Below are 56,494 nucleotides of genomic sequence, written 5' to 3'. Positions count from 1 at the left end.
AGCAAGAGCTGGTAGAAAACGCCTCGCACTTTCGTATCGTGCAGCGATAGGCTCCTGCGCGAGGGCGCTGGAAGCGACAAATCGGACATGGCGTGTTCCTATCGGGATCTGTGCAAGGCGCTGGCGGTAACGCGCCAGCGCCTTGCAACCATGCTTTGCCTAGCGAATCGGCGGAGCGTACTGAACGCCGCCTTTGTTCCAGAGCGCGTTCATGCCGCGCTCCATTTTCAGCGGGGAGTCCTTGCCGACATTCCGATCAAACACTTCGGCGTAGTTACCGACCTGTTTGATCACCTCGACCGGCCAGTCGTCGCCGAGCCCGATGTCCTTGCCGATGCTGCCTTCCACGCCAAGCAGACGGCGGATGCTGGGATTGTCCGACGACTTCATCGCATCAACGTTTTTGGAGGTGACCCCGTATTCTTCGGAGGCCACCATGACGTAAAGCGTCCACTTCGCCACATTGAACCACTGGTCGTCTCCCTGCCGCACTGCCGGGCCAAGCGGCTCCTTGGAGATCAGTTCGGGAAGAACGATGCTGTCGTCCGGCTTGGCCATGCGAAGCCGCGATGCGTTCAAGGTAGAGGTGTCCGCCGACAGGACGTCGCAACGCCCCTCCTCGTAAGCCTTCACGACAGCTTCCTCGTCTGCGAAACCAACCGTGGTATACTTGATCGACTGCGAGCGAAAATAGTCGGCAAGGTTCAACTCGGTCGTGGTGCCTTGGGTGACGCAAATCGATGCGCCCTCGAGCCCCTTGGCTGATGTGATGTTGTCCGCCTTGCGCACCATAAATCCCTGACCGTCATAGAAGTACGTCCCCGCAAAAAGTATGCCGAGAGACGTATCGCGCGACGATGTCCATGTTGCGTTGTGTGCAAGAATGTCGATCTCCCCCGACTGCAAGGCGGTGAAGCGATCTTTTGGCGTCAATGGGATGAACTTAACCTTTTGCGCATCCCCGAGCACGGCAGCGGCCACGGCGCGACAATAGTCGACCACAAATCCGGTCCATTTGCCTTCGTTATCGGGAAGGCTGAAGCCAGCCGTGGCCGAATTTGTGCCACACGTCAGCACTCCATTCTTCTTGACATTGTCGAGGGTTGCGGACCACGCCGAGGAGGCGGTGCACGCGATAGCGAGGGCAAGAAAGCCCTTGAACATCGATCTCATTTCGGTATTCCCCTGTTTTTGTTGAAGCGAATGTGGCCTCAAGTATGACTATTCGTCAAATTGACTGTTCTCATTGCGAAAATGAGCGTCATTCATAATTGAGGAGGCGCTCGCTCTCGGGTGAAAGGGAGCTTGAGTGCTGATCGGGCTAGTTTGCTTGGGGCGGGCTAATCGAATGAGCGACGGCGCGCGCGACCTATGGTGCAGCCAACCCCGGTGCTCCGACGGTTGACCCTTGGTCTCTCTCGGTCCGCGACTCGTTGTAGATGCTCATGATTATTTCCCGGAGCCATTTGGTACCCGGGTCATTCGCCATCTGGCGGTGAACAATGAGCCAGGCATTCACATTCGATATGGCAAGGGGCGGCGGGACCAACGTCACCTCACTCCTCTCGTCCAGAATTTGCAGGATGGCATCGCCGCAATGGGTAATCAGTTCAGTGCCGCGAAGCGCCCAGGGCAGCACCAGATAATTCGAGATGGTCGCAACGACATTGCGCCGGAGACCATGCTGCTTGAGGGCGGCATCCGCGAGGCCTTCTGCCAGACCATCTGCGGAAATCTGCAGGTGAGAACTGGCCAAATATGTTTCCAGTGTCATTGCGTTCCTGGCGATCTTGCTTCCACTCCACACCGCGCAAAACAATTGATCCTGGCCAAGCTCCACCTTCAAGAGACCTGGGTCGTCGCGTATTGCCGCTCCCGTCAGCGCACAGTCGACTTGCCTCAAATAGACCGATGAACCGATTTCGGGTCCGTTTGCGGGAATGACGTTCAGCGTCGCGCCAGGCGCTTGCCTCGAAAATTCCCGTATGAGCCCTGGGATGAATATCATGGCGTGATAGTCAGTGAGTCCCACGCGAAAGTTGCGTCGCGTCGTTGCTGGATTGAAGATCTGATGCCGGTCGATCGATGCGCGGATAATCGCCAGCGCGGCAGAAATATCCGACAGCAGCTCAACCGCCCGAGGCGTTGGCCGCATCTCGCCTCCATCTCTCGTGAACAATTCGTCCTGCAATAAATACCGAAGTTTTGATAGGGAATGACTTACAGCTGATTGTGTTCTTCCCAATTCGGCAGCTGCGCGCGTTACGCTCCTTTCACGCATCATCACGTCGAACACTCTCAGCAAATTGAGATCGATATCATCGAAACTCATGAGACCTCCCCCGTTTTCGTAATGCCTCGCCTGCATGCTAACATCGCTTCCAACGCGCGAACGATGCCATGGCGAACAAATGCGACGCTTCGACCTGCGGGGTCAACGTTCCCTATTGGGAAATCAATACGTTACCGGAGGGTTCGCCAACCCATTTCCTTCGCATTCTCTCGTATGGTCTGGCGAACCTAATGATCAGGGACGTCTACGACTCGCTGCCCCTTAGGCTGAGGCCAGACTGACCTGTTGGCGCTTCGGCTGCCGTGCCGAAACCAGGGTGGCGAACTGGTCCACCGCCTGCCCGGCCCGTGCCAAAACCTGCGGGTCCGTGAGCTTCCCGTCGGAAAAAGTCGCTGTCACTGCCATAGACGGCGCTTGGCACCGTCAGTGCCAAGTAAAAGCCGAACAGGGGGCGAAGCTGATGCTCGATCACCAGAGCGTGGCGTTGACCGCCGCCTGTTGCGCCGATCAGGGGCGCCGCAGGCTGTTCTCGACCGTCTGGATCACCCATTTGCGCGAATGGCCGCCGAGATTAGGCCCCTTGTCGTGCGAGTTGACGAACTTGGTCGCCACGACCCAATGGTCGCGCGTCGCCTTGATGCAGCGACCGACGACTTCCTCGGACTTGCCGTTGTGGTAGACTTCGGCGGTGTCAATGAAGTTGATGCCTTGCTCGCGCGCCTTGCCGATGATGCGATATGGCTCCTATGTCATGGGAGTGAACGGCTTCCGGCGTCCGCCCCCAAAGCAGCTGCTTGCGGCGGTGACCGAGGCGCCGGTTACCGCATCGTGTCGTCGGTAATAAAGCGACGTTGCGCTCTCTGCTTTCACATCCGGGTATGCCGAAAAGTCCGGCGGTCAAAAGTCGACCAGCGGCGTGTCCACAATCTGGTGCTCGAATAGCAACCAGAACGACGATCCCCGGGATTCGGAGTACCAATGCTCAAAAATCGCAAGGGCCTCGCCGATATTGCTGGCGGGTTCGTGCTCGGGCAGCTTCGCAGCCTGGAACAACGCAAGCGCGACGGGGCCAAAATGCGTGATCGCTTCCGTGCGCGCCTCGCTGTCCGCATTCCAGCCGAGTCGCAAGCGCAGGACGGCCAAAGCGCTGGCCACGGCGATCTCCTCACTTTCGGCTGAGGCCACGGCGTCCGAGATCGCCTGCATGAGGTTAAGCCGCCTGAAGGCGAAAGCGCGCTCCTGTTCCAGAACCGCGATCTGATTGGCCGCTTGTCGCCTGAAGCTTGCCTCGGTTGTCCTGGCGGTCTCAGCCGTCGTCTTCAGGTCATTGAGAAAGGAAGCGGTCGGATTCATCTTGGCTCACTAGGATGGCGGAAGACAGTGGGAGTCGAACCCACCAGAGACCGACTCGCGGCCCCTCCCGGATTTTAAGTCCGGACGCCCCACCGGGGACGATGCTCCCTCCAGAAATTTGCGCCATCGGCGGCTCACTCGATCGACTCGCCGGAGCCGATTTATGGCCTCGCAGTCATCGGCACATGCCGACCCGGAGATATCCGACGCAATTCTGACGCCAAGCCGGGTGACGCCTTGATCCTGACGAAGGGGCTCGGCGTCGGCATCTATTCCGCCGCCATCAAGAAGCAGGCGCTTTCCGAGAGCGGCTATCGCGAAATGATCGCCTCCACCACCCTTCTCAACCGGATCGGATCGGAGCTGGCGCAGGACGCGAGCGTCCACGCCGTCACCGACGTGACCGGATTTGGCTTGCTCGGACATGGCCTCGAGATGGCACGCGGTTCCGGGTGCACGCTGATAATTTGCAGCCACGACGTGCCGCTCTTTTCCGAAGCTGCCTCGCTCGCAGTCGACGGCCACGTCACCGGCGCATCGCGGCGCAACTGGGCGAGCTATGGCCGACGCGGTAAGCTTACCTCCCGGCATGCCCGAGTGGCGACGCCATCTTCTCACGGATCCACAGACTTCGGGCGGGTTGCTGGTTGCTTGCCAGACCGACCACGCAGCGGCGCTCGTCGAGAGGATCGTCGCGGACGGCTATCCTTCGGCTCGCATCATCGGCCATGCCAGGCCCGGCGCCCCGACAATCGTAGTAGAGGCCTGAACGGCCGCTCCGCTTCCCGCCAGATGACGGGGTGCGCCCTCCAGTTCGCGGCACTCCACCCTCCTGCCACCACTGGATCGGCAGGCAAAGACGCCGCCTGCCCTGTCCACGCTGGATTGGCGGCGAACGCTGCGGACTGTTTTGGTGACCGGCGTCTGGTTTCCGATAGAAGTGAGGTGGTGTGCGGCCGTCGCTATCCGCTGATGGTGACTTCCATGTTTGATATCTTAGTCTAAGATTGTAGTCGGCCGGGGCACAGTCCAGCAGGAGGGCAGGATGTCCAAGCGTGTTCCATTTACTCCGGGAGATTTAACGGACCATCAAAGGGGCACCGATGACGTCCTTGTGGGCGACAACAGTGTAAACGGCTTGTTTGGGGATGCTGGCGGCAGCATGTTCGACCATGCTCGGGGTGGAAATGATACCCTAACCGGGCCCAACAACGTCACCGGTGGCGACGTCCGCCATCTTCTCTCGGGTGACGCGCTGTTCCAATTCGATTTCGCTCGGGGCGGCAACGATACCCTGATTGGCGTCAGCAACAGCAGCAGCGATGCCGGCGTTTTCAATGAAGTCTGGGGCGAGGCAGCAAACATGTTCAACTCCGCTCGGGGCGGCAACGATACCCTGATCGGCGGCAACAACACTGGCGGTGGCGGTTCCCTAGTTGACAATTCTCTCGTGGGCGACGGGGCAAATATGCACGACTCTGCTCAGGGCGGCAACGACACCCTGATCGGCGGCAACAACACTGGCGGTGGCCAGGTTATTAACTCTCTCTTCGGCGATGCATTTGTTTTCTTTGACTCCGCCAAGGGCGGCAACGATACCCTGTACGCTGGGACCGCTGCGCCCGGCAGCTTGGTCAGTAACCTAATGTGGGGCGATGGGGAATTTGACAGCGCTCAGGCTCAAGGCGGGAGCGATCTGTTTGTATTCAAGGACGATGGTCCAATGACAGTCGGAATCAATAACAGAATCGAAGACTTCAGCCAGAGCCAAAAGGACAAAATTGAGTTTTGCGGCGTGGAGGATGTGCAATCTTTCAATGATCTCACAATCACCAGAATTGGAACTGGAACCATCATTACCGCAGGAGCGGATCAAGTCACACTCGATAACTTCACGAGCACGTTGACCGCACATGACTTTCTGTTCGTGTGAAAGCGGAATTCCCTTCGCCGCACGAACGCCCCATAACTGTTTAAGCATTTGCTATTGGGTGTCCCAGACGGCTAACGTGCTGCGCTTCTTGAATCCGCTTCCCACCGAGCCCGTGTGAAAACTCAGCGCATCAGGCAAAAGCGTGGAACGTTGTTTTCCGGAGCGCCGTTGTCACCTACTCGAACAGCAATAACGCGGACCGGCTGCAAGCCCCCACCCGTTGCGCTGCAGTTCCTATTAAGCCGTGACGAAAAGAGCATGTTTCAATGCGGCCTCGGCGCGTGGTGAACGTGAGAAAGGTACCTCTTCCAGCCTGCAAATCGGACCTCGCCCCTCCCTACGCTCACATATGACGCTGGCGTACAAGTATATTTGCTATTTCGAGCATCAGCTTTGCAATATCAAGAATAATATTCATGGTTTCCACGTCATAATAGCGGCTCTTGGAAAGCATGCCTTGCCGGTCTTAGCCTTAAATCGCCGATGTCTGGCTACGAATTTCCGTTGCCGCGCTCGCCGTGGTTGACGGAAAGGTTCTCGCTTGGCTCTTTGAAAGCATGCTCACGCTGATGATGCATTAGCCGGGTGACGCGCGCGCTGATGTCCGCGCTTCATAAGATCGGAAGCTGCTTAAATGGGTAAACACGCTACTTCGATTCAATAACCCCGTTCGAGGTCGATTTTGTTGGACAGAGGCTCTCCTCTTGCGACTTGACCGCAGAGATCGGCGACCTGGTCGATTCCAGAATCCACCCAGAAGCTCGCGACATGAGGTGTGATGGTCACCCTGGGATGAGTCCACAACGGCGACGAAGCCTCCAGCGGTTCACGCTCAAACACGTAAAGGGTGATGGCCGTGAATTGACCCGGAGCCAGCGAGCTTCCGCTTAGGGTCGGTCTTTCCGTTCCCTCAGAGTCGCAGGAGCGTGGGGTGAGCGGTACTACATCGACCCGGCCAGACGCCATTCCAACCGCTGATCCGTCTCGACCGCTTTCGGCCGCGTCGGCCGTTTCGCTAGGTCGCTTCGCCCGGCTTATGGAAGTTCGATCTCGCCGTCCACCACGTGGTTGAGGCCGGTGCCTTCCGCCGTCAGCGTCATGCGGACCTTCAGCTTCTTGCCGCCGATTTGCCCTTCGCGCACCGTCTCCTCGATCTTGCGCTGGGAGGTGACGCCGACTTCCTTCAGGAACTTGCGGATCGACATATTGACGGCGTCTTCGCTCATGGCGGAACTCCTCTGTGTCCGGAAGGGATTGTAAAGGAAGGCAAGGGATCAAGGAAGCAGGACGGAACGCACGGTTTTATTGAAATAGACCTCGAGCTGGGAGGAGACGTCGGGTCCTTAACTTGATCGACCCCTGGCAGGAGGAGTGAACCGATCGACGTCTTGCGCGGAAGGAGCACTATGACGGCCATCTCGGCCTTGATCTGACCGATCAGGAAAAGAGTGATCGAGTACCTCAAATCGATCTGATCAGCACTCGGCGCTTCTTTGGGTTGATTGGGAGGAAAGATCATTAAAGAAGATCGTGGTGAGATAGATTGCGGGTCGGCACAACATGAGCCAGGCCAAGCGCTGTCTCGCCGGAAATTTCTTAAGGTGTCGACGACCGGCGCGGCGATTTTGCCGGTGCAGGTGGGCTTGCTTCCTGCATGACAGGTCAGCCTGCGGCGCGCGGCGCCGAAACAACCCCAAAGCCTGTGGCGCTTTATTAGGATGTTCCAAACAAGGTCGCCGCTGCGCCGGGTGCACCCATTTCCTGAAGCCGAATGCATCCGAGATTGTCGCGGGTGAAATCAGCCCCGATGGTTGGTGCCGCTTTTACAAAGCACGGCCTGCCTGATCGGCAGAAACCAGCGGAGACCGTCGTTGTCTGCTGCGCTGCGGGTGATGGTCTGCAGGCATCGCGTAAGAATGTCGGGTGACATTAGGCATTCGACAAGTCCGGAGTCAGAGCCGAAGTGATCGATGACTTTTCCAACGTTTGCCTTCGCGATTGACCCCTCCCGGTCAAGCAACCCAAATATCAGCGTTCCTCTGGCGGCTTGACGTTCTGGAACTGCATCAGTAGCAGCAGATCATAAATGATTTTGAGTGTGCCGCAGATCAGGAGGGGCCATGCCCGGAACGAGGCAGCGAACAGAGCGCCCGCCAGGGCGGGACTGGCTGCGGCAGCCAAACTGCGCGGTACCGATGTGAAGCTCGCGGCGGCTGCCCGCTCCGCCTCCGTCACGACCGCCATGACGTAAGATGAGCGCGTCGGGACGTCCATCTGCGAAAGCGCGGCACGGATCAGCAGCAGGGCGAGCGCCAGAGGGAGCGTCGGCGCAAGCGCCGCCAGCATCAGGGCGATGCTGGACGGAATGTGTGTGAACACCATCGTGTTGATGAGTCCGATGTGCCGCGACAGCCAGGCGGCAACGGGGAATGAGAACGCCGAAAGCACGCCGGACCAGAAGAAGAAAAAGCCCGCTTCCGAAAGCGACAGGTCGAATTTTTCGAAAAGCCACAGGGCAAGCAGCGACTGGACGAGGAAGCCGCCGGCAAAGGCATCAAGGCTAAAAAGGGCCGCAAGCCTGAAAACGATATTCCGCGAGGGGCCAAGCGCGGACGTGCTGCCGGAGTCCGACGTTGGACGGCGCTGCGGGATCTGCGCGTAAAGGAGACCGCCGAGCAGGCCCAGCAACGCATAGAGCACGAACATCGCCTTGATGCCGGTGAGTTGATCGAGACCGGCTGGAGCCAGAAGATCAGGTGTCGCCGAAGCGAGCGCGCCAACCGCGGCTGCGAGCGCACCCACAAGGCTGTAGCGCGCGAACATCTTGGTCCGCGCGGCGTCGGTGACTTCGCGTGTGAGGACGGCATGCTCTAAGGGCACGAACACGCTGACGCTGCCGGCCGACGGGTTGATGGTGCCTGCGAAGGCGATCACCAAAAGCAGCGCGTAGTCGTGGACCACAGCAAAGGCCACACCCGTGGCGACCATCAGACTGGCGGCGGCAAGCAGGAGTTGGCGGTGATCGTGTCGGGCACCAAGGAGTCCGACGGCGATGGTCAAGAGCGCTGAACCGAGCAGCGATCCGGTTGCAATGATGCCGACCTGCAGAGGCGCGAAGCCTAATGCGAGGAGATAGACCGGCAACAGAACGGCCACGAAGCCATCGCCCATGTCGCGCAGGGCTCGGGCCGCAAAAAGAAAAGTCGCCGGGCGGATCTGCTGCACTGGTCTAGCCTGCCCTCATCACCTGCGTTGGCGTCAACGGCTTTGGCAGCGTCGCTCGACAGGGCTGGGACATCATGACGGAGTCGCGTTAGACATTCCAGCGAGACGAATATCGGTTTCAATCCTCGGGCTGCCGCCCAACAATGCTGAATCATATCGTGTCAAGGCTTGCAACGACCGAAGACGCAACCGGCGCATATTGCACTTGGCTGTCAAGGTCGGGAATAGGGTCAGAACCTGCCCGTGATCTTGCATTCAGGGAAGGTCCGAGAAGGATCGGATCGCGAAGTTCCCCGCCGCATTGGCGAACGTCCCGAGATGGCGCATGGTGCCGTTTCGGAACCGAGTGGACCGGGGGCAGGATCGCCAATCAACCCGGGATCATGTTGCAACCAAGTTCGAACGTCGCGTTACTGGCAAGTAGAAATGTCGCATTGGGACGTTTCAGAGGTAGGCGCCAGGTCAGGATTGCGGGATAACGTGCATCCTGGCGTCGCCGTGAGCGCCCGATCGGGGCGATCCAGTATGGCACTTCGGCTTTACTAGCTTTGAGAGCCACTTACGCGCGAGCTTCGTTGGCCGGTGTCGGTTGCGGGTGATCCGATATTCGTCCAGCATCGCGACGACATGTGCAATGCGAAGCTTGGCGAAGAGTTTGACAGCGCAGATCAGCGCAAGATGTCCGACAGGCTCTCGGGCTTCTTCTCGCCAAGTGACAGATCAAGGCCCGACAGAAGTTCGACGAGATGGCTTTGCATCAGGTCGGACGCGTTTTGTGCGTCGTGCTTTTCGATGGCATCGACGAGGGCGTGATGGGCGTGGCTTTCGCAGGTGGTGTCGCGGCGGCCCCAGTAGAGCGCGATGATCAGCGACGACCGCGACAGCAGGTCTTTGACGAAACCGGTCAGGATAGAATGGCCGGCGATTTCGGCGATGCCGACATGGAATTTTGCCGACAGCATGATGGCGTCGCTGTCGCGGCCGGCATGCAGGGCCTCGTGCTCTTTTTCGAGATGAAGCCGCAGTTGCGCGATCTCGGCCGGCTTTGCCACTTCGGCGGCAAGCGCCGCGACCTTGGGCTCGATCAGCGCCCGCGCTTCGAACACCTCGCGCGCTTCCTGCTTGGTCGGCTGGGCGACGAACGCGCCGCGGTTCGGCTCGAGCCGAGCCAAGCGGTCATGCGACAGCGCCTGCAGCGCCGCGCGTATCACCGCGCGGCTCACCGAATAGATCGAGGCGAGTTCGTCCTCGGGTAGTTTTGTGCCCGGTGCGAGGCGGTGGCTGACGATGGCGTCGCGCAGGCCGGCATAGACCGGAAACCAGCGCATCGTCGGCTTTTCGCCATCCCGTGGCTTTGGCCCAAGCAGGTCCATCGTCTCATTGTCCCGGCGGCCGGATCGCTTAGCGGCGCGAACACCGCGTTTCCGGCCGGACATCGAACATCCTGTGTGGGAATGTCAACAATTTTGCACGCATCAGGATACACGGCCGGAGGGCGAAAAGGACGCAAAGATTCCGGCGAAGGATTTTTCGAGTGGAACCTGGTAGCCGCCGCGCTTTGAGGTCGACAGGCCAAGGCCGACGAGGCTCTCACAGAGTTTTACTGCGCAGGCGACGCCGTCGAGCACGGGAAGGCTATGTTCGCGGCTGAGCGCGGCGGCGAGGTCGGCCATGCCGGCGCATCCCAGCACAATCGCTTCGGCCCGGTCGTCGCGGATGGCGCGCTCGATCTCCTCCGAAATTCGATGGCGGGCGTTGGAGCCGGGCACTTCGAGCTCCAGAACGGGAACGTCGCTGGCCCGCACCCTGGCGCAGCGGCTGGCGAGGCCGTACCGCACCAGATTGTGCTCGATCGCCGGCACCGAACGCGACAGTGTCGTCACCACGCTGAACTTGCCGGCAATCAGGCTCGCCATGTGAAACGCCGCTTCGCCGATACCGACCACCGGCATCTCGCCGACGCAGCGTACTGCGTCGAGGCCGGTGTCGTCGAAGCAGGCGATGACGCAGGCGCTCGCCGCCGGATGTTTTTGGATCTCGCCGATCATTCCCGGGATGGCGAAGACCTCGTCGAAATAGCCTTCGACGCTCGGCGGCCCGTCGTTCGGATTGACGGCGATGATCCTGGTGCCGGCCGAAGCCGCGCGGCGCGCCGCCTCGCCGATCTTTTCGGTCATCGACGCGGTGGTGTTGGGATTGACGACAAGTACGTCCATTTGCGCTTTCATATTTCGCCGCCGAGATAGAGTTTCTTGACCCGGTCGTCGCCAAGCAGCTCAGCCGAATGTCCGGCCAGCGCGATCTTTCCGGTCGTCAGTGCGTAGGCACGCTGCGAGATGCGCAGCGCCATGCGCGAATTCTGCTCGACCAGCAGCACGCTGACCTTTTCGTCGCGGTTGATCGCGACGATCGAGCGGGCGATGTCCTGAACGAGCTTCGGCGCGACGCCGAGCGAGGGTTCATCGAGCAGCAGAAGCTTCGGTTTGGCCATCAGCGCCCGCCCGATCACCAGCATCTGCTGTTCGCCGCCGCTCATCGTACCCGCCGTCTGGGAATAGCGTTCCTTCAGGCGCGGGAAGCGCCCGAGCACCATGTCCAGCGTCCTTGCGATTTCGGCCTTGTCGGTTCGGGTGAAGGCGCCCATCATCAGATTGTCGCGCACCGTCATGTAGGAAAAGACGCGCCGACCCTCAGGTACCATGGCGATGCCCATCCTGACCAGCTCGTCCGGGCGCGTTCCGTCGATGCGGTGGCCCTGGAAATGAATCTGGCCGCTGCGGACCTTCTTCAGGCCGGTGATGGCGCGCAGGATCGAAGATTTTCCCGCGCCGTTCGCGCCGATCAGCGCTACCGTCTCGCCCTCGTTGACGCTCAGCGACACACCCTTCAGTGCATAGACATGCTCGTAGTAGAGTTCGACGTCCGAGACCTTCAGCAGTTCGCTCATGGCTAAAATCCGATCGTCTCATCTTCGGCGCCGAGATAGGCCTCGATGACCTTTTCGTTCTCCTGGATTTCCTTCGGCGTTCCCTCGGCGATTTTCACACCGAAGTTCAGGACGACGATGCGGTCGGAAATGTTCATGACGGCGGGCATATCGTGCTCGACCAGCAGGACAGTCACGCCGCGCTTCCGCACGCCGCGCACCATCTCCACCGCGCGCACGGTTTCGTCATGGTTCATGCCGGCGAAGGGCTCGTCGAGCAGAAGCACGGTCGGGTTCGTGGCGAGCCCGATGGCAATCCCGAGCGCGCGCAGATGGCCGTGCGGCAGCGTGCTGGCGATCTCATGCCGTTGCGCGCCGAGACCGAGGAAGTCGATGATCTCGTCGGCCGAGCGGCCGAATTCATCCTCGTCGCGTCGTGCGGTATTCGTGCCGAGATAGAAGCCGGCAAGGCTGGCATTGGAACGCAGGTGATGCGCGATTATGACATTGTCGCGCACCGTCATGCCCTTGAAGATCGTCGTCTCCTGGAACGTGCGCACCACGCCCTTCCGGGCGACGATATGCGGCGCCAGGCCTGAGATCCGCTCTCCCCGGAACAGCACTTCGCCCGAGGTCGGATTGAGGAAAGAGGAAATCAACTTGAACAGCGTTGACTTGCCGGCGCCGTTGGGGCCGATGACGGAAAGGATCTCGCGTTCGCGGACCGCGAAGGAAACATTGTTGACCGCGACCAGCCCGCCGAAGCGTTTGGTCACTGCCTTGATCTGGAGAAGCTCAGTCATGGTCCTAGCCCTGCTTCTTGCCGAACAGCCTGAGGCTGAGCAGGCCGTTGGGAAGGAAGAGCATCAGCGCGATCAGCACCGAAGAGAAGATCAGCAACTGGAACTCGCCGGTCTCGAACAGGAAATCCCAGCCGAAATAGAGCACGAAGGTGCCGATCATCGGCCCGAAGACGTGGCCGAGCCCGCCGAGGAAGCAGTTCAGCATGAAGTTCACCGAGTCGGTGACGGTGAAGCTCGACGGATAGATCGATTGCGAGATGGCGACGAACATCGCACCGCCGAGACCGCCGAGGAATGAGGAGATGGCATAGGCGATGACGCGCAAATAGGCGATGTTGACGCCGATCGAGGAGGCCAGTTCCTCGTTCTGCTGCAACGACTGGCAGAGTTTGCCGATGCGCGAATGGACAAGGCGGTAAAGCCCGGCAAAGCACAGCACCATCAGCGCAACCGACACCAGATAGAAGGCGGGACGCGGATTGACGAGCGTCGCGAAATCCGGAAGGATGCTCAGCCCGAAGATCGAGATGCCGCCAGGGAGCGGAATGCTGACCATGCCCTTGGCTCCGTTGGTGATCGGCAGTGCCAGCGCGAGCAGCCGCGCCACTTCGGTCAAAACCAGCGTGACCATGGCGAAATAGACGCCGCGAAGCCTGAGGATGGGCAGCCCGATCAGCACGCTTGCAGCGGCGCAGAACAGCCCAGCCAGCGGCAGTGTCAGCCAGAACGACACACCATACTGGACGACAAGGATGGCCGAAACATAGCCGCCCATAAGCGCGAAGGCGCCCTGGCCGATATTGATGCGGCCGATGTAGAAAGTCACCCACACCCCGGCGCTGGCGATGCTGAGCAGCGCGACCGAAGTCAGCGTGTAGTAGAGGTCGAGCCGACCGGTCGTCTCGATCAGCCAGGGCACGCCGATGAGTACGACCAGCAGGAAGACAGCGACGCCGAGGATGTTGCGTGTACGCTTCATGTCGATCACCCCCACGGCTTGCCCATGAGCCCGTTCGGGCGGATGCTCAGGAACACCATCAGCGCGGCGAAGATGACTAGATAAGTGACGTCGCCATATTGGCGTAGCACCGTCAGGCCGACCGATTCCATCATGCCGAGGATGAAGCCGCCGGCGATCGCTCCGCTGACCACGCCGGCCCCGCCGATCATCACCATCAAGAACGCCTTGATCGAGATCGGCCCGCCGATGCCCGAATTGACGCCGGTGATGGCGACCAGCAGGCCGCCGACTATGCCGGCAAGCATGGCGCCGAGCGCAAAGCCGATCATCGAATAGCGGTCGACCTCGACGCCCATAAGCTGCGCCGCGACCCGGTCCTGCGCCAGCGCCCGCATGGCGCGTCCCGGCTTGCTGTACTGCATGAAAAGCACGAAGGAGGCGATGAACAGTATGGCGAGTGCGCCGACCAGCAGCCGGTCGTAAGGCATTATGAGGCTGTCGGAGACGAAGACGCCGTTGACGATCTTCGGCACGCCGCGCTGCTTTTCACCGAACAGGAGGAGGATCACGGCGTCGAGGAAGAATGCGACCGCCGCCGCGAGAAGCATCGTACTTTCCTCCCGCACGCTTCGCTTGATCACCGTTCTGAAAAGGAATTTCTCGACCAGCGCTCCAATAACCAGCAGCGTGATCCCGGACGCAACGAGCGCGACGACGAAAGGCATGCCGAGCTGGCCATAGACGGTGTAGGTGATGAAGCCGCCGAGAACGTACATCTGCCCATGGGCAAAGTTAAGCACGTTCATCAGCGCGAAGATCAGGGTCAGACCGAGCGCGATCAAGGCGTATTGCGCGCCAAGATAGAGCCCGTTGGCGATGACTTGTTCCATCAGGATGGTTCCCCGGCCATTCAGAGGCTCAAGACGAATGCACGAGCCTCTGCGGCAATCCGCTTCAGTGCAGTTGCGTCAATCGACTTGAGCGACGAAGAGCGTCTCGAACTTGCCGTCGCGGTATTCCGTGACCACCATCGGGACCGAAAGCTGGCGCTTCTGGCCAAACGACGTCATTCCGACATAGGTCAGCTTGGCATCGCCCTTCAGATAGGGATTGGGCGCCGAGAAAGTGTCGATCGTCTTCTTGAACTCCTCGACATTGTCGATCGCGGCCGGGTTCGCCTTCAGCGTCTCGATGATGTATTCGAGCGCGTAGACCTTGGTGTTGGACTCGTCATTGTATTCGCCGAACATTTTCGTATAGCGGTCGACGAACTCCTTCATCATGTCGGACGCGATTTCGGGCGTCGATGCGCCGCCGACTGAGATGAAGCCGTTGGCCAACTCACCCGCGCCCTCTTCCAGCACCTTGGCATCCTGCGCCGTTTCGGTGGAGATCAGACCTTCGTAGCCGAGCTCGCGCGCGGCGCGGATCAGCAGCGGCGCATTGCCGGGCGCGACACCCGAAAGCACCAGCAGGTCCGGTTTTTGCAGAACGATCGGCGTCAGTACCGGTGTGAAATCGCGGGTATCGTTTTGGTAGACGTCCGTGGCAGCCACAACCTCAAGTCCGAGCGCCTTTGCCGCGGCAACACCGCCATCCCGCTGGCTCAGCGGATCGGATTCGTTGGCGGCGACAAAGGCAACTTTTCTTACGCCCCTGTTTTCCATGAGATATTTGTAGATCGCCGGAGCTGACTGGTAGTTGGCGATCATGCCGAGCACAGCGTTGGACGCCGGTGGGGTGTAGAGTTCCTTCGGGAATGCGTAGGGAAAATAGATGATGCCCTTGGATTCTGCCACGGGACGCACCGCCGCCGCGCCATCGTCAACATTCGGACCGACGACGTAGTGGATGCCCTCCTGGGCCATCTTCTCCATGCCGGCGATCGCCCGCTTGGGGTCCTTCTGATCGTCGAAGGTGACGATTTTGATGTCATAGGTCTCGTCACCAATCTTCACACCGCCGGTTTCGTTGATCCAGGCGGCGCGCGTCTGCATCGAGCGGACGTTGGATGTGCCCCACGCAGCGGCCGCGCCACTCGTCACGCCGACAAAGCCGATCTTGAGTTCCTTGTTGGCGGCGTGCACCGTGATTGTGCCGCCGGCCATGATTGCCAGCGCAGAGACGGTGCCGAGCGCGGCGAATGTGACTATTGAACGTCTATTGATCATTGTTCTTTCCCCTTTGGAGGCCGCGCATTGTTGCGACAGAACTCGACCGATACGCGGAGTTTTGTGAGTGAGGGCTCAAATCTATTATCTGTCAACAAAACTTTTACAGATTGTTGACAATCTTGTGCGGTCGTAGATGAAGGACGCGGTCCGCAGCATCGCGGCTTCCCTTCCAGAATCACGTTCCGTTCGCTCTGGCTAATATAAGCTTTGTGCCTAGTATTGACTGGGTGCGTAAAGTTGTAGTACCGGCGCCGGCCGTCCCGAGTTCATTCCGCCGATGATGCCCACCCGGTCGCCAACGAGAGCAGCTCTCGGGCTCCCGCGACGAACTTCGCGAATGGTGCAGACGGCGCGTGCCGAAAATGCTGGAGCATGAGCGACTCAGCTCTCGGGTGGTTGACGCCCGCCCTGATCCTGCCGCATTGAACGCGGAAGGCCAGCTAATGGCTTTTGCCTAGCCCTCCCGCGGCAGTGGACTCTGTTCCGATGTGCCGCTACGTGCGGACGGCTATGTTCGAAGTACCGGCCTGTAACGTCGGAAAAGGAGTGACCCCATTTTTTTGCGTGCAAGATCTTTTCCCATCGCCGCAAGGACTGCTTTTCTGGTCACACTGGCCGGTGTCCTCGTGCTCGCACTCTCACCGGAGTGGCTTTTGCAGAATTTTGGCTTCGGCTTCACCTCTCATGATGACAAGCTCAATCACGCCGCAGCTTTCGTCGTGTTGACGGCTATCGGCAGTCTCGGTTGGCCAGAGCACAGGGCAAGACTGACCATTTTTCTTGCTCTTACCGGCGCCGCGATCGAGATCCTCCAGGGCATGCAAATGATAGGCCGCGACATGGATATGTTCGACTGGTTTGCCGATTGTGTCGGCGTCGCTTGCGGGCTCGCAATTGCAAGCTGGACAAAGAATTAGTCAGCGGATTCTCCTAGGTCACGACCCGTCAAGCTGGGCTAATCGGCCGCGTGAAGCATATGCGCGGCGAAGAGGATCTACGTCACGCTTCGCTGCAGGACTTCAGAGAGCATTGAGTAAGGCCGCAGCGATCACTGAGACTATCATCCGCAAGCCGATCTGCGCATAGCAGCCGAGGGGAGTTATGGCCTTCTCTTTTTCATCAGAGCGCGGACTTTAACAATCATCGCTGCATTAGACCTCAATTGAGAGGCATGTATTTTGCGCATGTATCTGTCGGCGATCACCTTGTAACGAAGGGACAATCGCACCACGCGGTCGTACGTTGCGTCTTCTCCCGCGCACAATTGCTGCGCTTTTCTTGCTAAGATACTCGGGGCGCCAGGCTGGACCGCTAGTTTTGCGGCCGACCCCAAATTACATCTGATTAGCGCGCTCTGTTCGGCCTTGATCATTGGATCGACTGCGGACCTAGCCTGAGAACTTAAGAACCGCAGATGCGACCAGAACCGCGATAAAAGGCCGCTTCACAGTTGCCCTCAAACGCTGCATAGGCAGCCCAGTGATTAAACATTGGCTCCAAGTTTATAGCGCGCCGCCCGTTATGCGCAGCCGCCCACTCCGTTATTTTCGCCCCTGTTTCTGCCGGAAATATGTGATGACTTTGGAGACCATCGCCATCACAACCAGAACTCCGAATAGAATAAGAATCGGAAAATCGGTAGATTGCCGACAAGGTTCGTCATCTGGCGCGCAGTACGACAGGGCGGCCGCGGAATTCATCGTGGTTAGCAGCGCGGAAGTGGAAAGACCGAGTAACTTCATACGCAGGTTTTTGGGAATATCGGCCTGCACCGGTCGGGCCGAGCCCGCGGTGCCGCATTTACTCGCAGCTATGGCGTACCTGATCAGCCACCATGCCCGCGGGACCCAACATAGCCTCGTTGAGCCCGGTGTAGCCATCTGTTTTGTCAACCTCGTTTATAGTGGTGACGGCCGCGGGCTAATGGAGCCGATCGCTGACAATGCCACGGATTCGGGGCGCGCTCTCAACCGGCGCGTGGAAGTGAAAGCCGTGAAATAGGGCGAACGCGAGCAGATTCGGCCATGCGCTGCAGGTATTATAGCCCCGGCTGCCGTGCACTGAACGATAGCCATGGATGATGAGCTTCCGGAGGAATATCCGCTTGTTCGGCAATAGCAGAAGTTGTGTCTATGGTTAATCGGTCCTTAGGCTCATCTACATCGCTGCCAGCGCACGTCACGGCGGTCAGCCGCTCCGATACGATCGATGGCTGGCGCGACCGGCGCGGCGACGGCGGCGTTCCGCGCCTCCGGCCTCAACCTCATCGTTAGCGCGATCGTGCATTGGAATACGGTCTATATCGAACGGGCCGTCACCCACTTGCGCAAAATGCACCGCGAGATCCCGGATCATCCGCTCAAGCACGTCTCGCCGCTGAGCTGGGAACACATCAATCTGACCGGCATCTATACCTGGGATACAGAACATCAGATGCGTGAAAGCTTCCGGTCGCTCAGACTTCCGGCTCGGTTACGCCACGCCGCATGACGTTCATGCTCCGTTCAACCTCGTGTCGCTGGGAACTGTTCTTGCTCCGACCCCAGGCTGGGAGGCATGGAAGGATTGGGACGGCCACACGTTCCAGACCAACCGCGCCGCACTCAGCAATGAACGGACAATGCCGCTCTTTCGAGCGGGTCGATGCTGATAGGAAAGGTGGCGCGTGGGCGCCACCATTCTTGCTTTTCTTACGTGAATTACCTATTATAGGTACTTTAAAAGGAAGTACGGCGATGAAGCAATTCACATTCTCCGACATGAATCGCGTGTCAGGCGAAATCCTCGAAACGGCATTGATCGAGCCGGTGGCCCTAACCAAGCGCGGCAAGGAAAAGCTCGTCATCCTGTCCGCTGCTCAGTACCACCAGCTCGTCGGCCAGCCGCATTCGGTCGCCTATACGATCGAGGACGCACCGGATGATGTCCACAATGAACTCATGACAGGACTGGATGCCATAATTTCCGGCGACACGCCCGATGCTTAAAGCTGGCGATCTGCTCCGATATTATTACCTATGGGCGCGGGAAGCAGACGCCGGCGAGGAATCCGGACGCAAGGCGAGGCCGGTTTGCATCGTTGTCCGGACGCTAGCAACGCCCGCACCCTTGTTTCTCTTTCCGCTGACTTCGCAAAAACCCGACCGGTCGCGCCCGCATCTCGCCATAAGCGAAATCGAATGCCGCCGCGGGGGCCTCGACTATCCGTCATGGCTGATCCTGGACGAATTTAACCGGGTGCCGGTCGATGAAGCCTATGATCTGGTGACGACGACGCAGATCGGCGCGTTCAGCCCCGCATTTATCCGCAAAATTGCTGGCGTGATCAAAGAGACGGCGGCGCAGCGTCGATTGCGCGGCATCGTTCGCAAATAGCCGGACTGATTTCTTGGCGGGCCTCCGGTCCTTACCCGCATCGAACGGGCCAGCACCGGAGCGCGGGGCGCCCCTACGCCCTCTCCTCGGGCCCCACCCTCCCCTTCTGACGGTGTTTTCTCAAGAGGTGGACATTGTTGTCGTTGGCCGCCTGCAATTCCTCGAAATGCTCCCGAGCAGCCCGCCGACCCAACAAACGGGCGATCGACAGGATGGCTCGTTCAACCATATCTCGTGCCGACATGTCAGCCCTGTAATCGTGACTTGCGCTGTCGTTCCCAGGTTTGGCCTCGTCCACCATGGCATGCCCGCTCTTCTGTATAGATCGAGGGCATTGAGCGGCGTGATGATCGGCAAGACAAGTTCAGTTGCCGCGCGGCCGTAGTGTGGCGTGCAAATACTTGCGCGCTGCGATTTGGGATCCCGAAGCCGGGCCAAATTACCAAAAGCTCGGTCCTCTTGCAATATCGCACGCGATATCCAATATGCCTGCATGAGACTGCTTCTCGATACGGCGACCATGGTGGCGGCGATCCGAAGTGACGCTGGTGCCTCGCGCCAACTGTTGGTGGCGGCTTTGGAGCGCCGGCTGACGCTCATCGCTTCGGTGCCGTTGATGATCGAGTACCAGGCGGTCATGACAAGGCCTGAGCACCTTGAGGCTTCCGGCCTGTCGGCCGAGGATGTGAATGCGTTGCTAGATGCCGTGGCGGCCGTCGCCGAGCCGGTTCGCCTTGTCTTCCTCTGGCGACCGGCCATTCGCGACCCGAACGACGATATGGTGCTGGAAGCTGCGGTAAACGGACGGGCGGATGCTATAGTGAAGTTCAACCTACGCGATTTCGGCAAAGTGGCCGAGCGCTTCGGTATCTTGGTCCTGTCGCCGGGCGAGGCGCTGAGACGATTGGAGAGAAAGACATGAGGAGAAGCAATTTCGCACTGCGGCTTCAGCTCTCGCTTCTGGATGAGGCGCGCAAGGTGGCGGAGAGCGAAGGCGTGCCGCTCAACCAGTTCATTAACGTGGCAGTCGCTGAGAAGCTTTCGGCGCTGCGCACGGAAAGTTACTTTCAGGAACGCGCCGCCCGTGCCGACCTTCCCAAGGCGCTGCATATCCTGAAACGGGCCGGCAAAGGGAAGGCGCCGATCAAGGGCGATGAATTGCCGGAGTAATGTACCCCGAGGGGTAGAGCGGTACGGCTCGTACCGGAGCCTTGCCTGTGTCGGAAGCGCCGAGAACTTCCGGTCAAGGCTGGCGCAGCACGCGCCACAGCGATGCGGCTCTGGCCTTGACGGGCTGGCTTCGGTCCGGCGTTCTCTCGACAAGCAGGCAGTTCCCTCGCCGGACACAATCTCTTCCTCCCCTATCGGGAAGAGCTTGGACGAACCTTCCCCGACGCTGCTTTCGCTTCGGAATCGGGCGAACCCGCTTGAAGATCGGTGAATATCCGAAACCAGAACCGGTACTCCCGTATCCGCCCGTTGCAATACGCCGACACGGCGCACCAGGCGATTGCGGTTGCGGCTGTCCTTCCCCACAGGGCTGTCGCTGCCTCTGCAGCTTCAGGCACGGTCCGTTTCTGCACGGCGGCATCGCGGTTGAAGGCATCCAACAGATTGGGATCGCTCACCGCCCGATGGTGAGATGCCGCAAGAGGGCTCTGCGCTGGCAATTCCATGGCGGTTGAAGGGTGACGTGAGGCAGACGATTCACTGCAAGCTGAGGGGTTCTCGGCTGAAGTCGGAAGTTGGGTTGGACGGGATCTTAATATCGCGCCTCCATTTTTCAGCCGCGGAAACAGCAGCCAGCCCGCCACCTCAGGATCTTAGGACGCTGCTCGCCGTGAAAAGAACTGTTCCGGCATGTTCTGCCGGGCGATGCGCACCAGATCGCTAAGCGCCGAGCGGATTTGCGGCCAGGGGAACTCGGAGCATTCCCCCCAGGCCTTACCCTCGTGCAACACGGCCTCAAGCTTGCCCGCCACGCCGGCGACAGTCGTGGCAGGCGTCGTTGAGAACGCTTCCAGCAGATCCTTCGCCCGGTCGCCAGCCTCGCACTCGGCCTTGAGCGCGGCGGTGTCCGCTCCAAGCGGCCGACATCCTTTGCCCGCAGCTCAAGCGCCGGCAAATCTCCGCCGCCAGCCTCGCGCCGAAAGACTGTGTGAGATATCCAGGCTAGATATGCGCCACATTGATGCGCGCCTGCCTTGGGTGACTCCGAAGGCTGTGACAATCCACTTTGGTCTGCTACGTCGGTCCAGCATAGCTGCAGAAACGACTTCATGTCCAAGTTCACGCAGCTTGCGCGCGAAAGGCGTGATCTCACAGCCTCCATGCCAGCCGCCCGCCACGATAACGACGTTCGCCATCCGTCAACTCCTCGTCATGCCCTGCCGTGGGGCACGTCAAGCCCTGCCGCCGTGCAATTGCGAAGGCTTTTGCTGTGGATAGGTTCTGACGTTCGACCATTGCCAATACCTGCTCAGGTTCGCAGGCCGTGAAGATGTTGAATCCACAAACAGTATTGCGTTACAGCCCGGAGATATCCGGCTTGCCCTGGACGACGAATGTTTCGAGCATCGCCCAGCAATTGTCGCGCAGGTAGGTTTCGGTCCCGGCGAGCCTGTCGCGCCATTTCGTTAGAAGCCCATCATGCATCTGGGAGACCAGGGCCTGCTCATAGCCCTGATGAAGGTCCCAGGCTGTTTTGCCACTGCGCCCTGGCGGATGCTGCTTCAGGAAGGCGGGAAAGGACAGGCTCGCGTAGGCCTGTTCCGCCGCCTTGACGAGGTCCTTCACCAGTTCGACCTGGGTCTCGACATCCGCGCGGTTTCCAGGACGACTGACGTGGCCGGCGACCAGCCTCTCGAAGTCGTAGGCAAGAACAGTGCGGTGTGCTTCGACGAAGCCGGGAATATCGACGGCGACGCCGAGATTCTTGTAGGGCATCCAGCCGGGATAAACGACGTCGATGAACATCAGAGTCTTCTGGCGTGGCGCGAAGATGAAGATGTTGTCGATCGAATGGTTGATGCCCTTGTAGGCCAGTTCGAGGTGTTGGTTTCCCTGCTCAAGGGTATAGGTCGTTTCGAAGGTTACAGTTGGAGCCGGGCGCCGCTGGTCCTTCCGCGATGAGAGCAGTTCGGCTGTCCGGGCGTGGGCGACGATCGTAACGTCCTTTGCAAACAGATGCGCGCCGGCGATATGGTCGACATGTTCGTGGCTGTAGACCAGATGCGTCACCGGCTTGTCCGTGACGTCCGCGATAGCCCTAAAGTAGTTTTCCCCAAGGCTGGGTGGCGCATCGCAAGCGATCACCCCGGTCGAAGAGACAAGAAACATGGTGCTGTAGGCACCATCTGTGACCCAATAAAGCCCATCGCCAATCTGCTGGACAAGGTAGCCTTTGCCAGGGTCGACCACAGGTCCCGCACCAGGCGTCGTAGTCGTGCTGCTGGCCGCAAGGGCGGGATGAATGCCGCACCCGCACAACCCGGCCCGGGCGGCTGTCGCACCGGCCACATATTGCAGGAAGTGGCGGCGACCTCGGTCGGCGGCGCCTTTGTTCAGTGTGTTGCGATCCGGCAGATCCTCAGGGTTGGCTATTTCGGACACTCAGCTCCGCTCCTCATCCAGGTTTCGGCATCCATCACGAATTCATCATAGGGGATCGGCGGGGTCGTTCGTGCTTGCCCGGTCCGATCGGTACCTGGTGACCAGGCCCATCTCACAAGCGCCGATCTGAGATGGTTGATGACCTGATCGCCAGTGCGGTTTCCGTTGTGCCGCGGGTCTTTCAAATGTTCGCAGAGCTCATTTGTCGAAAGGCCGTCCCAGCCCATGCTGAGTGGCGCGAGGCGCCAGTTCTCGTCGGCGCCGGGGACGCCGCTGGCCGCATTGTTCGATTTTCCATGACAGGATGAACATGGCAGGCCCGCCGCACCATGATCCGCGGGTCCACGCGCCACACGAAACAGATGTCGATGCCGGTCGTCGCCCTGGCGCGGGTAGTCAGTCAGTGTGTGGCAATTCTGGCAACGCGGGCTTGTCATGACGCGGGCGACCGTCGCGAAGGCGTCGGCTGAGGCCGTACTGCCGCCGTTCGTTTGCGACGAACGCCGAGACGGCGGCAATCGTCACGCCGACGAGCGCTCCCAGCGCAAGCCGATGGCCAGTCATCACGCATCACCCGCACCGCGATGCACCGCGGCGCGGATGCGGGCATAGGTGCCGCAGCGGCACAGATTGGTGATTGCCGCATCGATGTCTTCATCCGTCGGATGCGGCTTGTCGTTGATCAGCGCGGCGGCGGCCATGATCATGCCGGACTGGCAATAACCGCATTGTGGAACCTGCTCTGCGATCCAGGCCTGCTGCAAGGGATGCGAGCGGTTATCCGAAAGTCCCTCGATCGTCGTGACATGTTTGTCCTCAGCTTCACCGAGCGAAAAGGAACAGGAGCGCACGGGCTGGCCATCGACATGCACTGTACAGGCGCCGCAGGCAGCGATGCCGCAACCGAATTTAGTGCCCGTCAGGCCGAGGTGATCGCGCAATGCCCAAAGCAGCGGCATGTCCGGCTCGGCGTCGACCGTGACCGCGCGACCATTGACGGAAAATCGTGTCATTGCGTTGCTCCCGTCAGATCCGCTGGTAGCCGCTGCGCGAAATCGGCAGGGCTCGGATGCGCTCGCCTGTCGCGGCGAACACGGCGTTGCAGAAAGCGGCGTGCGTCGGCACGGGACCAATCTCCCCGACGCCTGTCGGCTTGGCGCCGCTCTCGACGAACCGAGTCGTGATGACAGGCGTCTCGGACACGTGCAGCGGGTCAAACTGATCGAAATTCGTCTGCTCGATCTCGCCGTCTGCGAAGGTTACCTCGGTGCGCAGGCCGGAAAGTCCCCAGACCACGCCGCCCTCGATGTTGGATTTGGCAATGCCTGGGTCGAGGGTCTGGCCGATATCGACGGCGCTCCAGACATGGTGACACTTGATGGTCTTGTCCTTGACGGAGAGTTCGACGACTTGCGCGATATAGCCGCCGAATGCTTTGGCGAGCGCCAGACCGCGGAATCGCCCCGCCGGTAATGCAGCCTGCCAGCCGCACAGCGCGCCGACAGCGTTCAGCACCGCGACTGCGCGGGGATCGGAAGCGGCAAGTCTCAGCCGATACGAAAGCGGGTCGGCATTGGCGCGGTGCGCCAACTCGTCGATGACGCTTTCCAGGACGAAATTGTTCGGTCCGTGGCCGGTCGTGCGCCAGACGGAAACCGAGAGCGGCGTGTCGACGCGATGTTGTTCGACCGCATAGTTCGCAATGGCGTAAGGCGTCTCAGTCAGGCCCTCGACGGCCATGCCATCGTATGCCGCCGGCGGCATGATCGGCCGCGCCCAGTCGCCCTGTGCCTTGATGACACCGCGCGGGAATATGTAGAGCATGTGGGACGGCGAGACGACACGATGCGTCATCGCCGCCGGCAACCCGTCATTGCCGAGAGACGCCTTCACCGCATGGACCATTGGCGGCCGGTAGGCGTCGTAGCGGAAATCCTCTTCCCGACTCCAGATGACCTTGACCGGGCGGCCGGCGGCCTTTGCAACCAGGATCGCGATCTTCGCGAAATCCGCGAGCAGCCGCCGCCCAAAGCCGCCGCCCAGCAACGTTCTGTGGATGATGATCTGGTCGTCGGCGAGACCCAGCATCTGCTTGGCGACAGCGTGGGTGATCTCGACGCCCTGTGTCGGGATCCACAACTCGCACCGATCGTCCGTCACATGGGCCGTGCAGTTCATCGGCTCCATCGTCGCGTGCGCCTGCACCGGGATTTCGAAGATAGCCTCCAGCGGGCTGTCGGCAGCCGCCAGAACGGCAGAAGCGTCGCCCGCTTTGACTTTCGTGTCGAACGACGCGGATTTCAGCAGCGCGCTATATTCGGCCCTTTGGCCACTGGTTGAATATCCGGCGAGTGGACCCGGCTTGAACGTAAGCTCTGCGCCATCGAGAGCCCGCTCCGCCGTCCAGTAGTCATTGGCAACGACAGCGAGGCCGGACGGAATTTCGACGACGGCAAGCACACCGCGCTCAGCCTTGATCGCCGTTGGGTCGAAGGCCGCCAGCGATCCCCCTTGCGAAGGAGCGCGGCGGATGGCGGCCACCGCCATGCCGGGCACCTTCACGTCGATGCCGAAAATCGCCGAGCCATCGACCTTCGAGGGTATGTCGACGCGTGGCTGCGGCTTGCCGATCAGTTCCAAGCTGCTCGTCGGCCTGAGATGAGGATCCTTTGGGATATCGAGCCTTGCCGCGTCAGCGGCAACCGAACCAAAACTCACCACCCGGTCAGTCGGATCATGATGGATGCGGCCCTGGTCGACGCGAAGGCTCGCAGCGGCAACCCCCAGACGCGTCGCGGCCGCGCCGACGAGCATCTCGCGTGCGGCGGCGCCAACGGTGCGCATGATCGGGAAGAAGGTCGAGATCGATTCGCTGTTGCCGGTGAACATCCATTGATATTGCGGGTGCCGGTATGCGGGATCGAAATCGGCCCATTCAAGCGCGACGCGCGACCAGTCGGCGCCGAGTTCGTCGGCGAGCACCAAAGGAAGGGTGGTTTGGATGCCCTGTCCCATTTCCGACTGGGAGAGCATGATCGTCACCATGTCGTCTGGATCGATGCGCAGCCAGGCATTGATGAATTTGTCGGGGAGTGAAGATGCGGCCCGCGCTTTGACGGTGACCTGCGCCGACAAGAGCAGAGCGCCGGTCGCGACCAGCAATTGCCTTCGATCCAGCGATCCGACCTTGGTCGGTGCGCCCAGTGGACTATCCATCAAGTTCAGCGATCCCTTCTTGCGACCGGCCACTGCCACGACCGAACCTCTCGCCTTCGATCATAGGATGAGTCATTATTCGTTCAACTGAAATCGCTGGATATGTGATATGAACAATTCGGATATCATGGCCGAACAGGATGGCTGGTGCAGCAAGTAGGAGATGCAGTTGACTAGCAAAGCCAACACCGATCAGCAGAAACTGCGCCGGCTCGACTTCACCATGCTGACGATCTTTCGGGATCTCGTTCGATTGCAAAAGACAACGCTTGTTGCGGCTACGCTGGGTGTCAGCCAGTCTGCCGTCAGCCATGCGCTGGCTCGGCTACGGGAACTCTTCGACGATCCCCTGTTCGTCAGGCGCCCGAACGGTCTCGAACCGACACAGCGTGCCTCACAGCTTCTCCCACAAGTCGAAGTCATTCTTCGACTTGCCCAGGATGCACTCAACGTTCCCACGCACTTCGACCCCGAAACATCCACGCGCTCGTTCCGGCTCGCCGGCAACGACCTTGTCGGCGCCGTGATTGCCCCGCCGCTGATAAGGACGTTGCGTGCCGAGGCACCTGGATGCCGGGTGGCGTTTCAATTCGCTGTCGGAACCGAAAGCCTGAACGCCCTGCGCACCAACGAAATGGAGATGGCGATCGGGCGCGTCTGGGATCTGCCCGACGAGTTCCGGGCCGTGCCAGTCTTCGAAGAAGACTTTGTCGTTGTTGTCAGGAAAGACCATCCGGTCGCTCACCACGCGGCGATGTCGCTCGAAGAATACCTATCGCTCGATCACATCCTCGTCTCATTCAGGGGTGGATTTCATGGGATGGTCGATCAGGCTCTGAAGAAGCGCCGGCTGCGGCGCCGGGTTGTCGCCAGCGTCCCGATGTTCATGACGGCCATGGGCGTTGTGGCGAGCGGCGATCTCTCTTCAACGGTCCCGGCCCGGCTCGCCGCCAAATACGCCGATCAGTTCGGGCTTGCGGTCCTTGAAACGCCACTCGCCATTGATCCGTTTACGTTCAGCCTTGTGCGGCATGCACGATCGACGTCGGACGTTGGCCTGGATTGGTTGTCGGCAAGGATAATCGAGAGCGCCTGCCCGCCCTGACCCAAAAAGGAATAAAAGAAACCATGGCCTTGTTCGGGATTTGACGCACACCGTACTCTTGGTCACGCTGGACCGATGACAAGGGGCGTGCTGCTGGACCTCGCAGGCGTCAACCATGGTGGTAAGACCGCTATACCAGGCGGGGTCGACGCCGTCGCGCAGTGGCGGCAGTCCGGTTTGGCCGACGCATAGTAAGCAATGCCACGCGCTCTGTTGGTTTGTCTACGCTATTATAGCCGTGCAGTACGAAAACTACAACAACTTGAACATGTTAGAGACAGCGCAATCGTACAAAGACCGGCATTGGGAAGCAACAGTAAAGGTCGCCTGACAAACTCGTAATTTGTAGGTCACAGGTTCGATTCCTGTGGGATCACCACTCAGTCACAGCAAACATGGCCCAAGCTAAATTAGAGCAAGGCTAGGCGATTCCGTTACCGGCCATCCTGGTCGGTGACCCATTAGCTTTCAAAGCAGCCATCAGCATAGGCCCGACCGAAAACTCCCCGGCCCTCGCCTTCTCAGTCAGCACGTGCAGATACATCGCCGATCACATGGACTTCATGGAGCCGCAGAAAAATAGTTCACTCTTTGTTCTTTTCAGAAAGGCGGGATATAGTCTGGCGTGTCCTTTAACTGATTCCTCAGGGAGGCAGCGCGCAGATGACCGTCCAGCCCATCAATACCATGCTGCAGGGGGACAGGATTCTCAATGAACCGACAATCAGCTGCCCAAGCTGCAAGACGGAAATCAAGCTCAATGAGTCGCTCGCGGCCCCTTTGATTGCCGCCACGCGTGAAGAATACGAAATGCGCCTGGCGCAGAGCAAGGCATCGATGGCTGCCAGAGAAGAGGAGCTCAAGCGCCAGCAGGCCGAGATCGTCGCCGCCAAAGAGGACATCGCCAACCAGGTGGCTGGGCAAATCAAGCTTGAGCGTGCCGCAATCGCGGTCGAGGAAGCCCGCAAGGCAAAATTGCTGCTTTCGGTAGACCTGGAGGACAAGGATACGAAGCTTGCCGAGCTGGAGGCGACGTTGAAGGCGCGCGACGAAAAGCTCACCGAGGCCCAGCAGCAACAGGCGGAATTCCTGAAAAAGCAGCGTGCGCTTGACGACGAAAGCCGGGAGATGGCGCTGACCATCGAAAGGAAGATCCAGGAGGGGCTGGACGCCGTTCGCGTCAAGGCGAGGTCGGAAGCGGAAGACGAGCTCAAAATGAAGGTCGCGGAAAAGGAAGAACAGATCGCAGGCATGCAGCGTCAGATTGAGGGGCTGAAGCGCCGTGCGGAACAGGGTTCCCAGCAGCTGCAGGGTGAAGTTCTGGAGCTTCAGCTGGAGGCCCTCATTGCCGGCCGGTTCCCGATGGACGTCATTGAACCGGTTGCCAAGGGTGAGTTCGGCGGAGATGTCCTGCACCGCGTCGTCGGACCGGCCGGCCAGCCATGCGGCGCCATTTTGTGGGAATCGAAACGCACCAAGAACTGGAGCCAGGGTTGGTTGGGGAAGCTCAGGGCGGATCAGCGGGCCGCAAAGGCGGACATTGCGCTTATGATCTCGGAAGCGCTGCCTCCCGGGGTGGAAACCTTCGATCTTCTGGACGGGGTCTATGTCGCCCATCCCAAATGCGCGATGCCGATCGCAATCATACTGCGACAATCACTCATCGAGCTGGCGAACTCCCGCCTCGCCCAGGACGGCCAAGCCACCAAAATGGAGCAGGTCTATGGCTATCTGACCGGTCCGCGGTTCCGCCATCGCGTCGAGGCCATCGTCGAAAAGTTCTCTGATATGCAGGAGGACCTGGCCAAGGAACGCAAGGCCACAACACGCCTGTGGGCCAAGCGGGAGGCTCAAATACAAGGCGTAATCGAGTCGACCGCGGGGATGTACGGCGACTTGCAAGGCATCGCTGGAAAGGTGATGCAAGAAATTGACGGCTTGGAGGTCCTGGCCATTGAAATATCTCCGCCCGGTGCCGAATAGGCAATCGGTATGCAGCTCAACAGGAAAACGATTGGCAATCTGGAGCGGCTTCCCCAGACATACCCATCGGACTCCTCGGATAGGGTAAGCAAAAGAAGCCCGCCCACCCGAGGCAATCGTCATGCCTAGCCGACGGCCCAGGATGCGGGTTTCATCGAACGCGGACGTGATGCGCAGCGGCGACCGCGCAAGCTGGTGACAACGGCTCTCAAGGATATTGCCGAGTGGGTAGAGCCGTTTCGCAGCCAATGGGAAGACAGGCTCGACAATCTGAATCGCCACCTCGAAAAAATGGGCAAAAAGGAGAAGTAGCATGCTGGCAGGGATCGCGAACACCGACCTGATACTCGACCGGGACAAGCACACGATCATTCTGACGCGCGTGCTTGCTGCGCCCTGTGAACAGGTCTTCGAGGCATGGACGCAGCCGGAGCATGTGGCATGCTGGTGGGATCCATCAGGCGAACCGCTCGCACAATGCGAGATCGACCTGCGTCCGGGAGGGGCCTTCAGGTTCGTCAACCGGCATCCCCCTGTCGCCAACCAGTTCGCTGGCGTCTATCGCGAGATCGCACCGCCGCGTCATCTCGTCTTCGAAGCAATGGGGGCGATCGGGCGTGTCATTCTCGACGAGACTGGCGGCAAGACGTTTCTGACGGTGAGGATCGAGTGCGGCTCGGCGGAACGGTTGGAGCAATATCTGAAAATGGGCATCGACACCGGAACGGCCAAGACATTGGACAACCTTGCCGCACATATTGGCGCGATGGCACAACGGACATCCAGCTCTCCGTCAACTGCTCCGAGCAGCGGCGAGTAACATTAGATGCAACAATCAATCTGGACAGCGGCAGATGCGGCTCTGGTGGCGTATGCCATCACCTGCGTCGTTCTATGCCTTAATCTTCTGATGCTCTGGGCTTCCAGCGGGGCGATCCGCGCGAAGGGTGGCGTGGCAATCAATCCGGAGGATGGGGCTCGCTATGGTGTACCCGTGTCAGAAATTGACCCGCCAACTGTCGCGCGGCTCCTGCGCGCACACCGCAATGCCGAGGCCACGATCTATCCATTTCTGCTGCTGGGCCTGCTCTTTGTTTTCACGGGAGGAAAGGCAGCAATTGCAATTCCCATTTTCGCAATTTTTGTAGTCGCCAGGATCGTACATTCGATAGTCTATCTGAAGGCCATGCAGCCTTGGCGCACGATCGCTTTTGCAGTCTCCCTGCTCGCAATCGTTGTCCTGATGGGCGCCGTAGTCCACGATTTGCTCTTTGCCTGAGGTAGAACCGTATATCAGTACCGAAAGCTCCAACCCTGTCGTTCACGGACGTCGTCGCCAGTGGCAGCGGCCCGTAGTAGCCGCTCTCCGTCTCCAGCGGCCGGATGTCAGGCCCCGGCCAGGCGAACCGGTTACTTTCCGTCAAAACGATCCACGACCGCTCACCGTCAAGCCGCAAACGCAGCTTGACCGCAGCCGGAATCTCGATGGCATCATCGGGATCGGACGGCGGCGTATGGGTGATCGGCAGGACCCGGACGACCGGCGAGCCGTCCTCCTGCATGGCGACCAGCGCGAGCACCAGGCAGGGCCGGTCCTTGTCGCCTTCCTCGCGGCCTTCGCGATGTTGCCAATGCCAGAGGTAGGAGTAACGGAAGACGTGGCCGACCTTGATTCAGCCGGTGGCATTTTGTTGCCGTCAGGCCTTTTGCCCCGAGGGGTTTCGACCGGAGGGTTTTGACCCAGAGAGCTCGTCGTTGAGATGGTCGAGATCCGGCTCCATTTCAGAGGCTTCGACCGCGGCGATCTCGTCCGAGGCGAGTTCCGCTGTCAGATCGACCCGCCGGTCGCGCTTCGACAGCCGGACAAAATCCTCATAGGCCAGCAGCACCGTGCGAGGGCGACCGTTTTTGGTGATTACCGGGTCGCGGACCGCGGCATCCTGATAGGCGCCAAAATTTTTCGAGACGGCGGCGGCGGTGACGGTTGTGGTTATCGGCGAGACTCTTTTATTCCGGAATATACGGGCTTTCCGGGCTTCCGCAAATGTCGGACGCCCGCCAAATGGAAAACGAGGCAGTGACAGGGCAGCTTCCAAAGGCTCCCGTCCGTTCGCCTGAGTTCGTTCTGCGAGTGCGCCGCCGATATTGTCCAAGACGCAACGCCCAGAACACCTCCACTTGCTGTAGGCAGCCGCAACTGGAAATGATGCCGGACGTTGCTGTGACGAACAGGAATAAGGCTGTCTGTGGCGGCAAGGCTGGTTGAGGAAAGCCCCGACCGTTATGAGCCAATGACCGAAGAGCATCCCGCGGCACTAGCGCAATACGTCCCGCGGCAGCTCTCGACTAGCGAAAGACTGACGAGGACGTCTGTTTGGGGTCGAACTTGCCTATTGGCCGCTTGCCGCAGAGTGGGCATTCGCGGACCGCCACAATGCTATAGTCAATGCTATGGATCGACTCCAGCACCTGGTGCCCGCGCACGGCGGCCGTGATGATTTTGTCGGGATCGTCGGTCCAGACGAAGGGCTATGACTGCAGCCTTGTGGTCGATGACGAAGCGATTGATGGCGGAAACCAACCTGCCCTCAACACAGGACTGGTGATAGCCGGCGCAGCGCCTGTCGTGCTGCCGCCATCGGTGCTCTTCGTTTTCTGAAGCGCTTCTTCGTGGACTCGATCGTAAGAGCATCGTCAGGGCGACCTGCGGTTTTCCACTATTATGATCGGCTCGTGCCCGAATTTTCTGTCAACGTCGCCGCGACTCGAGTATTAGGTTCGGCTTATGGAGCGTCGACACGCCATCCGAAGGATCAGGGACGGGCTTTGGGAAGTCTATGACATAGACAATGAAAAGGTTGTCTTGGTGGACAGCGTAGCTCTGACCAATTTGCGGGATGAAGAGGCACTCGATGCGTTGGAGTTGCTAATGGGTGGATTTCTTGTTGCGAGCAGGTTTCCAACGCTCGGTTGATGGTTTCTCCAGGGACATGTTCGCACGCACGTCAGGCGAAGGCGCCTCAAGCCTCTCATTGTGGGTTCCATCAGAACCGCAGGGCACGAGCTTCCAGCACCAGTTGCCCTGCGGCGGGACGTTGGGGTGGCACCAAGCAGGCAGGAAGGACATCGCCATTACGCACCGATTTACGCGGCAAATCTTGGCTCGGGAACTCCCGTTACGCCGAGGCCGGTGATGGCAAAAAGGCTGCCTCGTAAAACGCCGTCGCCCGGAAAGCGCGGCAGCGGCGGCTTGGCCATCGAAGTGACGTACAGGGTGTCGAGCCTCGGCCCGCCGAACATGACGCTGGTGATCTTCTTGACGGGCATGTCGATGATGCGATCAACGCTGCCGTCGGGCGCGTAGCGGACCAGCCTGCCATCATAGACCAGCGCGTTCCACAGGAATCCTTCCGCATCGACAGTTGAGCCGTCAGCCGCCCCGCCCCGGCTGGTATCGACACGCGTGAAAGTGCGCCGGTTGGTGGCGGCACCGGTTGCGATGTCGTAGTCGTAGGCCCAGATCTCGCCGGTCCAGGTGTCGGCGAAATAAAAGGTGCGGTCGTCCGGGCTCCAGCACGGACCGTTCGAGCAGATGATGCCGGAATCTATTCTGGTAACGGAGAAATCCGGATCGAGCCGGTAGAGTCCGCCGGAGGGTCCCTCTTCCATCGTGTCCATTGAGCCGGCGAAGAAGCGGCCGCGCCGGTCGACCTTGCCGTCATTGAGCCGGTTCATCGGCCTGTCCGGCTCCGGATCGTGAATCGGCGTCACCTCGCCGGTGGCGAAATCAAGCAGATGGAAACCGCGCTGCAGCGATACCACAGCGCCGCCGCCGTCCTTGCGCAATGCCATCGAACCGATCTTCATCGGCACGTCCCAGCAACGGATCTCACTACCGTCGGCGGTTGCCCGAAACACACGCCCGTCGAAACTGTCGATCCAGTAGAGGCGCTCCTGTTCAACGTCCCACAGCGGTCCCTCGCCCAGCGTGGTCTTCACGTCCACCACGACTTCGATCTTCATGCCGTCCTCCTCTGTTCGAACCTTGCAGAAACCGGTCAAAACGCGACCTGATCGCCGCCCTTCAATGACAGGATTTCGCGGGCCTCGTCGGGCGTTGCCACTTCCATGCCGAGGCCTTCGACGATCTTGCGGGCAAGCACCACCTGCTCGGCATTCGACTTGGCAAGCCTGCCCCTACCGGCCCAAAGACTGTCTTCGAGCCCAACGCGAATGTTGCCGCCAAGCGCTGCCGATTGTGCCGCGATGCGCAACTGGCTGGCGCCCGCACCCAGCACCGACCAGCGGAACTGGTCGCCGAACAGGCGATCGGCGGTGCGCTTCATATGGGCGACGTCTTCCGGGTGCGTGCCGATGCCGCCGAGCAGGCCGAACACCGACTGCACGAAGAACGGCGGCTTCACCAGCCCGCGATCGGCGAAATGGGAGAGGTTATAGAGATGGGCGATGTCGTAGCACTCGAACTCGAAGCGGGTCCCATTGTCGTAGCAGGTTGCCAGTATGTATTCGATGTCCTTGAACGAGTTGCGGAAGACCAGATCACGCGTCGCTTCCAGATGCGGCTTTTCCCAATCGAACTTGAACGTCTCGTATTTGTCGGCGAGGTGATAGAGCCCGAAATTGATCGAGCCCATGTTGAGCGAGGCGACCTCCGGCTTGAACTGGGCGGCGGGGCGCACACGCTCCTCCACCTTCATGTAAGGACTGCCGCCGGTGGTGATGTTGATGGCGGCATTGGTGCCTTGCTTGACGCGCGGCAGGAAACGCGCGAACGCCTCTGGCGTCTGGTCGGGCTTGCCGGTCTCGGGGTCGCGGGCATGCAGATGCAGGATCGCCGCACCCGCCTCCGCCGCCGCGATCGCCTCGCGCGCGATCTGGTCCGGCGTGATCGGTAGATAAGGCGACATAGTCGGCGTGTGGATCGCCCCCGTCACCGCGCAGGTGATAATGACCTTGCCGCTGGGTTGCTGGGCGCCGGGCTTGCGGCTTGTTTGCGTCATTGTCCAAACTCCTGATCCGACTTTTTCTTGTGCGCCGCCAGCGCCATCAGCCGGCGGTCGCGCCAGACCTGCCGTTCGCCGAGTTCTTCCCGCGGCAGGCGCTTGCGGCGCTCGGCCTCGATCGTCTCCATGACCTCGCCGGCCCAGTCGACGCGGCGCAGCATCTGCGGGAAGATGTTGGAATAGATCGCCTGATAGCGCTCGACATAGTCGCGCACACCACCCGGTGCATTGAGGTCGATCGTCTCGAACGGACCCATGAACGACCAGCGCAGCGCCAGCCCGTCGCGCAGGCCAGTGTCGACGTCCTCGACGCTGGCATAGCCGTCGGCGACGAGCCGAAACGCCTCCTCCAACAGCGCGCCTTGCAAGCGGTTCATGATGAAGCCGTCGAGCTCGCGCTTCATCACCAGTGGCGCATGGCCCGCCTCGACAAGAAACGCGCGGGTCCTTTCCACCGTTTCGGCGGAGGTCCATGGCGCCGGCACCACCTCCGCTGCCGGGATGAGATAGGGCGGATTGATCGGGTGCACGACGAGGCAGCGATGGCGCCCCTCAAGATGATCGGTGAATCTCGACGGCAACAGCGCCGAGGTGGAACTGGCGATCACCGCCTGCGGACCGGAAAGTGCGTCGATGCGGGAGAACACGTCACGCTTCACCTCGAGGTTTTCCGGCGTGTTCTCCTGGACATGGACGGCATCGGCCAGGGCCTCGCCAAGCTCCTCCACAATGGTGATGCGGCCAAGCACGGTATCGACCGCCTGTCCCCGCAGCAGATCGTTGGCGGCAAGGTCGCCGAGCACCCCAGCGATATAGTCGCGCGCACCGCTGGCCGCGGCCGGCGCCTGGTCCCACATGCGCACATCATGGCCGGCACGAGCGAAGCTTATCGCCCACGCTCGCCCGATGAAGCCGCTTCCGACAATTGCTACCTTCGCCATGATCTCCCCCTCAGAGTGTCTCGACGTTGCCGTCGACGCCGAGCGACTGGCCGGAAATGTTGATGCCCGCATCGGAAAGCAGGAAGGCCACCATCGCCGCGACATCGTATGGGCTGGTCATGCGGCGCAGCGAGATGTTCTGCAGATAGCGTTGTGTCATCTCCTCGTTTGAAACGCCGAGCTGCTTTGCCCGGTCGGCAATGACCTTGTCGATGCGCGGTCCCTCTATGATGCCGGGCAAGATGGCGTTGACCCTGATCCCATGCGGTCCGAGTTCCTTGGCAAGGCTCTGGGTCAGGCCGACAACGCCGAACTTGGCAGCCGAGTACGGCGTGCGGAACGCGTAGCCATGGCGGCCGGCGGCCGAAGACATCGAGATGATCGAGCCGCCGCCCGCCGCCTTGATCAGCGGCACGGCACGGCGCGCGCACAGGAACTGGCCGGTCAGGCAGATATCTATGCAGCGCCGCCAGTCTGCCGGATCGATCTCATCGACCCCGCCGGTCGGCCCGGCAATGCCGGCATTGTTGATCAGGGCGTCGAGCCCGCCGAGCTTCTCCTTTACGGTCTCGAACAGCCGGTCGACATCGTCGTCGCGCGAAACGTCCGCTTTGACTGCGCCGGCGAGTGTGAGCCTCTCTGGAGCGGCGGCCAGCGCCTCGTCGGAAATGTCGCAGATCACGACACGCGCGCCGAGCCGCGACAGTGTCTCGGCAATGGCAAAGCCGATGCCGCCGGCGCCCGCCGTGACCAGCACGCGTTGGCCTTTGAGCCCGGTCAGGAATTCGTCCGCCGATACCGGTGCGCTGGAGCTCATTATTCCATTCCTTTCATTGAATCCGCCTTTCGCGCAGCGCCATGACCGCAGCGAGCACCACCAACCCGAACAGGATCGCCCGCGTTGCATAAGGCAGCGTCGTGCCGGCGAGCAGCATCTGCAACGCCGTCAAAAGCAGCACGCCCCCCAGCATGCCGAGATAGTGGCCGCGCCCGCCGGTGATCAGCGCACCGCCGACGACGACTACGGCGATCGAGGGCAGCAGATAGTCGTCACCCATGCCGAGGCTGGCCTGGCCGGAAAAGCCGGTCAGCATGATGCCGACGAGCCCCGCGCAGACCGCCGACAGCACATAGACGAGGATGAGCGTGCGCCCGACCGCGATGCCGGAGAGCTGGGCCGCGCGCAGGCTGTTGCCGATGCCATAAACCCGGCGGCCGAAAGGGGTGCGGCCAAGCAGCAGCACAGCAAAGACGACGAAGGCGATCATGAACAGCACCACCGGCGTCACAACGAATACCTTCCCGGTCATGAACCAGCGCAGCATCGGCGAGGAGAAGCCGGCCGGCGTACCCTGCGAGTAAAGCAGCGCGACGCCTTGCAGAATGCCGTTGGTGGCCAGCGTCATCACGATCGGCGAAATGCCGAGGAAGACGATGCCGATGCCGTTGGCAAGACCGATCAGGCAAGCTGTGAGCAGCACCGCCGGCAGCGCATAGGCAAGTGCACCATCCGAGCCGTTGACCATGCCGGCAAGCAGGATGCCCGAGAGACCGATCGTCCACGGCACCGACAGGTCGAGCCCGCCGGTGAGGATTACGCTGCCTTGCCCAAGCGCCAGGACGGCGAGGAAGCTCGACAGCACGAAAAGCGAGTTCCAGTAGGTGACGTTGACGATGGCGCGTCCGAGCCAGATTTGGGTGATGATCACGACGACGGCCAGGCAGACATAGGCCGGCAGCGCATAACGCAGCGTCTCGGCGTTGCGTATATGGAAGGCCGGCTGCGGCGCCTGCTGATCGTCGGTGCTGCCACGCGCGATCCTCAGCCGCCGGTCGGTGCGATCGATCTGCGAGGGCAGCATTCCGGCGCGCCATGCGGCCAATCGCGCCCGCAGCGCACGCAGTTGGCGGGCGAGCACGGAGCCATGCGACAGCGAGCCGGCAAGCACGGCAAGGATCAGGATCGTGCCCTCGGCGATCGTCGAATAATAGGCCGAGACGTTGAGTACGAGCAGGATGTTGACGACCATCATCAGGATGTAGGCGCCGAAGACGGTGCCAACCGGCCCGCCTTGACCGCCGCCCAGCCTTGTACCGCCGACGACGACCGCCGCGAACATCGACAGCAACAACGGGTTACCGACGAGCGGATCGCCGCTGCCCGTCTGTGCGCTGATGAAGACGCCGGCGAGCCCGTAGCAGCCGCCGGCTATGACATAGACCAGGAAGCGCACGAGAACGACGCGCACGCCGACCGAAGCGGCCGCGTCCGGATCGCTGCCGACGGCATAAAGCGCCGTCCCGAAGCGTGTGCCTTTGAGCCAGAACCAGGCGAGCAGGACGACGCCGATGACCACCAGCGGCATCGGTATCCAACCGGCGATAGCATCACCGAGATAGAAGGCGCCAAGATCGGGCGAGACGAAGCCGCCCGGCTTGTCCATGACCAGCAGCGTTACTCCCTGCAGGATGAACATGGTCGACAGCGTGACGACGATAGGCTGCATGCGCAGGACGGCAATGAAGAAGCCGTTGAAGGCGCCGACCAGCATGCCGACCCCAATTCCGGCCAAGGTCCACAGCGCGACACTGGTGCCGGTCGCCATCGGATCCATACCTTTTGCCAGGACGACATTGACCAGCGAGATCACCGCGCCGGCGGACAGATCGAAACCGCCGGACAGGATGACCACCGTCTGGCCGATCGCCGCCAGCGCCGAGGTGGCGCCGCCGCTGGAGAGAAACGAAATGTCGAAATAGGTGAGCCGCCCGGCACTGACCAGATCGACGATAAGCAGGAGCACCGCAAAGACGATCGCCGCGATGATCGCGCCGCTGTGCCGCGCGAGAAGCCGCGTCAATGTCGCGGCCGGTGCCGCGGCGGGCAAACTCGTCACGCTCATTCCGCCGCCTCCCGGACCAACTCGCCTTGCCCCAGCGCCGGTCGCATGATCGCGCCTTCCGTGATGTGGTTGCCGGCAAGCTCCGCCACCAGGCGACCGTCATAGAGGACGAGCACTCGGTCGCATTGATGGACCAGCTCGGGAATTTCGGTTGAATGCAGAAGGATCGAGCCGCCGGCCGCCACATAGTCGCGCATCATCACATAGAGCTCGTGCTTGGTGCCGACGTCGATGCCGCGGGTTGGGTCGAAGAGCAGCAGGATGCGGCTCTCGGCGACCAGCCATTTGGCGATGGCGATCTTCTGCTGGTTACCGCCCGAAAACGCCCCCGCCCTCGTCCACATGGCGCGGTGGTCGACCTCGACCGCCGAGAAGGCGGACTGGACGGCCTGCGCCTCCTCGTGCCCGCTGATCAGGCCAAATCGGGTAAAACGCGCGACGACCGGCAGCGATACGTTTTGCCGGCCCGAGAGCTTCAGGAACAGGCCTTCGGTCTTGCGGTCCTCCGGCACCAGCCCGATCGCCATGTTGGGCTTGAGCGCATCGGCGGGCGAGCCCAGCCACACTTCGCGCCCGTCGACCAGGATATGGCCGCGCTCGATCTCGGCCATGCCGAAGCAGGCGAGGAACAGGTCGAGCTGGCCCATGCCCTGAAGCCCGGCAATGCCGAGAATCTCGCCCTTGCGGAGGTCGAAACCGACGCCGTCGAGCTTCATGCCGGCCTTGAGATCGCGTACGCCGAGCACCGGCGGACCGAAGACCGCCTCGCTTTCGGGTTTCGGCGGAAAGGTCTGGGCGATGCTGCGACCGATGATCTTTTCGATCACTTCTCCATCCGGGACGTCGGCAACCGGCGCCGTCACGATGTGACGGCCGTTTCTGAGAATGGTCAGCGTGTCGCAGAAGGCCCGCACCTCTCGTATGCGGTGGGTGATGAACACGACCGTCGTGCCGGCGGCCTTAAGTCGCGCGATGATGCCGCCCAGCCATTCGACATCGCCGCCCGACAGCGTCGAGGTCGGTTCGTCGAGCAGGAGGATGCGCGGCTTGCGATAGAGCGCGCGCGCGATTTCGATCTTCTGGCGGACGGCGAGATCGAGGGTCGCGACCTCGGCATCAAGATCGACCGAAAAGCCGAGATCTGAAATGTGCTGGCGCACCGCCCTGCGCGCGCTCGCCCGCCTGATCAGGCCGCTCGGGCCGACAGGCGCGTAGGGCAGCAGCATGTTGTCGAGAACGCTGAGATCGCGCACCAGCGTCATTTCCTGGAAGGCTGTCTGCACGCCTTTGGCGTGCGCGGCGCGCGGCGAACCGAGTGGCGCCGGTTCACCAAGAACGGTGATTTGCCCTTCGTCGGGCCGCACCAGTCCCGACAGCAGCTTGACGAGCGTCGACTTGCCGGCACCGTTTTCGCCGAGCAGCGCGTGCACGCTGCCCGAAACGATCTCAAAGGAGACGCCATCGAGGGCGACCGTCGCACCAAACGCCTTGCGGACGCCCTCTATGCCGACAGCTGTCGATTGCGCTGACATCATGATCCCAGTCCCGGCCTGCACGGAGTGCGTGGGAGTGCCTCCAAAGCACCCCACGCCCCATTCGGAGAGCCTTACTCCTCGGGCTGGCCGACAAGGGCGGCCGCGAGACCGATTTCAGGTGTCTGGTCGGAGAAGATCGAGGCGAACCAGCCGGGGTTGGAGACCAGCGACGGTTTGAAGGCGTTACAGCCAGCCTTCATCTCCGCCCAGGTGCCTTCGTCACAAAGCTTTATCGTGTCGTTGGTGACGACCGGCAGTGGCAGGATCGTCTTCTTGGCAACCTCCTTGCCGTCAAGCGCCTCGACTGCAAGCTTGAGGGCAAGCGCGCCGGAATAGGGCGGCGATGCATAGGAGATCCGCGGCGCGCCGAGCGGCGCATAGGGAGAGGCTGCGCCCTCGACCTCCGTGCCCTCCGGCAGCATCTGGATGCGCCCGCCATTGGAGCCCTCGCCGGCGCAAGGCAGCAATTCGCTGCTCTTCTTGCCGGCCTCGAGCTGCATGGAATTGGCGGTGAAGCAGCCGACCTGCATCCACAGCCCATTTATGTCGTCCCAGCTGCGCGTCGCCAATATCTTGGAAAGTTCGGTACGGGCCACCGCCTGGCTCCACATACCGACAGCCTCGCCCACGATCTTGATGTCGGGATGCTTGGCAAACACTTCCTTTGCGGCCTTGGTGCGCAGATCGTCGACCGAGGTGCCGGGAACGCCGGTCACTGCGATGATGTTGCCCTTGCCATTGAGCTTCTTGACCAGCCACTCCGCCGTCACGCGGCCAGCCTCTTCCTGATCGATATGGACGTTGTAGGCGCAGGGCTCTGTGATCTCGGCATCATAGGCAAACACCTTTACCCCCTTGTCGCAGGCGTTCTTCACCACCTGGTTGAGCGCTGTCGGCGAGATCGGGAAGATCACGATGGCTTCGGCACCTGCCTGCACCATCGCGTTGATCTGCTGGATCTGGCGCTGTGCGTTCGGCCCGGCCACCTGAACCTGGAGGTCGACCTTGTCGGCCATGCTCTTGTGCGACGCCATCGCCTTGACCATGTTGGCGGCCTCGGCCTGCCAATCATTGCCGATAAAGCTCATGCTGAGAAATATTTTGTGCTTTCCGGCCGCCTCGGCCGCCGACATCCCAAAGGCGCAAACAGCCATGCCGGCAAGCAGCGCGAGCCGCCGGGCTTTCGATCCGATACCCATTCGAAACTCCTCCCAATTCAGACGACCAAATGCCTCCCAAGGGCACGAAACGTGCTCCTTGTCATTCGATGCAGCTGACCGTATCATGATTTGATCAAAGATCAATGATGAAATGCTAGTGGGTAAAAGCCGGATACGCCGGCGCTTGACGCGGCAATCCGAACCTTGCATTCCGGGCACAGGCGCCGGGTAGGACAAGAGCGTCGCCGTTTGGGGAAAGGTAGGCACAGATGGCTGGGGCGGCATTCAGGAAGCCGGGCGTCGAGATCACGCCGCTGTCCAGGGAAACCCTGCAGGACAGGGTTTACCGGCACGTCACCGAGTTGATCCTCGACGGCAGTATCGTTCCAGGTGAAATGGTGACGGTGCAGAGCCTCGCCGACGCTTTCGGCGTCAGCCCGATGCCGGTTCGCGAGGCCCTGCGGCGTCTGAGCGCCGCCAACGCATTGATGGTGGTTTCGGGCCGTTCTATCGGGATACCGGCATTAAGCCGCGCGCGACTCATCGATCTCAGGAACGTGAGGTTTGAGATCGAGGCGATCGCCGCCGCATGGGCGGCCGAGCGAATGGACGATCCCAGCGTGGCGCTGCTGCGCCAGCATCTGGACGCACTCGAACAGGCCAATGCCGCCGGCGACGTCAAATCCTACCTCAGGGCCAACTACGCCTTTCATTTCTCCATCTATCGAGCCGCGGGTTCGGAAAACATGCTCAACATCATTGAGAACCTGTGGCTGCAGATCAGTCCCTATTTCAACATGCTGCACGATTCTGGAAACTATTCGACCGCCAACCAGCACCATCAGCAGATGTTTGCAGCGCTGCGAGATCGCAACGCGGAAGCTGTCCGGGCCGCGGTTCGCGCTGACATCGACGCGGCTTTCACAGTGCTGATCAAACTGCTGAAGTAACATTCAGGTCGCCATAAGCGACATGCCGCCTCCATTGCTGATCAGACTTCCAGTTCTTTTTCCGCCCACTCCGCGAACTTTTCCAACTTGTCGAGCAAGCTCTCGGCTTCGGGGAGTGATTTTGCCCTGATTCCGTATTGAGCTTCGTCCTTCTCATGGAGAATGCTCCGCAACCGGCTGGCCTGCGCTGCAGGAAGGCGGTTTCCAAGCGCATCGCGCATGGTTTTCACCACGGCCGCATGATCCGCGCGGTTGATCGTTCCTGCAAATCGGGCAGTGAGCGCATCGGCGTATGCTATTGCCGCATTCACGATCTGCGACATAGCCGGATTGCCGATGTCACCCGTTTCAGACATTGCCACCTCCAAACGGGCAGCCTTCAAATATGAGCGGGCGATGCGTAATCGCCCCTCGCCAAAGTCTGTCTCGACTGCTTTCGTCGCACCTCTTCTGGTCATGCCAACGCCTTCTGGCGAGTTTTTGTTGCGAGTTCGTCCGGGCGTGGACCCAAGACGAGCAGGGCATTTGCTTCGACGCCGCCCCACCAAGGGTCTCCCGTGCTCGACAGCCTCGCCACATCCTGCGGAGTGAGTCCCACCACCGAGGGATTGAAGCCAAGCTCTTCACCGTGGGTCACCAGTGCCTCACGGATCTCTTGGAGCGCGCTTTCTAGCTTTTCGGATGGCGTAACCACTGCGATGTCGAGATCGCTGTCTGGACGGTCCTCGCCCCTCGCCACGCTGCCGTAAATCCAGGCCGCGAGCACGTTCGGCCGAACTGCGGAGACCGCCTCAGTGACTACAGCGCGAATGTTGGAATACCTAAGCGCCTCCTGCTCAAAGAGGGCTTCCAGTGATGTCGCCAGTGGATGGCGATCATTCAACCGATAAAGACGAGCCCTGCCCGTTCCCTCTGAAGATACGATGCCAATCCCCTCCAAGGTTGCGAGAGCAGACCACACGCTTGCCCTCGCAAGCCCGCTACGAGCCGCAAGCAATGGTGAAGAAAGCAAGCCGCCGTGCCGGGATAATTCCCGGAGCAATCTCACGCTTGCGTCGGTGCCGAGCATAATGGTGAGTGGATAGCGCAAAGCGCTTTGAGCGGTCGAGCGTGTCATGGCGCAAGTTCCTTCTGCTCTGGAGCCATAGCACGTCGACTGCCGGATATCAAATCTGACGTTTGGTTTTCTAAACAGATGTCCTGTTATCCGGGCCTTGGCGGCTGCTGCGCCGCTATCACGAACGTATCCGAGAGATGTTGATCGCCACGTTCGTCCAGTCCATCGTAGGAGCAAGAGCAAGATGCCGCTCTATCTTATCCATTTCATTATTTTTTTCTGCTTCAGTCCGTCCAATGCCCGGTCGGAAAGACTGAGTATTTCGTCAGACGGCGCTTACTCAGACATAACCTATTTTACGATTGTGCCGCCGCGACCGAAAGCCATTTGGCCACATCACATCTCTCAATGCACACACAGTGCACACGAAAGCCAACGCGGGGCCAAATCATGAATCGTTAACCTGCAAGGACGGCTTGGCGGTAGGTCGGGTTCATGAGGGCTTTGAGGCGCTTACGCTTGAGCGAGTTTGAAGGCTCGCGACGGAGCATGTTGAGCACCGCGCGGCGGATCATGGCGAGGTTGCGCGCCGAATGGTCTTTACGGACGCGGCTCTCGTCTTCGTCGCGCGACAATCAAGGCAACACGCGCTCTCAACTTGATTGTCGCGCGGCACTGCGTCCCTTGCCCTGTTCGACGCAGATAAGCATGCGTGTCGAGTCGATGTCGTCGATCTTGAGTTGCGCGACTTCGGACACGCGCAGGCCCGCGCCATAGGCGACGCCAAGTGCCGCCTTGTACTTGATGCCTTGATGCTGGGTGCGGCTTCGAGCAGCCGCGCCGCTTCCTCCACGCTCAGCACGTCGGGCAGCTTGCGCTGACACCTCATGATCACCAGCGCACGCGCCAGATCCCGAAGCTTCAGCGTCACGAGGGACAGGAACGGCAGTGCCGAGACCGCGCCATTGATCGTCGCAGAGCCGACGCCGCTCTCATGCCGATGCAGCTGGAATCGACGGATGTCCTCAGCCGTCGCAGTGTCGGGCGAGCGGCCAAGGAACACAGCGAAGCGCCTCCAGCCCTTCCTCCCTATAGCGGTTGAAGATCTTGTAGCCAGTCTTGCGCGAAATCCCGAAATCCCGGCACACATCGCTCATGCCTTCTCCCTCGAGAAGGCGGGCAACGAAACGTAGACGTTCCTCCATCACCGAACACTCTCTCCACGGCATCAACACCTCCGGCCAAAAGCCAAAGTGTTACCCATGTGTCCGGTACAAAACGTCACCTATGTCTCAGGCCGCGCAGTTCGCTTGCCGACAACTATTCCTGCTGGAATTGACAGGGCCAATCTTCAGGCCTCGTCAAGCCAGAAGGCAACTCGGTCCGGGCGTCTCCGCAAGCCATGTTGAGCTGCCACTGGGACAGACCCGCCGAATTGGAAAGATCGACGCCCTCGATACGGGTCAGAAAGAAAAAGGCGCGGTCAAAGTCTATCGGCGCGGTGAACGTCGCTCCTCGGAAGTCCGCCCGTGCGAGATTGGCAAACGAGAAGCGGCTGCCGCTGATATCGGCGTCATGGAACTGCGCACGCCCCAATTCTGCCTTTGTGAAATCAACATTGGTCAGATTGGCGCCCTGGAAATTCGAGCGCTGTATTTCCGCGCTCGCAAACACGGCGCCTTGCGCGTCCATACGGCTGAAGTCGGTCCTGTAGGCCTCGATTCTGTCGAACCGGGCGCCTTTGGCGGTCGAGTCGGCCAGGGAAGCACGCACAAGCGTTGCCTTCTCAAGATTTGCCGCAAGGAGATTGCTGTTCCTGAGGTCGGTCGAAGTGAAATCAACACCGAACAGGTTCGCCCCGCTCAGGTCTTGTCCTTCTAGGATGAGAAGCTTCTTGTCACACTCGTGCCAATTGACGCCAGGCGTTGCGGCTGCGTCGCAATTGTGAGCAGCAGTGGCGTTCTGCCAAGCAAACACAGTGCAAACCGCTAGAACCAAGCCGGATGCGCCGTAAGCTCTGGTTCGCCTCAAAGTCATTGTTGCTGGACCTCTGCTACTCGCCGACACTCAACCTTACCACATCTGCTGACACTCGAGCCACGGTGACCACCGCCGTCACAGTTAGCGCATTTCTCATATTCAAGCTTTGATGTTGATCAACCGATCAACCCGCGCGTAGGGCGCGATTTGCGAGCGCCTCCTCATATCATCGGCGGTCCAGCAGAGATTCATTTGTCACCGGCCAGGCGCATCATTCCGTAGGTATGCTTGACTAAGCCGAGGAGAGCGGTCGTTCAGGGTGGCGAAGTCCCTCCGCTCTGGACGTTTGTCTCGCTAGTTGGGAGCCTGCTCGGATGCTGACCGCCACCGCCGCCGTCCGCTGCCGACAAGCGTGAATCCGCTTGGTTCCGCACCGATCGGTACTTCCCGACGGCGAGGTTCACCCGGCACGGGGTGCTCGTCGCATACCCTGATTCCGCTGTCGCATGAACCCCACGACTTCGCTTAGCGAAGCCGAAGTTGATCTCTGCCATCTCCCAGGTCGAAGCATCAACCCCGCATATTTGTGTCGTAAGCTGACGTGCTGCGAATACGCCTTTTTCGGTTTGCGGGCTTTATGGCGGACGCGCAACCTATTCTGTATTTTTATCAACGTAAACAATGTCGTATGGCGGAGAGGGAGGGATTCGAACTCCGCGCTTGGAAAAGCGTCCCTCTCGTCTTCACCGTGCAGGCCGCTTACTCTGGGCGGCAGAGTGCCCTTCCGCGCTTCGCCAAACCTGCCGTGGGAAATGCCTTGCCGTTTTTCCGGCGGGGCTTTGATCAGATCGTGACTATTAGTGATTTATGCTGGAACTGGTTGCGGAGGTTAGAGTCGGACCTATTTGCGCCGATCAAGAAGTCCCGTCAGCAAACGAACTCGGTTACAGCACCGTATCGGCGGTATCCATCTACCGACTCGAACCGCGACCGTTTCTTAGGTCGCGCCTACCGTTTTGCACGCCCTCCCCTGCCCGGCCGTGGCGGAAGGTTGAACCAGTTGGGCGACTGCTAGGTTCCAGACTGGAGGTAAGGTCGGCTCGCTGAAAGCACGGCAGGTGGCATGCGGCACATGCGCGACAACGGCGGCGGAGGGTTTGAGAGGGCCGGAGCCCCGACAGCTTTCGGCAGTTCGAACGATATAGTCGAACTGCCGAAATCGGGGCGCAAAGCTGCCATTCGGCACAAAGATAACAAATAGCATCGGCGATCGGCTGAAGCCGCTCCTTCTCAGTCTGTTGGCGAACCGCGTAACCGGGGCAGATTTCCGGGCGAAGGGGTTTGCAGGCGAGCGCGTTCGCGATTCACCCTATGCGTGACGCTACCACCGACTGATTCGTTTGAAGGCTGTCGCTCGCGGAACTCCGCGGGTTGGTTACTGCGCTGATCGGCGAAGTGAGCGGTCCAAACATGGTTCGAAGTGGTCGATCGCAGGGCCGCGTCGCACGGTGCAGAAGGCCATGCATCGTAGATTATGCGCAAACTGCTTCGCCCGCCTAGTCGGAACTCGCGCATCGAACAGTACATCACGTCTTCCGTCCCCAGCGCACCGGCGGCCTCCCCGCTCGCAATCCAAATAGACGTCTTTCAGCTGTTTGATTGGCATGTCAGCGCGAGAACGCGAGGTCCCGAGCGTCAGAAGCCGACAATGAAGCCGGACTGATTGCGATCAGCACGGTGCCGAGCGTCACAGACGCGAGGGACTTAACAACTGACATGATCATTTTGAGATCCTCCCCAGCTCCCGTCGGTCAACATTCAGTCCTTGGGGTCGCAGGTGTAGTGCCGTTCGAAGGTCCCGTCCGCGCGCCGCCGCTTGTCGAAGCCGCGATGTAAGGCTCGATCGCGCTCGTGGACCAGCCAAAGGGGATCTCGGCCGAGGCGTAGCCACTGCCGGCGGCCAACCGTTTCGGGATCGAGGCCGAAGCGATCCTGGTGCGCTCGATCGTCGTGCCGGCCGCGCCTGCCTCCGCATGACGGATGGCGCGGCTTCGCAAATCGCACATGATTTCGTCACGTGAGATGCCGATGTCGCCAAGGACGTCATCGGGTAAACGGCTCAACTGGTCCGTTGCCGACAAGAGAGCTTTTCGCTCGGCGCGGAGGCGTAACCACCTGCGAAATGGACCAATGGCGGCAGCATGAATTATAACCATGATCAGATCGTCCCTTCATTGATCTGAATTGACCGGTACGGAACGGCGCGAACGGCACTCCGGGCGAGAGCGTCAGCCGTCCGCGAGGCAAATTAGGCGTAGTGGTCGATGGATTGGTTTTGCCGCGGCGTGCCCATACGGCGGGCGGTGGCTGGCCCCGGGCCACGCATGTAATAAAGCTCCGGGCGGTAGCGCGGCGCGACGAATTTGCGAAACCTCGCAGCAAGTTTTGTGACGGGAGCCAAGAATTTCATGACTGTTCCCTTTCCCCTCGCCGGCTTTCACACGAGCCGGCGGGCCTGACGTTGCAACAAGGATATGACAGTCGAACCAGGCTCGGCTGTGGGAATTCCCACACCGGGGAAAACATTGGCGAAATCCGCTCCCAGTTTGCATCCCGGAAAGCGGGGCCTGCGGCCATCAAATTTCCTTGGATTGGGAGTAAGGTGAAGTACACTTGATTGAACAAGAGACCGTTGTGACAGGCTCTCTGGCCTTCATCTCAAGACTTTGCGATGCCGACCTCGCCGCGCTGACCAAACGGTGGCACGAGCGCAGCTATCGACACAACGAGCTAATCATTTCCCACGGCGACACTGGTCGCGATGTCTTCTTCCTGCTGGAAGGACGGGCTCGCGTGACACTGGTTTCAGCGGACGGCAGGGAGATAGCGTATCGCGATGTCGAACCGGGCGACATTTTCGGGGAGCTCGGAGGCATTGACGGGATTGCGCGCTCTGCCAGCGTAGTCGCGCTGGAGGCAGCTCGCGCTGCACGGCTGTCCGGCACAGCATTCCGGGATATCGTGATGACCCACCCGACTTTTGCCTGGATGCTGCTTGAGCATCTGTCTGCCCAGCTCCGGCGCATGACCGAGCGGGTCTTCGAATACAGCACTCTGGTCGTGCGAAAACGGCTGATCGTCGAGCTCTTGCATCGGGCGGAGAAAGCCGCACTCGTGGACGGCGAGGTGTCCATATGCCCGGCACCAACGCATTCCGAGCTGGCGGCAACGATGAGCACGCACAGGGAAGCGGTCTCGCGCGAAATGAGCGACCTCGCCAAGAGAGGCCTGATCGAAAAGCGCGGCAGCAGGTTATTGCTGCATGACGTCTCGGCACTACGGGCGCTGGTCGACAAGAAGGAATAGCGAAGGCTGTCGCTGCGGCGGGGGGCACCGCACGTTTCATGCTCCTCGGCCGCAAGTGATTATTCCTTCCGGCAAACCGGGCAACCTAGCGTGCCAGCGCGCGGGTCGGGCTTTGATCGCTTCACCCCTTGCAAGAATCATGACTCGGCTTCTTGATGCGGGCACGGCGTTATCCCCAGCCTGCTTGCAGACTTACAAGGGCGGATCGAAGGGTGAAGCCGCATGGACGTTAAATACCAGATCTTCGTCAGCTCGACCTACGCCGATTTGGTGGACGAAAGACGGTCGGTCATCGAGTCCGTTCTTAACCTCGGGCATATTCCTGTGGGATGGAGGCATTCCAAGCCAGCGACGACACTCAATGGGATTACATTAAGCGGCGCATCGATGATAGCGACTACTACGTACTCATCGTAGCAGAGCGGTACGGCTCAGAGTTGAAGGGTAAGAACTACACCCAGATGGAGTACGAGTACGCCGTCGCCCAAGGCGTGTCTACCGGTGGCGTTTTTGCTCGAAGGCGGTGCTCGCAAGACGTGGGCCGCGGAAAAGGTCGAGTTCGATAAAAAGGCCAAACTCGAGAGATTCCGAAAGCTGTATGAAAAGAAGCTCGTCAATATTGGCGCAACAAGGACGTTTTGGCGGGTAAGGTTGCGATGGCTATTAGACGTTATGACCGTGGTCTGAGCGGCGGCCCGCCCTTAGTCTTTGCAGCTGTTAAGCAAACGGGGGTTGCTCGGGAGTGCCGAGCCGAGCCCCAAGCGAAGAAAGGACGAGCCATGGAGCAACATAACGTTTTTTACGTCGGTGTCGATGTGTCGAAAGCCAAGCATGCTGTCGCGATTGCCGAGGGCGGACGCGGTGGAGAGGTCCGGTATTTCGGCGAGGCGTTCCCCGCGCGCCGTCACGGAACGTCGTAGCCGTGAAGCCGAACCGTGACGGTCCCTTCATCATGAACAAGCGTCACCTCGCCAGTCATCGTGTATCGTGTCGCGTTCGGACAGTTTCGCCATCGGCATCGCCCTCGCAAAGGCCGCCGCTGAACTGGACGTGGAAACGCCGGGAAGCGCCTGGCTGAATTGGATACGGCCACCGTCCGGGATCATCGCGGCAAGGATCTCGCGGCGGTCCTCCAGCGCCATGTCGCGCAGGTCGTGACCATTGAGATGCAGAAGATCGAAGGCGACGAATAGAGGTCGTGCTGGCGTCGGGTGATGGCTTTCCGCAAGGCTCCGAAGTCAGACAGGCCAGTCTCGTTCAATACGACGATCTCACCGTCGATGATGGCGCTCGGCGGCAACGAGCACAGAGCACCACTTTCCGACCTCACCACCTCTAAAGCGCGAACGTCTGGTGTGATGCCCGATGCGCGCGTTCGTAGGGCATCTCGCCGTTACATCGCGGTGACAAAAGCACCGCCACGGTGGCGTCAACCGGTTACCAAGGGCAGCAAATATCTCCGGCCTTGTGGGAGTGGCGTGTCAGCGCCCCAGAGGCAGCGTGGGCGTGTCGCCGGTTGGCTGTTAGCGCGGCGACTGGATCGCTCCACGCCTCGCAAGCGGGATAGCGAAATCTCGTGAAGCCAAGTCAAGCTGCGTTTTCCGTTCTCTATCGGCGACGGGCGGCGGTTGGGAGAGATGGATACCATGCACACGGGGAGTCAGGAAGTTGGCAGGACATGGACGCGGGGCGGCCCGCGTGCAGGCGCTTGGCCGAGCGGTGCAATGAACACGCAGCGCCACCTCGCAGCGATCATGGTTTGCGACGTGGTCGGCTATTCGCGCCTGACGGAGCGCGACGAGCGCGGCACGCTCGAGCGGCTGAAGATCTACCGCAAGGACCTGCTCGAACCGCTGGTCTCTGAGCACCGGGGTCGAATCGTCAAGCTCACCGGCGACGGCATGCTGTGTGAGTTCGCGAGCGTCGTCAACGCGGTGGCCTCGGCGATGGCGATCCAGCAGGCCCTGGCAGAACACGAGGCGGAGATGCCCGAGGAAGAGCGGATTCGCTTCCGCATCGGCGTCAATCTCGGCGACGTGGTTTGCGAGGAGGACGGCGACCTCTACGGCGACGGGGTCAACATCGCAGCCCGCCTCGACAGCATCGCCGACCCCGGCACCGTGGTCGTCTCAGGCACCGCCTACGACCACCTTCAGGGCAAGCTCGACTGCGGCTTCACGCCGCTCGGCAATCTGCGCCTCAAGAACATCGAGCGGCCTGTGCGCGCCTACCGCGTCGAGACCGACGCCGGCGCCTCGGTGGCTGCATCGCCTCCGCTGCCCGCGAAACCCTCGATCGCGGTTCTGCCTTTTACCAACATGAGCGGCGATCCCGACCAGGAATACTTCGCCGACGGGCTGGTGGAGGACATCATCACGGGATTGAGCCGGGTGAACTCCTTCTTCGTGATCGCCCGCAACTCGTCCTTCACCTACAAGGGCCGGGCGGTGGACCTGCGCCAGGTCGGGCGCGAGCTGGGCGTCCGCTACGTGCTCGAAGGCAGCATCCGCAGAGCAGGATCGCGGGTGCGCATCAGTGGGCAGTTGGTGGACGCGATCAGCGGACACCATGTCTGGGCCGACCGCTTCGAGGGCGACGTGAGCGACATCTTCGACCTGCAGGACAAGGTGACCGAGAGCGTCGTCGGCGCTGTCGAACCGAGCATCCGGCTGCAGGAGATCAAGCAGGCGCGCATGAAGCCGACTGACTACATCGGTGCCTACGACCTCTACCTTCGTGCGCTGCCGCGCTTCTACAGCATGACGCGCGAAGGCTTCGCCGACGTGCGCCGGCTCACCAACGAGGCGCTCAGCATCGACCCAGACTTCACCCTGGCGAAGGCACTCGGTGCCTATATCCGCAGCCTGTCGGTGAGTCAGTGCTGGCACGAGCCCGACGATATCCGCGTCGCCGTGCGCATGGCCCGCGAGGTGCTGGCGGACGCGCGAGACGACCCGACAAGCTTGCGTTTCGCCGCGCAGGTGATCGCCTACAGCGCCAAGGATTACGAGACGGCGCTGGACACGATCGTACGGTCCCTGCTCCTCAACCCCAATTCGGCGCAGGGCCATACGGGCAGCGGCTGGGTGAACGCCCATTCCGGCCACCCCCTCGTCGCGATCGAGCACTTCCACAGGGCGATGCGGCTGAGTCCGGTCGACCCCGAGAAGGGCATCGCGCTCTCCGGCATCGGGATGAGCTACCTGATGCTCGAACGCTACGAGGAAGCGCTGGCTTGGGGAGAACGAGCGCTGCGCGAGATGCCGAATTACGGCTCCTCGCACCGGGTGGTGATCATGGCGCTGGTCAAACTCAACCGGCCGGACGAAGCGCAGGCGGCGGCGCAGCGGCTGATGGAGGCGTTCCCGACCTACACGCTCGGCCTGCAGAGGCAGATCAACCCGTGGCGGGACAAGGTGTTCGCCGAGCACTACGTCGAAGCGTTGGGTATTGCCGGCGTGCCGGAGTGATCGTCGCGGCTGCAAAGATGCCCTCTCCTGCGCGTGACGTCCGGCCAGGCGACGCGCCCCTTGATCCCGTGTCGCTTCTGGAAGGATAGTTCTCTGGCCGGCTTGTCCGAGGACCGAGCCCGTAGAGCAGCTGTGAACAGCCGGCGAGCTCTCTCTTGGGTTCGCGTCGAACTTCCGTTTCCACCCTGACGAGACCTACCGACGGTCCAGACAAATGTCGCCTTCGGGTCACAACTTCTTGACCGGCGACCGTCGGCAAAGGTCCGAGAAAGATGGAAGACTGTCCTTTCAGTTGAAGCATCGAGAGGCTTACAGGAACAACGCGTTCATCGTTCCTTTGAGGCCCAAGTGCAGTTCGTCTACGGTGCCCTCGGAGAGAGTGACGATTTTGACACCTGCAAAGCGCAGCCGCTTGAAGAGGCCGGCTACGTCTTCCTGGTCGCGTGACAGGCGATCGAGTGCCTCGGTTGGAACAATCTCAAATTGCCCGCTTTGAGCGTTGGCGAGAAGCCGCTGGATGTCTGGTCGACGGATGATGCTTGAGCCGGATACGGCGGCGTCGGCATAGGTCCCAACGACAGTCCACTTCTCCCTGGCCGCGTGCTCTCGGCAAAGCCGCAGCTGATCCTCGATAGAGGCTTCGCGCTGGTTGTCGGATGAGTGACGGGCATACAGCGCGACACGGGTCATGAACCGCTCCTCTTCCTCTCGTTGCTATTGTCCGCCGCCGTTCCCACCCTCCCCTTCTGACGGTGTTTTCTCAAGAGGTGGACATTGTTGTCGTTGGCCGCCTGCAATTCCTCGAAATGCTCCCGAGCAGCCCGCCGACCCAACAAACGGGCGATCGACAGGACGGCTCGTTCAGCCATATCTCGTGCCGACATGTCAGCCCTGTAGTCGTGGCTTGCACTGTCGTTCCCAGGTTTGGCCTCGTCCACCATGGCATGCCCGCTCTTCTGTGTAGATCGAGGGCATTGAGCGGCGTGATGATCAGCAAGACAAGTTCAGTTGGCGCGCGGTCGTAGTGTGGCGTGCAAATACTTGAGCACTGCGATTTGGAATACCGAAGGCAGACTAAATTGCCAAAAGCTCGGTCCTTTTGCAATATCGCACGCGATATCCAATATGCCTGCATGAGACTGCTTATCGATACGGCGACCACGGTGGCGGCGATCCGAAGTGATGCTGGCGCCTCGCGCCAACTGTTGGTGGCAGCTTTGGAACGCCGGCTGACGCTCATCGCTTCGGTGACGTTGATGATCGAGTACCAGGCGGTCATGACAAGGCCCGAGCACCTTGAAGCTTCCGGCCTGTCCGCTGAGGATGTGAACGCGTTGCTAGATGCCGTGGCGGCCGTCGCCGAGCCGGTTCGCCTTCTCTTCCTCTGGCGACCCGCCGTGCGCGACCCGGACGACGACATGGTGCTGCGGTAAACGGACGGGCGGATGCTATAGTGACGTTCAACCTACGCGACTTCGGCAAAGTGGCCGAGCGCTTCGGTATCTTGGTCCTGTCGCCGGGTGAGGCGCTGAGACGATTGGAGAGAAAGACATGAGGAGAAGCAATTTCGCACTGCGGCTTCAGCTCTCGCTTCTGGATGAGGCGCGCAAGGTGGCGGAGAGCGAAGGCGTGCCGCTCAACCAGTTCATTAATGTGGCAGTCGCTGAGAAGCTTTCGGCGCTGCGCACGGAAAGCTACTTTCAGGAACGCGCCGCCCGTGCCGACCTTCCCAAGGCGCTGCACATCCTGAAACGGGCCGGCAAAGGGAAGGCGCCGATCAAGGGCGACGAATTGCCGGAGTAATGTACCCCGGGGGCAGAGCGGTACCGCTCGTACCGGAGTTTGCCTGCGTCCAAAGCGGCCGCCGGGCCGAAGACTGCCGGTCAAGGCTGGCGCAGCACGCGCCATAGCGATGCGGCTCTGGCCTTGACGGGCTGACTTCGGTCCGGCGTTCTCTCGACAAGCAGGCAGTTCCCTCGTCGAACATGATTTCCCTATCGGGAAAAGCCTGGACGAACTCTCTCCGACCTGCTCCCACCTCGGCAAAGATAGGCGAATACCCGAAACCAGAACCGGTACTCCCGTATCCGCCCGTTGCAATACGCCGACACGGCGCACCAGGCGATTGCGGTTGCGGCTGTCCTTCCCCACAGGGCTGTCGCTGCCTCTGCAGCTTCAGGCACGGTCCGTTTCTGCACGGCGGCATCGCGGTTGAAGGCATCCAACAGATTGGGATCGCTCACCGCCCGATGGTGAGACGTGCCCGCGACAAGATACGGTCGTCATCAGCTGCGAACATCCTTCGGCCGAGCAACGGCAGGCAATGACGGTGCGCCGGCTGAAACGAATTTACTATGTCCGCAGCGTCGAATATTACGCCGCCCCGCGCCGTAGCGACCGAGCACTGAAAAAAGCTACACGACGCGTAATGATGGATACGCGATTGGAGCTACACATATGACCTTGAACATCCGAAACGACGAAGCTGACAAATTGGCGCGGGAGCTTGCCCGCCTCGACCGCACCAATATCACCGAAGCGGTGATATCCGCTCTCCGTGAGACAATCCGAAACCGGATGAAAAAGGAGCGGCCGCGCGAGACCGCACAGAAGATTCTGGCAAAACATGGCCTGTCTTTCCAACCTGATCGAAAGCCGGTCTCACAAGAAGCCTATCACGACCTGGATCACGATCTGCAGGGCGACGAATAAGGTTCGTGGATGCCTGTGCCATCGTGTCGATGATGGCTGGCGAGGACACGGCCGATAGCTACGAAGCCGCCTTGCTGGAAGCGCCCTCCCCCTTCACATCGACGCTCGCCGCGTGGGAGGCGATTATTGTTCTATCCTGGCCGGACCAGCTGAATTCCCCTTACAGCGCCGCCGGGGCGGTCGTGGTCAAATGGCTGGAAGCAGAAGAATCGCGCTTCGCGAGCCAGGATCGCCGCTGCGGGTACTGTCCTATGCCGTCGCGGTTGCCGAAAAACACGGAATTGGCAACGCTACTTCAGCAATTTCGATTGCTTTCACTACGCCTATGCCATGACAATGCGCGCGCCGCTGCTGACGCTCGACGGGCTCTTGCGCGAAACCGAAGTGAAGACCCTGCCACAAAGCACAACGGCCCTTTCCGCGGACAAAAAGCCATAGCCGGAACGCGCCCCCAGAGAGCGCTGTGCGTATGCCATTGCCATGAAGTCGGGCGAGCCGTTCGCTTTGGCGGCGCTCTGGGAGAATTGGCGCGACCCCGCTATCGGCGACAACATCCGCTTCACGGTGCTGACCTGTGAGCCGAATCCGCTCATGGCGACTTTCCACAACCGTGTGCCGGTCATACTGGCGCCCGAAGACTACATGACCTGGCTGACCGTCATCGTCTTCGACTATGTTGATGAGATGGTCCCGGTGCTGGCACGCATGGCAGCAAAACGGCGAACGGGATATCGGACGCTCGGCTATAGGGTTGAGTGATCCGCCGCCGGCCGCTCATCGGCTGAAGTCCAGTTCCGTTCCGGTTCGCAGACGTTCCATATAGGCGCGATAGCCGAAACTGCGGTCGCGCTTCTTTCCTGTCGTTTCCACGAGGATACCGATTTCGGCCAGCACCTCGATGGCGCGGGCTGCGGTCGGTTTGCTCGTGTCGAGCAGCTTCATCGCCGATGCGACGGTCACGATCGGATGCCGCGGAAGCCGCTCGAACAATCGAAGAGCTGAAACGGATACGGATTCGACACCCAGCAGCCGCGTGCGATCCGCGCTGACGAGGTTGAACAATTCACGCGCCGAGCCGACAGCTTCATCGGCGATCGTGGCGATGCCATCGAGAAAAAAATCGATCCAGCCCTCCCAGTCGCCCTCTAGCCGCACGCGATTGAGGCGCCGGTAGTATTCCTCGCGATGACGCTTGAAGAAGAGGCTGAGATAGAGAAGCGGAGCCCTCAAGAGTCCCCAGTGTTCCAGCAGGAGGGCGATCATCAGGCGCCCGATCCGCCCATTGCCATCGAGATAGGGGTGAATGGTTTCGAACTGGGCATGCAAGAGACCCGTCCGCACTAGCTTCGGCAGCTGGTCGTCGGCGTGGATGTATTTCTCTAAAGAGCTGAGAAGCTGAGGGAGTTTCTCGGAAGGCGGCGGAACATAAGCCGCGTTCCCGGGACGGCTTCCGCCAATCCAGTTCTGGCTGCGGCGGATTTCTCCGGGCTGCCTGCTTCCGCCGCGCACGCCGCGCATCAACCGCTTGTGTGCTTCGTTCAAGAGCCGCAGGGAAAGCGGCAGACCACGCTTCGACGCGAGCTGGTTGCGCGCGTAGGCAAGGGCGTCAAGGTAGTTTGTCACCTCCTCGACATCGGCATTGGGTTGGGGCTGTTCCTCGGCTTCAAAAGCGAGAAGGTCGACGAGCGATGCTTGCGTGCCCTCGATCTGAGATGAGATCACCGCTTCCTTGCGCACGAAGGCGTAGATGAACCAGTCGAGCGAAGGCACCATCTCGCCCGCCAGATCGAGTCGGACAAGCGCCTGCTCGGCTTGCCCAAGGCGGCGTTCGAGCTTGGTGTCGATGACAAGCACCGGCCGCACCGGCGGCAGATCGAAGGGGACGAAGGCACCAACCTTCTCGCCGCCTGCGGTCACGCTTTCGTACCGGCCTGTTGTGCGCTTCGGCATGACTTGGCGGCTCAACCCGGGGGACGACGTTGTTCCAACGGCGACGCAAGAACGCTTATGTTCTCTGTCGGCCACGCTGAGAACGAACTCTTTACTAGTCAGAGTTCTTAGTCAATAGATTGTTCCTAGTGGTTTCCGCCTGCGAATCTGGCGCATGCGCACTGGAACATCTCTCACCGTCTCGCCTTCTGATCATCGGCGCCTGGCTGGTCAGCGACCGCAACAGTCCGCAGAAGCATGTCTGGCGCGCCGAGATCGTGCCGTTGAGCGCCGATGGTATCGGTACGGTCGAAATCATGCGGCGGACCGGCAACCTGTGTCTGGCGCTGGCAGGAGCGCTTCGCTGAGGAAGGCTTTGAAGGGCTGCTGCGCGACAAGACGCGGCTCTCGCGCATTCCGCCGCCGAATCCGCCCATGGTGACGTTCCACAACCGTGTGCCGGTCATACTGGCGCCCGAAGGACCCCGAAACGGAACATCTCATGAAG

At 60.6% G+C, this 56,494-nt stretch carries 49 protein-coding genes, 1 tRNA gene and 11 pseudogenes (1 of these 61 only partly in view); 21 read left to right on the top strand and 40 right to left on the bottom strand.

All coding sequences use genetic code 11. The features are described 5' to 3' along the window. From NKI39_RS13425 to NKI39_RS13395, 6 genes and pseudogenes are all read right to left on the bottom strand, one after another. A protein-coding gene (locus NKI39_RS13425) for an amino acid ABC transporter permease (protein WP_352832267.1) crosses the window boundary here: on the bottom strand, positions 1-89 show its 5' end (the start). The gene continues 1,099 nt to the left of window position 1, outside the view; the window shows 89 of its 1,188 coding nt (coding positions 1-89); it begins with the start codon at positions 87-89; its stop codon lies off the left edge, out of view. A gap of 70 nt (positions 90-159) precedes the next feature. Continuing rightward, entirely contained in the window at positions 160-1,173 is a 1,014-nt protein-coding gene (locus NKI39_RS13420) for an amino acid ABC transporter substrate-binding protein (RefSeq protein WP_352832264.1), read from the bottom strand. A gap of 196 nt (positions 1,174-1,369) precedes the next feature. Further along, a complete protein-coding gene (locus NKI39_RS13415) occupies positions 1,370-2,332 on the bottom strand; it encodes a LysR family transcriptional regulator (RefSeq protein ID WP_352475066.1) in 963 nt (320 codons plus the stop codon). A 474-nt stretch (positions 2,333-2,806) separates the two neighbouring features. Beyond that, positions 2,807-3,031, bottom strand: a pseudogene (locus tag NKI39_RS13405) (aldo/keto reductase); the annotation flags it as partial. Positions 3,032-3,190: 159 nt separating this feature from the next. Beyond that, positions 3,191-3,646: a hypothetical protein gene (locus NKI39_RS13400; protein ID WP_352832261.1), complete on the bottom strand. Its 456-nt coding sequence runs from the start codon at positions 3,644-3,646 to the stop codon at positions 3,191-3,193. A gap of 15 nt (positions 3,647-3,661) precedes the next feature. Further along, positions 3,662-3,758, bottom strand: a tRNA-OTHER gene (locus NKI39_RS13395). On the opposite strand from NKI39_RS13395, the pseudogene selD reads away from it, so the two are divergent. Further along, positions 3,749-4,415, top strand: a pseudogene (gene selD / locus NKI39_RS13390) (selenide, water dikinase SelD); the annotation flags it as partial. The gene NKI39_RS13395 and the pseudogene selD overlap by 10 nt on opposite strands. A 276-nt stretch (positions 4,416-4,691) precedes the next feature. Continuing rightward, positions 4,692-5,579: a hypothetical protein gene (locus NKI39_RS13385; protein ID WP_352832258.1), complete on the top strand. Its 888-nt coding sequence runs from the start codon at positions 4,692-4,694 to the stop codon at positions 5,577-5,579. Positions 5,580-6,236: 657 nt separating this feature from the next. On the opposite strand, the gene NKI39_RS13380 is transcribed toward NKI39_RS13385, so the two are convergent. The 10 genes from NKI39_RS13380 to NKI39_RS13335 all read right to left on the bottom strand — a co-directional run bounded on the left by NKI39_RS13380 (position 6,237) and on the right by NKI39_RS13335 (position 15,665). Beyond that, positions 6,237-6,545, bottom strand: a complete 309-nt coding sequence (locus NKI39_RS13380; protein ID WP_352774614.1) for an NAD(P)-dependent oxidoreductase — start codon at positions 6,543-6,545, stop codon at positions 6,237-6,239. A 68-nt stretch (positions 6,546-6,613) separates the two neighbouring features. After that, the gene (locus NKI39_RS13375) at positions 6,614-6,805 is read right to left on the bottom strand and encodes a DUF6494 family protein (protein ID WP_023679340.1); all 192 of its coding nucleotides are present in this window, start codon (positions 6,803-6,805) and stop codon (positions 6,614-6,616) included. 802 nt (positions 6,806-7,607) lie between these two features. Then, the gene (locus NKI39_RS13370) at positions 7,608-8,750 is read right to left on the bottom strand and encodes an MFS transporter (RefSeq protein WP_352822560.1); all 1,143 of its coding nucleotides are present in this window, start codon (positions 8,748-8,750) and stop codon (positions 7,608-7,610) included. Between the two features lie 722 nt (positions 8,751-9,472). Then, positions 9,473-10,177 carry a GntR family transcriptional regulator gene (locus tag NKI39_RS13365; protein ID WP_352832305.1) on the bottom strand — a complete coding sequence of 235 codons (705 nt, stop codon included), beginning with the start codon at positions 10,175-10,177 and terminating at the stop codon, positions 9,473-9,475. 102 nt (positions 10,178-10,279) lie between these two features. Then, positions 10,280-11,020 (bottom strand): aspartate/glutamate racemase family protein, encoded by a 741-nt coding sequence (locus tag NKI39_RS13360; RefSeq protein ID WP_352832255.1) that lies wholly within the window; start codon positions 11,018-11,020, stop codon positions 10,280-10,282. Positions 11,021-11,028: 8 nt separating this feature from the next. Further along, on the bottom strand, positions 11,029-11,751 hold the full coding sequence (locus tag NKI39_RS13355; protein ID WP_352775705.1) for an ABC transporter ATP-binding protein: 723 nt from the start codon (positions 11,749-11,751) through the stop codon (positions 11,029-11,031). 2 nt (positions 11,752-11,753) lie between these two features. Further along, entirely contained in the window at positions 11,754-12,533 is a 780-nt protein-coding gene (locus tag NKI39_RS13350) for an ABC transporter ATP-binding protein (protein WP_352474568.1), read from the bottom strand. A 4-nt stretch (positions 12,534-12,537) separates the two neighbouring features. Then, complete coding sequence (locus NKI39_RS13345) at positions 12,538-13,512, bottom strand: branched-chain amino acid ABC transporter permease (protein ID WP_352832252.1); 975 nt, start codon at positions 13,510-13,512, stop codon at positions 12,538-12,540. Between the two features lie 5 nt (positions 13,513-13,517). Beyond that, complete coding sequence (locus NKI39_RS13340; protein ID WP_352452194.1) at positions 13,518-14,384, bottom strand: branched-chain amino acid ABC transporter permease; 867 nt, start codon at positions 14,382-14,384, stop codon at positions 13,518-13,520. Between the two features lie 78 nt (positions 14,385-14,462). Then, the gene (locus tag NKI39_RS13335) at positions 14,463-15,665 is read right to left on the bottom strand and encodes an ABC transporter substrate-binding protein (protein WP_352832249.1); all 1,203 of its coding nucleotides are present in this window, start codon (positions 15,663-15,665) and stop codon (positions 14,463-14,465) included. Positions 15,666-16,321: 656 nt separating this feature from the next. Here NKI39_RS13335 and NKI39_RS13330 point away from each other — a divergent pair. The 6 genes and pseudogenes from NKI39_RS13330 to NKI39_RS13305 all read left to right on the top strand — a co-directional run bounded on the left by NKI39_RS13330 (position 16,322) and on the right by NKI39_RS13305 (position 20,213). Further along, positions 16,322-16,585, top strand: a complete 264-nt coding sequence (locus tag NKI39_RS13330) for a VanZ family protein (protein ID WP_352832246.1) — start codon at positions 16,322-16,324, stop codon at positions 16,583-16,585. A 1,321-nt stretch (positions 16,586-17,906) separates the two neighbouring features. Continuing rightward, positions 17,907-18,158, top strand: a pseudogene (locus tag NKI39_RS13325) (Tn3 family transposase); the annotation flags it as partial. 245 nt (positions 18,159-18,403) lie between these two features. Beyond that, the gene (locus tag NKI39_RS13320; RefSeq protein WP_352474563.1) at positions 18,404-18,655 is read left to right on the top strand and encodes a type II toxin-antitoxin system Phd/YefM family antitoxin; all 252 of its coding nucleotides are present in this window, start codon (positions 18,404-18,406) and stop codon (positions 18,653-18,655) included. Further along, a complete protein-coding gene (locus tag NKI39_RS13315; protein ID WP_352832243.1) occupies positions 18,648-19,043 on the top strand; it encodes a hypothetical protein in 396 nt (131 codons plus the stop codon). Before NKI39_RS13320 ends, NKI39_RS13315 begins: the two co-directional genes overlap by 8 nt. Positions 19,044-19,536: 493 nt before the next feature. Then, complete coding sequence (locus tag NKI39_RS13310; protein ID WP_352832240.1) at positions 19,537-19,965, top strand: putative toxin-antitoxin system toxin component, PIN family; 429 nt, start codon at positions 19,537-19,539, stop codon at positions 19,963-19,965. Then, complete coding sequence (locus NKI39_RS13305) at positions 19,962-20,213, top strand: hypothetical protein (protein WP_023722511.1); 252 nt, start codon at positions 19,962-19,964, stop codon at positions 20,211-20,213. Before NKI39_RS13310 ends, NKI39_RS13305 begins: the two co-directional genes overlap by 4 nt. 191 nt (positions 20,214-20,404) lie before the next feature. Here the strand turns inward: NKI39_RS13305 and NKI39_RS34300 are convergent, their stop codons facing one another. The 4 genes from NKI39_RS34300 to NKI39_RS13290 all read right to left on the bottom strand — a co-directional run bounded on the left by NKI39_RS34300 (position 20,405) and on the right by NKI39_RS13290 (position 25,910). Then, positions 20,405-20,719: a Y4oE-related protein gene (locus NKI39_RS34300; RefSeq protein ID WP_502898568.1), complete on the bottom strand. Its 315-nt coding sequence runs from the start codon at positions 20,717-20,719 to the stop codon at positions 20,405-20,407. A gap of 850 nt (positions 20,720-21,569) precedes the next feature. Next, positions 21,570-22,655, bottom strand: a complete 1,086-nt coding sequence (locus tag NKI39_RS13300; protein ID WP_352832237.1) for an MBL fold metallo-hydrolase — start codon at positions 22,653-22,655, stop codon at positions 21,570-21,572. Between the two features lie 563 nt (positions 22,656-23,218). Continuing rightward, positions 23,219-23,668, bottom strand: a complete 450-nt coding sequence (locus NKI39_RS13295; protein ID WP_352832234.1) for a (2Fe-2S)-binding protein — start codon at positions 23,666-23,668, stop codon at positions 23,219-23,221. Between the two features lie 13 nt (positions 23,669-23,681). Beyond that, positions 23,682-25,910: a xanthine dehydrogenase family protein molybdopterin-binding subunit gene (locus NKI39_RS13290; protein ID WP_352832232.1), complete on the bottom strand. Its 2,229-nt coding sequence runs from the start codon at positions 25,908-25,910 to the stop codon at positions 23,682-23,684. A gap of 184 nt (positions 25,911-26,094) precedes the next feature. On the opposite strand from NKI39_RS13290, the gene NKI39_RS13285 reads away from it, so the two are divergent. The 4 genes from NKI39_RS13285 (at position 26,095) to NKI39_RS13270 (ending at position 30,238) form a co-directional block, all read left to right on the top strand. Next, entirely contained in the window at positions 26,095-26,976 is an 882-nt protein-coding gene (locus tag NKI39_RS13285) for a LysR family transcriptional regulator (RefSeq protein WP_352832229.1), read from the top strand. Between the two features lie 663 nt (positions 26,977-27,639). Beyond that, complete coding sequence (locus tag NKI39_RS13280; protein ID WP_352832226.1) at positions 27,640-28,959, top strand: DUF2130 domain-containing protein; 1,320 nt, start codon at positions 27,640-27,642, stop codon at positions 28,957-28,959. 313 nt (positions 28,960-29,272) lie between these two features. Then, the gene (locus NKI39_RS13275; protein WP_352832223.1) at positions 29,273-29,779 is read left to right on the top strand and encodes an SRPBCC domain-containing protein; all 507 of its coding nucleotides are present in this window, start codon (positions 29,273-29,275) and stop codon (positions 29,777-29,779) included. Positions 29,780-29,785: 6 nt separating this feature from the next. After that, complete coding sequence (locus NKI39_RS13270; RefSeq protein ID WP_352473188.1) at positions 29,786-30,238, top strand: MAPEG family protein; 453 nt, start codon at positions 29,786-29,788, stop codon at positions 30,236-30,238. 55 nt (positions 30,239-30,293) lie between these two features. Here NKI39_RS13270 and NKI39_RS13265 read toward each other — a convergent pair. The 9 genes and pseudogenes from NKI39_RS13265 to NKI39_RS13225 form a co-directional block, all read right to left on the bottom strand. Next, positions 30,294-30,632 (bottom strand): annotated as a pseudogene (locus tag NKI39_RS13265) (plasmid maintenance toxin (PemK-like)); the annotation flags it as partial. 24 nt (positions 30,633-30,656) lie between these two features. Beyond that, a complete protein-coding gene (locus tag NKI39_RS13260) occupies positions 30,657-30,953 on the bottom strand; it encodes a type II toxin-antitoxin system Phd/YefM family antitoxin (RefSeq protein WP_352832303.1) in 297 nt (98 codons plus the stop codon). A gap of 1,150 nt (positions 30,954-32,103) precedes the next feature. Further along, entirely contained in the window at positions 32,104-32,982 is an 879-nt protein-coding gene (locus tag NKI39_RS13255; protein ID WP_352542530.1) for an SMP-30/gluconolactonase/LRE family protein, read from the bottom strand. Between the two features lie 35 nt (positions 32,983-33,017). Next, positions 33,018-33,980: a 3,5-dioxohexanoate:acetyl-CoA acetone transferase gene (gene kce, locus NKI39_RS13250; protein WP_352686489.1), complete on the bottom strand. Its 963-nt coding sequence runs from the start codon at positions 33,978-33,980 to the stop codon at positions 33,018-33,020. Next, positions 33,977-34,924 carry a 3-hydroxyacyl-CoA dehydrogenase gene (locus NKI39_RS13245; RefSeq protein ID WP_352473185.1) on the bottom strand — a complete coding sequence of 316 codons (948 nt, stop codon included), beginning with the start codon at positions 34,922-34,924 and terminating at the stop codon, positions 33,977-33,979. The genes kce and NKI39_RS13245 overlap by 4 nt, the downstream gene beginning before the upstream one ends. A gap of 10 nt (positions 34,925-34,934) precedes the next feature. Further along, positions 34,935-35,741 (bottom strand): SDR family oxidoreductase, encoded by an 807-nt coding sequence (locus NKI39_RS13240; protein WP_352473183.1) that lies wholly within the window; start codon positions 35,739-35,741, stop codon positions 34,935-34,937. Between the two features lie 13 nt (positions 35,742-35,754). Then, positions 35,755-37,827, bottom strand: a complete 2,073-nt coding sequence (locus NKI39_RS13235; RefSeq protein WP_352473182.1) for an ABC transporter permease — start codon at positions 37,825-37,827, stop codon at positions 35,755-35,757. Then, the gene (locus tag NKI39_RS13230; protein WP_352832220.1) at positions 37,824-39,362 is read right to left on the bottom strand and encodes a sugar ABC transporter ATP-binding protein; all 1,539 of its coding nucleotides are present in this window, start codon (positions 39,360-39,362) and stop codon (positions 37,824-37,826) included. The genes NKI39_RS13235 and NKI39_RS13230 overlap by 4 nt, the downstream gene beginning before the upstream one ends. 71 nt (positions 39,363-39,433) lie before the next feature. After that, on the bottom strand, positions 39,434-40,561 hold the full coding sequence (locus tag NKI39_RS13225) for a sugar ABC transporter substrate-binding protein (RefSeq protein ID WP_352473178.1): 1,128 nt from the start codon (positions 40,559-40,561) through the stop codon (positions 39,434-39,436). Positions 40,562-40,791: 230 nt separating this feature from the next. On the opposite strand from NKI39_RS13225, the gene NKI39_RS13220 reads away from it, so the two are divergent. Beyond that, positions 40,792-41,472: a GntR family transcriptional regulator gene (locus NKI39_RS13220; protein ID WP_352473177.1), complete on the top strand. Its 681-nt coding sequence runs from the start codon at positions 40,792-40,794 to the stop codon at positions 41,470-41,472. 41 nt (positions 41,473-41,513) lie between these two features. Here NKI39_RS13220 and NKI39_RS13215 read toward each other — a convergent pair whose 3' ends face one another. From NKI39_RS13215 to NKI39_RS13185, 7 genes and pseudogenes are all read right to left on the bottom strand, one after another. After that, positions 41,514-41,930 carry a hypothetical protein gene (locus NKI39_RS13215; RefSeq protein ID WP_352618414.1) on the bottom strand — a complete coding sequence of 139 codons (417 nt, stop codon included), beginning with the start codon at positions 41,928-41,930 and terminating at the stop codon, positions 41,514-41,516. Then, complete coding sequence (locus NKI39_RS13210; protein ID WP_352503781.1) at positions 41,927-42,589, bottom strand: nucleotidyltransferase domain-containing protein; 663 nt, start codon at positions 42,587-42,589, stop codon at positions 41,927-41,929. Before NKI39_RS13210 ends, NKI39_RS13215 begins: the two co-directional genes overlap by 4 nt. A 398-nt stretch (positions 42,590-42,987) precedes the next feature. Beyond that, complete coding sequence (locus tag NKI39_RS13205) at positions 42,988-43,164, bottom strand: hypothetical protein (protein ID WP_352832217.1); 177 nt, start codon at positions 43,162-43,164, stop codon at positions 42,988-42,990. A gap of 42 nt (positions 43,165-43,206) precedes the next feature. Then, positions 43,207-43,550: pseudogene (locus NKI39_RS34295) on the bottom strand (tyrosine-type recombinase/integrase); the annotation flags it as partial. A 46-nt stretch (positions 43,551-43,596) separates the two neighbouring features. Next, positions 43,597-43,758: pseudogene (locus tag NKI39_RS13195) on the bottom strand (helix-turn-helix domain-containing protein); the annotation flags it as partial. 91 nt (positions 43,759-43,849) lie between these two features. Then, positions 43,850-44,566 carry a pentapeptide repeat-containing protein gene (locus tag NKI39_RS13190; RefSeq protein WP_352456374.1) on the bottom strand — a complete coding sequence of 239 codons (717 nt, stop codon included), beginning with the start codon at positions 44,564-44,566 and terminating at the stop codon, positions 43,850-43,852. 1,754 nt (positions 44,567-46,320) lie between these two features. Then, on the bottom strand, positions 46,321-46,632 hold the full coding sequence (locus tag NKI39_RS13185; protein WP_352832215.1) for a hypothetical protein: 312 nt from the start codon (positions 46,630-46,632) through the stop codon (positions 46,321-46,323). Between the two features lie 571 nt (positions 46,633-47,203). Between NKI39_RS13185 and NKI39_RS13180 the strand changes: the two genes are divergently transcribed. Beyond that, positions 47,204-47,875 carry a Crp/Fnr family transcriptional regulator gene (locus NKI39_RS13180; protein ID WP_352618407.1) on the top strand — a complete coding sequence of 224 codons (672 nt, stop codon included), beginning with the start codon at positions 47,204-47,206 and terminating at the stop codon, positions 47,873-47,875. A gap of 222 nt (positions 47,876-48,097) precedes the next feature. Beyond that, positions 48,098-48,441: pseudogene (locus tag NKI39_RS13175) on the top strand (DUF4062 domain-containing protein). A 492-nt stretch (positions 48,442-48,933) separates the two neighbouring features. Here the strand turns inward: NKI39_RS13175 and NKI39_RS13170 are convergent. Then, positions 48,934-49,166 (bottom strand): annotated as a pseudogene (locus tag NKI39_RS13170) (ATP-dependent DNA ligase); the annotation flags it as partial. 433 nt (positions 49,167-49,599) lie between these two features. Between NKI39_RS13170 and NKI39_RS13165 the strand changes: the two are divergent. Further along, positions 49,600-51,345 (top strand): adenylate/guanylate cyclase domain-containing protein, encoded by a 1,746-nt coding sequence (locus NKI39_RS13165; RefSeq protein ID WP_352832212.1) that lies wholly within the window; start codon positions 49,600-49,602, stop codon positions 51,343-51,345. Positions 51,346-51,657: 312 nt separating this feature from the next. Here NKI39_RS13165 and NKI39_RS13160 read toward each other — a convergent pair. Beyond that, positions 51,658-52,035, bottom strand: a pseudogene (locus NKI39_RS13160) (recombinase family protein); the annotation flags it as partial. 389 nt (positions 52,036-52,424) lie between these two features. Between NKI39_RS13160 and NKI39_RS13155 the strand changes: the two are divergent. Then, positions 52,425-52,778: a PIN domain-containing protein gene (locus tag NKI39_RS13155; RefSeq protein ID WP_352832209.1), complete on the top strand. Its 354-nt coding sequence runs from the start codon at positions 52,425-52,427 to the stop codon at positions 52,776-52,778. Between the two features lie 118 nt (positions 52,779-52,896). Continuing rightward, a complete protein-coding gene (locus NKI39_RS13150) occupies positions 52,897-53,148 on the top strand; it encodes a hypothetical protein (protein ID WP_023722511.1) in 252 nt (83 codons plus the stop codon). 191 nt (positions 53,149-53,339) lie between these two features. On the opposite strand, the gene NKI39_RS34290 is transcribed toward NKI39_RS13150, so the two are convergent. Then, positions 53,340-53,588 (bottom strand): Y4oE-related protein, encoded by a 249-nt coding sequence (locus tag NKI39_RS34290; RefSeq protein ID WP_502898567.1) that lies wholly within the window; start codon positions 53,586-53,588, stop codon positions 53,340-53,342. A gap of 214 nt (positions 53,589-53,802) precedes the next feature. Between NKI39_RS34290 and NKI39_RS13145 the strand changes: the two genes are divergently transcribed. Both NKI39_RS13145 and NKI39_RS13140 read left to right on the top strand, forming a co-directional pair. Beyond that, complete coding sequence (locus tag NKI39_RS13145; protein ID WP_352832206.1) at positions 53,803-54,057, top strand: type II toxin-antitoxin system VapB family antitoxin; 255 nt, start codon at positions 53,803-53,805, stop codon at positions 54,055-54,057. A gap of 465 nt (positions 54,058-54,522) precedes the next feature. Next, positions 54,523-54,816: pseudogene (locus NKI39_RS13140) on the top strand (SOS response-associated peptidase family protein); the annotation flags it as partial. A gap of 15 nt (positions 54,817-54,831) precedes the next feature. Here the strand turns inward: NKI39_RS13140 and NKI39_RS13135 are convergent. After that, positions 54,832-56,007 (bottom strand): Fic family protein, encoded by a 1,176-nt coding sequence (locus NKI39_RS13135; protein WP_352686122.1) that lies wholly within the window; start codon positions 56,005-56,007, stop codon positions 54,832-54,834. Between the two features lie 154 nt (positions 56,008-56,161). On the opposite strand from NKI39_RS13135, the pseudogene NKI39_RS13130 reads away from it, so the two are divergent. After that, positions 56,162-56,418 (top strand): annotated as a pseudogene (locus NKI39_RS13130) (helix-turn-helix domain-containing protein); the annotation flags it as partial. Between the last annotated feature and the right edge of the window lie 76 nt (positions 56,419-56,494).

The organism is Mesorhizobium sp. M0664 (genome assembly GCF_040320565.1).
Taxonomy (GTDB): domain Bacteria; phylum Pseudomonadota; class Alphaproteobacteria; order Rhizobiales; family Rhizobiaceae; genus Mesorhizobium.
Note: the sequence above shows the minus strand (reverse complement) of the source record. Positions and strands in the feature narration are given on the sequence as shown.

What these genes read in the sequence shown, in the direction of transcription:
- NKI39_RS13315 (WP_352832243.1), top strand. Translation starts at nt 18,648, where the DNA reads ATGCTTAAAGCTGGCGATCTGCTCCGATATTATTACCTATGGGCGCGG.
- NKI39_RS13320 (WP_352474563.1), top strand. Translation starts at nt 18,404, where the DNA reads ATGAAGCAATTCACATTCTCCGACATGAATCGCGTGTCAGGCGAAATC.
- NKI39_RS13220 (WP_352473177.1), top strand. Translation starts at nt 40,792, where the DNA reads ATGGCTGGGGCGGCATTCAGGAAGCCGGGCGTCGAGATCACGCCGCTG.
- NKI39_RS13295 (WP_352832234.1), bottom strand. Translation starts at nt 23,668, where the DNA reads ATGACACGATTTTCCGTCAATGGTCGCGCGGTCACGGTCGACGCCGAG.
- NKI39_RS13365 (WP_352832305.1), bottom strand. Translation starts at nt 10,177, where the DNA reads ATGGACCTGCTTGGGCCAAAGCCACGGGATGGCGAAAAGCCGACGATG.
- NKI39_RS13275 (WP_352832223.1), top strand. Translation starts at nt 29,273, where the DNA reads ATGCTGGCAGGGATCGCGAACACCGACCTGATACTCGACCGGGACAAG.
- NKI39_RS13335 (WP_352832249.1), bottom strand. Translation starts at nt 15,665, where the DNA reads ATGATCAATAGACGTTCAATAGTCACATTCGCCGCGCTCGGCACCGTC.
- NKI39_RS13230 (WP_352832220.1), bottom strand. Translation starts at nt 39,362, where the DNA reads ATGATGTCAGCGCAATCGACAGCTGTCGGCATAGAGGGCGTCCGCAAG.
- NKI39_RS13310 (WP_352832240.1), top strand. Translation starts at nt 19,537, where the DNA reads ATGAGACTGCTTCTCGATACGGCGACCATGGTGGCGGCGATCCGAAGT.
- NKI39_RS13305 (WP_023722511.1), top strand. Translation starts at nt 19,962, where the DNA reads ATGAGGAGAAGCAATTTCGCACTGCGGCTTCAGCTCTCGCTTCTGGAT.
- NKI39_RS13240 (WP_352473183.1), bottom strand. Translation starts at nt 35,741, where the DNA reads ATGAGCTCCAGCGCACCGGTATCGGCGGACGAATTCCTGACCGGGCTC.
- kce (WP_352686489.1), bottom strand. Translation starts at nt 33,980, where the DNA reads ATGACGCAAACAAGCCGCAAGCCCGGCGCCCAGCAACCCAGCGGCAAG.
- NKI39_RS13415 (WP_352475066.1), bottom strand. Translation starts at nt 2,332, where the DNA reads ATGAGTTTCGATGATATCGATCTCAATTTGCTGAGAGTGTTCGACGTG.
- NKI39_RS13345 (WP_352832252.1), bottom strand. Translation starts at nt 13,512, where the DNA reads ATGAAGCGTACACGCAACATCCTCGGCGTCGCTGTCTTCCTGCTGGTC.
- NKI39_RS13420 (WP_352832264.1), bottom strand. Translation starts at nt 1,173, where the DNA reads ATGAGATCGATGTTCAAGGGCTTTCTTGCCCTCGCTATCGCGTGCACC.
- NKI39_RS13375 (WP_023679340.1), bottom strand. Translation starts at nt 6,805, where the DNA reads ATGAGCGAAGACGCCGTCAATATGTCGATCCGCAAGTTCCTGAAGGAA.
- NKI39_RS13145 (WP_352832206.1), top strand. Translation starts at nt 53,803, where the DNA reads ATGACCTTGAACATCCGAAACGACGAAGCTGACAAATTGGCGCGGGAG.
- NKI39_RS13135 (WP_352686122.1), bottom strand. Translation starts at nt 56,007, where the DNA reads ATGCCGAAGCGCACAACAGGCCGGTACGAAAGCGTGACCGCAGGCGGC.
- NKI39_RS13380 (WP_352774614.1), bottom strand. Translation starts at nt 6,545, where the DNA reads ATGGCGTCTGGCCGGGTCGATGTAGTACCGCTCACCCCACGCTCCTGC.
- NKI39_RS13385 (WP_352832258.1), top strand. Translation starts at nt 4,692, where the DNA reads ATGTCCAAGCGTGTTCCATTTACTCCGGGAGATTTAACGGACCATCAA.
- NKI39_RS13225 (WP_352473178.1), bottom strand. Translation starts at nt 40,561, where the DNA reads ATGGGTATCGGATCGAAAGCCCGGCGGCTCGCGCTGCTTGCCGGCATG.
- NKI39_RS13280 (WP_352832226.1), top strand. Translation starts at nt 27,640, where the DNA reads ATGACCGTCCAGCCCATCAATACCATGCTGCAGGGGGACAGGATTCTC.
- NKI39_RS13340 (WP_352452194.1), bottom strand. Translation starts at nt 14,384, where the DNA reads ATGGAACAAGTCATCGCCAACGGGCTCTATCTTGGCGCGCAATACGCC.
- NKI39_RS13255 (WP_352542530.1), bottom strand. Translation starts at nt 32,982, where the DNA reads ATGAAGATCGAAGTCGTGGTGGACGTGAAGACCACGCTGGGCGAGGGA.
- NKI39_RS13190 (WP_352456374.1), bottom strand. Translation starts at nt 44,566, where the DNA reads ATGACTTTGAGGCGAACCAGAGCTTACGGCGCATCCGGCTTGGTTCTA.
- NKI39_RS13210 (WP_352503781.1), bottom strand. Translation starts at nt 42,589, where the DNA reads ATGACACGCTCGACCGCTCAAAGCGCTTTGCGCTATCCACTCACCATT.
- NKI39_RS13360 (WP_352832255.1), bottom strand. Translation starts at nt 11,020, where the DNA reads ATGGACGTACTTGTCGTCAATCCCAACACCACCGCGTCGATGACCGAA.
- NKI39_RS13285 (WP_352832229.1), top strand. Translation starts at nt 26,095, where the DNA reads ATGCTGACGATCTTTCGGGATCTCGTTCGATTGCAAAAGACAACGCTT.
- NKI39_RS13270 (WP_352473188.1), top strand. Translation starts at nt 29,786, where the DNA reads ATGCAACAATCAATCTGGACAGCGGCAGATGCGGCTCTGGTGGCGTAT.
- NKI39_RS13350 (WP_352474568.1), bottom strand. Translation starts at nt 12,533, where the DNA reads ATGACTGAGCTTCTCCAGATCAAGGCAGTGACCAAACGCTTCGGCGGG.
- NKI39_RS13245 (WP_352473185.1), bottom strand. Translation starts at nt 34,924, where the DNA reads ATGGCGAAGGTAGCAATTGTCGGAAGCGGCTTCATCGGGCGAGCGTGG.
- NKI39_RS13355 (WP_352775705.1), bottom strand. Translation starts at nt 11,751, where the DNA reads ATGAGCGAACTGCTGAAGGTCTCGGACGTCGAACTCTACTACGAGCAT.
- NKI39_RS13370 (WP_352822560.1), bottom strand. Translation starts at nt 8,750, where the DNA reads ATGGGCGATGGCTTCGTGGCCGTTCTGTTGCCGGTCTATCTCCTCGCA.
- NKI39_RS13215 (WP_352618414.1), bottom strand. Translation starts at nt 41,930, where the DNA reads ATGACCAGAAGAGGTGCGACGAAAGCAGTCGAGACAGACTTTGGCGAG.
- NKI39_RS13165 (WP_352832212.1), top strand. Translation starts at nt 49,600, where the DNA reads ATGAACACGCAGCGCCACCTCGCAGCGATCATGGTTTGCGACGTGGTC.
- NKI39_RS13400 (WP_352832261.1), bottom strand. Translation starts at nt 3,646, where the DNA reads ATGAATCCGACCGCTTCCTTTCTCAATGACCTGAAGACGACGGCTGAG.
- NKI39_RS34300 (WP_502898568.1), bottom strand. Translation starts at nt 20,719, where the DNA reads ATGGAATTGCCAGCGCAGAGCCCTCTTGCGGCATCTCACCATCGGGCG.
- NKI39_RS13150 (WP_023722511.1), top strand. Translation starts at nt 52,897, where the DNA reads ATGAGGAGAAGCAATTTCGCACTGCGGCTTCAGCTCTCGCTTCTGGAT.
- NKI39_RS13235 (WP_352473182.1), bottom strand. Translation starts at nt 37,827, where the DNA reads ATGAGCGTGACGAGTTTGCCCGCCGCGGCACCGGCCGCGACATTGACG.